Below are 57671 nucleotides of genomic sequence, written 5' to 3'. Positions count from 1 at the left end.
GCAGCTATAAATCAGCGTAAAGATTTTCTTGAAAAAAGAGGAATTGGTATCTGTGATATAGTAGAAAGCAGCCGAAGGGAAAAAATAGACGCTTCAGATCTTGGAATGCAAGAGGTGGAGCTTAGGAATATGATTGGAATTTTAAAAGAAAACATAAAAATCGACACTCTGCTTTTTACCGGCGGAAATTCCAAAAACGGCCCTGAGTATTTTTTCAGAAGACATCTAAAAGAAGCTGAAAGTGATATTAGGTTAAAAGTGATTTCTAACGAGGTGCCCAGGATCCACCAGTTTGTACTCAACGGCCGACTTATAAAAACGGTCTCTCTAACTGCACCTTCGGGCTCAGCCAATCGTGCTATTGGCAGTATGGAGCTTTATAAACAATTAAAGCAAAAAAATAAGGATTTCAATACCATAGATTTTAGAGTGATGCAGTATAGAGAGTGGTTTTGAAGTAGTTGTTTGTCATCTCGAGTGGCGATCTGTGCTTATGTTTCCTCCGTCACTTCGAGTTTCCGAATTGAGTCGGAAGTATCTAGAAGTGTAATGTTAGTTAGAACTTCCAACGGTTCTCGATACGCCGTTATTTTCGCTTTCAGCCCAAATACCGTCACTCGAACTGACGCGATAGCATTAATAACGTAACCTGGTACTGAAAAACAGTAATTCAGCGAATCCTAATCAAGAACAGATTGCTACGTCGGCTAGCGCCTCCTCTCAATGACGAAACTAAAATATTCGTGTATTTGTGGCGGCAGTCTCATTACCATCATCGCGAGCGAACCCCACGTCACGCTGTCCCGAAGCTTCGGGATCGTTTCAGCATCTAACATGTTTAAAAATGTAAACTTGATTTCAACTTAGACCCCCGATGCAAAATCGGGGCAGTCTCTGAAATAAATTCGGGGTGACGAATGCTACGTCATCCTGAACTCGTTTCAGGATCTAACATGATTGAAATTATAAACTTGATTTCAACTTAGACCCCGAAATAAATTCGGGGTGACGAATAAATAAATATGATATAAAAAAAGGTCAATAAAGACAAAAACCCTGAATCTAAAAGTAAAAACTTTCAAATTCAGGGTTTTCAGACGTAGTCAACTTATAACTACTGTAATTCTTTCTTTTCCTGTTCGGCCATGGTGGTTGGTTTTACCTTAAACTTTTTACGTTTAGGTCTTAATTTCCCATGCGTACCGATCGCAATTTTTCCTCTTTTTGTTTTTTTATCACCACGACCCATAATTACTTTTTGTTTTGTTGGTCTTTTATGGTCTTTTCGTCATAATCCACCTCATTTGTCCGCTTCTTTGTGTCTCCGGTTGGATTGGTTGGATTTTCCTGATCTTTAGTTCTTTCTTTTTTATTTTCTTCAATTGGGCCTCCCATAATTCTTGTTTTTTTTTGATTCAATTCTAAGATAAGAAATTAGAGTCTAAAAACCTCCTAAGAGCATGTTAGAATTTGGTTAAACCGGCCTGATGCTTTTTACAAAATCGGCTATATTATTTTTCCCATTAGCATTTAGGTGCTTGATAAACGCCGAACCAATAATGGCGCCTTTTGCATATTCCGTAGCCTGGTTAAAAGTTTCTTCGTCGCTAATTCCAAAGCCTACAATTTGCGGGTTTTGAAGTTTCATTGCTGAAATTCTTTTGAAGTAATCCCTGGTTTCTTCACTAAATCCGGACGTAGAACCCGTAACACTCGCGGTACTTACCATATAGATAAACCCGTTAGAAACTGAATCTATAAAGTGAATACGCTCTTCAGAAGTTTGCGGCGTTATCAGGAAAATATTCTGAAGCCCGTTTTTCTCGAAAATCGACTTGTATTCTTCATTATAAACATCTACCGGCAGATCTGGAATTATAAGTCCGTCAATGCCGGTTTCAGCACATTTTTCACAGAATTTCTCTACACCATACTGAAGAATTGGATTAAAATATCCCATAATAATCAGCGGAATTTTAACTGAATCCCTAATTCCTTTAAGTTGCTCAAAGAGTTTATTGGTGGTCATTCCACTTTTCAGGGCTTTGGTAGAACTTTCCTGAATGGTAGGCCCATCAGCAAGCGGATCGCTAAACGGTAAACCAATTTCTATAAAATCCACACCATTTTTTTCCAGTTCCTGAAGAATCGAAACCGTATCTTCGGTTTCAGGATAACCCGCCGTAAAATAGATAGACAGTAGTTTTTGCTCTTCCTGAAGTTTTTTATTTATTCTGTTCATTTTCAATATTCTTATAAATCGTCATTCTGTCCCGAAACTTCGGGATATTTCAGAATCTAATTTGTTTTCAATTTTTTCGCCACGAATACACTAATATTTTTTATTCCTAAATTTTTAGCACTCGTAGCAATCTATATTACTGTATACGTCATTCTGAATTCATTTCAGAATCTAAGTTGTTGTCTTATTTTTTTGCCCCGAATGCACTAATATTTTCTTCGTCATTGCGAGGGCAGCGCCCGTGGCAATCTTTTTAATAGTTTAGTAGAGACCTCACAGGTTTCCAAAACCTGTGAGGTCTAATCTTTTTACAAATCGAAATAATCAATATACGTACTCAAATCTTTATCTCCACGTCCGGAAAGATTGATCACTACAATATCATCCTTTTTAAACTTTCGGTCTTCAAAAATCGCCAGGGCGTGAGAGGTTTCAATGGCAGGAATAATCCCTTCCAGTTTTGCCAGTTCCTGGCCTGCAGTCATCGCGGCCTTATCGGTTATTGAAATAAACTCTCCACGGCCACTTCTAAATAAATTGGCGTGCATTGGTCCCACACCCGGATAATCAAGTCCGGCAGAGATTGAATACGGTTCAGTAATTTGTCCGTCATCGGTCTGCATCAGCAGCGTTTTACTACCGTGGATAATGCCTTCTTTTCCCAAAGCTGAGGTCGCGGCACTTTCACCGCTTTGTATACCTTTTCCGGCAGCTTCCACCGCAATAATCCCAACTTCCGGATTGTCTAAATAATGATAGTAAATTCCGGCTGCATTACTTCCACCACCTACACAGGCGACTACATAATCGGGATTTTCTCGATTTTCTTTTTCCTTCAACTGCACTTTAATTTCCTCAGAAATCACCGCCTGAAATCTCGCCACCATATCGGGGTAGGGATGAGGCCCAACCACTGAACCAATGATGTAATGAGTATCCAGCGGGTTGTTGATCCAATCACGAATCGCTTCGTTCGTAGCATCTTTTAAAGTTCGGCTCCCCGATTTTGCCGGAACTACTTTGGCTCCAAGCATTTTCATTCTAGCCACGTTTGGGGCTTGTCGTTCAATATCAATTTCGCCCATATAGACAATACATTCAATGCCCATAAGCGCGCAAACAGTAGCCGTAGCTACACCGTGCTGACCGGCACCGGTTTCAGCGATTATACGGTCTTTGCCAAGGCGTTTTGCCATTAGAATTTGACCAACGGTGTTATTTACCTTGTGAGCACCTGTATGGCAAAGATCTTCCCGTTTAAGGTATATTTTTGTATTGTATTTTTCGCTAAAACGTTTAGCATAATAAAGAGGTGTGGGACGCCCTACATAATCACGCAACAGATCTTTAAATTCTTTCTGAAAAGACTCTTCTTTCATAATATCCAGGTATTGCGAGCGCAATTCCTCTACATTGGGATAGAGCATTTCGGGAATAAAAGCTCCGCCAAAATCACCGTAATATCCTTTTTCGTTAGCCTGATAGCTCATTTTTATTTGTTTTATTTGAGTGCCGCAAGTGCACTAATTTTACGTCATTCTGAATTTATTTCAGAATCTATTTTTTTCGCCACGAATGCACGAATATTTTTTTCTCTATCATTTTAAGGCATCGCCCGTGGCAATCTTTATAATTTTAAACAAAAAATTGCTTCACCCTATCGGTATCGCAATGACATTGTTATTATTAAAATCGCTTTTTAAATTCTTTTAGTTTTTCGATATTTTTAAAACCGGCTTCCTCTTCAAATTTACTATTTACGTCTATGGCATACAGCAAATTTTCTTTAGCATTTTCCTCAAAATAGGCTTTAAGTTCCTGGATAGCTTCAACTTCTTCCGCTCCAATTCCTCCACTTAGAAAAAAAGGTTTCTTTGAAGGATATTCTTTTAAAACCTCCCAATTAAAGGTAATTCCGTTACCGCCTTTGTTTTTTCCTTTAGTATCAAAAAGAAAATAATCTACAACAGGTTCATATTCCTTTAAACGTTCAAAATCGAAATCGTCTTTAATAGAAAACACCTTTATGACTTCCACCTCGGTTTCAATCAAAAGGGTTTTTAATTCAGCGCAAAAAGCCGCACTTTCTTCACCGTGTAACTGAATAGCATTTAGATCGTGTTCTTTAATTTTATCAAGGATAATATTGATCTCTTCATCAACAAAAACTCCTGTTTTTTTTACTGCTGAAGAAATCTCTGGCATCTTACCTTCGAAATATCTGGGAGTTTTTTCATAAAAAATAAACCCCATATAATCAGGCTGAAGTTTTACAACTTCGCTGATATTTTCGGGATGCTTCATCCCACAGATTTTGAGTTTGATGTTTTTCATTTTACTCGATAATTGAGATTTAATATTTCGAGGCTTGTCTCAAAATAAGAATTATTATTTTCAATAAATACCTCTTGAGCTTGTTCTGAGGTCATCTACGTCAAGCTGAACTTGTTTCAGCTTCTAACATGTTAGAATCGATAAGAGCTTAGACCCCAGATCAAAAATCGGGGCAGGCTCTGAAATAAATTCAGGGTGACGTGCTCAATTCTCTCACAAACTCAGCCGCAGCTTTGCCCGGATTATTAGTTTTCATAAAATTCTCTCCGATCAAAAATCCTTTGTAACCAAATTGATGTAAATCTTTGATAGCTTCCACCGAACTAATCCCGCTTTCAGAAACTTTTACAAAATTATCGGGAATCTTTTCTGAAAGTTCTTTGCTAATATCGGTAGATACTTCAAAAGTCTTTAAATTCCGGTTATTTACACCCAACATATCTAAACTAGGCATAATAGACTTTTGCAATTCTTCTTCGTTATGCACTTCCAATAATACTTCCAGGCCTATACTTTTTGCAAATTCTGAAAGTCTTTTGATTTCTTTCCTTTCCAGCACCGCAGCGATAAGTAAAATCACATCGGCGCCGTGAGCCCTTGCTTCCAAAAGTTGATATTCGTCAATAATAAATTCCTTTCGCAACAAAGGCATTTTAACCGCCGCACGGGAATAAAGTAAGTCGTCTAAAGATCCGCCGAAATACTTTCCATCTGTAAGTACCGACATTCCCGAAATTCCTGCGTTCTCGTAACCTTTGGCTACATCTTCAACATTTAAATCCTGGTTAATAACCGATTTTGAAGGGGAACGTCTTTTATGTTCAGCAATAATTCCGGTTTTGCTGGTTTTCAATTTTTCTGCCAGGGAAACTGTTTCGCGCTCAAAAAGTGCCGATTGCTCCAATTGTGACACGGGAACAACCAGTTTTTTTAAGACCAGTTCTTTATGTTTATCGGCTATTATTTTGTCTAAAATGTTCATTTTTTCGAATAATCTTTGTTGTTAAAGTTTTTTAAAACGTCATCCTGAACTTGTTTTAGGATCTAAGTTGATTAATAATCAAAACACGTTAGAAGCTGAAACAAGTTCAGCTTGACGATGATAAGACTTACTGCCTCTTTTTAATGCGAGGCTTGCGTCGAAATCAAATTATATTTTTCAATAATAATGCTTCGTGAGCTTGCTCCGAAGTAGTTTACTTGCTCAATTCCTGTAATTTCTCCAGGGCTTTTAAAGCTTTCCCTGAATTTATAGATTCCCGGGCAGTTTCAAAACCTTCTTTGACACTAATTTGTTTGGCAGTGGCAATCGCCATTCCTGCGTTAGCGCAAACCACGTTATTTTGGGCTTGGGTACCTTTTCCTTTTAATATATTCACAAAGATTTCTGCTGAACTTTCTATAGAACCGCCACCGGCAATTTCTTCCTGATTTAAAGTTTCTACTCCGAAATCTTCCGGGCTCAGCATTCCTTCAGAATTATTGGAAATGGTTTTGGTATTTCCGGTAAGGGAAATTTCATCATAACCATCTAAAGCATGCAAAATAGTGAAATTCTTATCGGTGTTTTGATATAAGTAACCGTACATTCTTGCTAATTCCAGGTTAAAAACTCCTACAAGCTGATTTTGCGGAAAAGCAGGATTTACCATTGGCCCAAGCATATTGAAAAAAGTCTTTACCGCAAGCGACTTCCTGATTGGCGCGACGTTTTTCATTGCCGGGTGGAATAGGGGAGCGTGTAGCACGCAAATTCCTGCTTCAGCGATACATTTTTCCAGAAATCCGGCATCATTACTAAATTTAATTCCCAGGCTTTCCATAACATTTGAACTTCCGCTAACCGAAGAAACTCCGTAGTTTCCGTGTTTCGCCACATTTACTCCCGCTCCTGCCGTAACAAAAGATGAAGTAGTGGAAATATTAAATGTATTCTTGCCATCACCACCGGTTCCGCAGAGATCTATAGGGTTATAAGCACTTAAATCTATGGCTACACAAAGTTCTAAAAGCGCATCCCGAAATCCCTCCAATTCTTCAATGGTGATGCTACGCATCATATAAACGGTGAGAAATGCGGCGATCTGGCTTTCGTTATATTCTCCATTGGAAATACTGAAAAGCGCCTGCTTCGCTTCATCTTTGGAGATAGTTTCGTGATTAATAAGCCTATTTAGTAGTTCTTTCATATCTAATTTTGTCATTCCCGTGAAGACGGGAATCTTTATTTTATTACTCTTCCGGTCACTCCCACGAAGGTGGGAGTCTATTTTAATACTAATCGCTTCGCTGAGATTTCCGCCTGCGCGGAAATGACTACGATTCTACCCAATTCTGAATCATTTTTTTTCCATCTGGAGTCAATACCGATTCTGGGTGAAACTGCACTCCACGTACATCAAACTCGCGGTGGCGAAGCGACATGATTTGTCCTTTTTCATCATAGGAAGTAGCTTCCAGAGAATCTGGAAGTTCTTTTAAAACTACCCAGGAATGGTACCGGCCTACCTTCATTGTTTTTGGGAGATCTTTAAAAAGTGGTTCGTCGTCTACACAAAGATCCATCGTGGTGGCGATGCCGTGATAAACAGATTCCAGATTGCCCAAGGTCCCGCCGAAAACTTCACCTATGGCTTGTTGCCCGAGACACACGCCCAGGATGCTTTTTGAAGAAGCATATTTTTCTATGATAGGTTTTAATAATCCGGCTTCACTGGGGATTCCGGGGCCGGGAGAAAGTAAGATCTTAGCATATTTCTCTACATCTTCCAGCTCTAATTGGTCGTTTCGTATAACCGTGACTTCACAGTTTAATTCTTCTAAATAATGTACAAGGTTGTACACAAAAGAATCGTAATTATCTATAACTAATATTTTTTTCATTCTACCTGTTGTAAAATTCTATTTTTAATTTCTTTAAATATCTTCAGCGATATCTAATGCCTTGGTTAGTGCTCCTAGTTTATTATAAACTTCCTGTAATTCGTTTTCTTCTACAGATTCTGAAACGACACCTGCGCCGGCTTGATAATGCAATTGGTGATCTTTACTTACAAAAGATCTAATAATAATCGCGTGGTTAAAATTTCCGTGGAAATCCATAAAACCGATTGCCCCACCGTAGGCATCACGGTTTACATTTTCGTATTTTTCTATGAGTTTCATCGCACTATGCTTTGGCGCCCCGCTTAAAGTACCCGCCGGGAAAGTATCGGCTACCACCTGCATTGTTGGTGTTTTTAGATCTTTAGTGCCGGTTACTTTACTTACTAAATGAATCACGTGGGAGAAAAACTGGATTTCTCTATATTTTTCCACTTTTACATTATTACCGTGTCTGCTTAAGTCGTTACGAGCCAGATCAACCAACATTACATGTTCGGCATTTTCCTTTTCATCGGCGGCAAGTTTTTTGGCTAGTTCAGCGTCTTCTTCATCGTTTCCGGTACGTTTAAAAGTTCCGGCGATTGGATGGATTTCTGCCTGCCCATCCTGAACCACCAATTGTGCTTCAGGCGAACTTCCAAAAATTTTAAAATTTCCGTAGTCAAAATAGAAAAGGTAGGGCGAAGGGTTTACGCTACGTAAAGCCCTATAAACATTAAATTCATCTCCCTTGAATTTCTGAGAAAATCTGCGCGAAAGCACAATTTGAAAAACGTCACCGCGATAGCAGTGTTTTTTTCCTAGCCGTACATTTTCCCTGAATTCTTCGTCTGTAAGGTTAGAAATTGGTTCCTGCTGGCGTTCAAAATTATAGGTCGCGAAATTTTTTACTTTTATCAGTTGCTCGATTTCAGCGATTTTTGAATCGGTATCGTAGCTATGATCAAAAATATAAGCTTCATTATTAAAATGATTTATAGCTATGATATTTTGATAAACCGCGTAATAGATATCCGGAAGTTTAAGATCACCATTTCGCTTTTTAATCTCTAAATCTTCAAAATACCGAACTCCGTCATAAGCGATATAGCCAAAAAGTCCGTTATTGATGAATTTAAAATCAGAGTCTTCAGTTTTAAATTGCTTTGAAAATTCCTGGATGTGCTGCGGCACGTTCACTCCAGGTGTGATCTCTGTTGTTTTTTTACTTCCGTCAGGAAAAACTTCGGTAATCACTTCATTTTCAATTTTAATAGAAGCGATAGGATTACAGCATATATACGAGAAACTATTATCGTTGGCGTGATAGTCACTACTTTCCAGCAAGAGACTGTTAGGATATTTGTCCCGAACTTTTAAATAAACACTCACCGGCGTAATGGTATCGGCAAGGAGTTTTTTATAGGTTGTCTTTAGTTGATACATAAATTATTTATTTCTGTCACTCCCGCGAAGGTGGGAGTCTATTTTAGTATGTTTCTATTTGAGTTATTTAAATCTTCCAGTCAAATCTTCCCAATCGGGGTTGAAATCGTTTATCAGGTTTATTTTCCAGAGTCGATTCCATTTTTTAAGTTGTTTCTCTCTTTTAATCGCCAACGAAGGATATTCGAATTTTTCATAAAATACTAGTTTACTAAGTCGGTATCTGCTGCTAAAACTTTTTAGGTTTCGATTTCTATGTTGATATAACCTTTGTTTCAAGTTTCGTGTAATCCCAATATATAGTGTTCCATTCTTACGATTTGTAATTATGTAAACGTGATATTGGTAATCGTTGTTCATAATTTATTTCTGTCACTTTCTTAAAAAGTGGAGTCTTTTTTAATTTATCGTATTTCTTAATTCTGTGTTTTTTGAGATTTCCGCCTTCGCGGAAATGACTATATACCAAATAAAAAAAGGCTTGTCGTGAGACAAGCCTTTTGTATGAGATTATACTATAGCGATGTTACTTCACGACGTTTGACGTAAATTTTTCCACCACCAGGTATTTGTTGTAATTGTTTTCATAAAATATAATAAATGCCATTTGTTGGCTTTTATTGCTTCAAAGATAGAAACCTCTTTTAAATAAACAAGTCGGTTTTATAAAAAGAAAAGCCGGAAAAGTAAATTTAACTTTTCCGGCTGGAATTGTGCAGTCTAATTATTAGAATTTTAACTCAATATTTAAATCGAAATTATCGTAAATCGTTTGATCTCCAAGTCCGCTAAAAAAGCTACCGGAATTGTATTTCACGTTATATTTAGAACGATCTATTGTTAATTTGGTAGTAGCAGTATTATTGTTGTAATCTAAATCGAAAGTTACCGGATGGGTGTTTTCTTTAATTGTAAGATCTCCAACCACACCATAAGTGCCATCATCTTTTTTGGCTACGCTGGTAATTACCAGGGTTGATGTTGGATGATTATCTACTCCAAAGAAATCATCTGAATTTAAGTGACCTTCCAATCCTGCTTTATCATCTCCTTTAAGATCTGTTACAGTAATTGTGGTCATATCCATTACAAATTCGCCACCTACTATTTCATCGTTTTCAAACTTGAATTTCCCATCTTTTAGATCGATGGTTCCTGAGTGCGAACCTAAAACTTTCTTTCCTTTCCAGGCGATATTACTGGCCTGGGTATTTATTTGTTTTTCCATAATAATTTAATTTTTCTTTTTCAATAGCAATTTTCTTCCCGGGGCAGTTTAGAATTTCAATTCTACGTCCAGTTCAAAGTTATCGTAGATAGTTTTGTCTCCAAGGTTATCAAAGAAACTTCCTGACCCGTAACGAACATCGTATTTAGATCTGTCTATTGTTAATTCAGTAGAAGCCGAATTTTTATCCATATCTAAATCGAAAGTAATGGAGTTTGTTTTTTCTTTAATGGTAAGATCGGCAACTACACCATAAGTATCATTGCTTTTCTTTGCAACGCTGGTAATTACCAATTTAGCGGTAGGGTGGTTATTCACTCCAAAGAAATCATCAGACTTTAAGTGACTTTCTAACTTTCCTTTGTCTTCGCCTTCAAGATCGGTTACCGTAATAGAAGTCATATCCATTACAAATTCACCACCTTTAAGCTCCCCATTTTCCATAGTGAAATAACCGTCTTTCAAGTCTATAGTTCCTTCGTGAGAACCGGTTACTTTTTCGCCTTTCCATTCAATGTTGCTGTCTTTTACTTCAACTTTCTTTTCCTGCGCGTTTACGTTGGTAAAAGATAAAAGAGATACGATAACTGTAGATGCAAGGGCACCTTTAAATAGATTCTTTTTCATAACAATTTTTGATTTTAATTAATTTAGTTTTGATTTATATTAAATGGAATAATTCTTCTTCTTGTTTTCTTACTTTTTTGGCGTGCTGTAATTGGTCTTCGTTACTTCTATAACCCGCCGTGGCAATAACAGCAGTAGTTAAATTTGTTCCTGAAATTCCCAATATCTCATCAAACTTTTCAGCATCAAAACCTTCCATAGGGCAGGTATCAACCTTTAAATGAGCTGCAGCCGAAAGTAAATTTCCTAATGCAATGTAGGTTTGCTTCTGTGCCCAGATCTTTTGTTGATCTTCAGACTTTCCTAAAATGTTTGAAGTAAGCATATCTTTTAATCCGCTTAAATCCTGAACCTGAACTTCCCTAATTTTACTGATGTTCTCTAAATAAGAATCTATGTAATCTTCGTTTAGTTTTTTAAGTCCTGCGAAGATAAATACGTGGGAAGCATCGGTAAGTTGCGACTGATCCCAGGCAGCTGCCTTTAGTTTTTCCTTCGTCTCTTTATCTGTTACTACAAATACTTCGTAAGGTTGTAATCCATAAGATGAGGCCGAAAGCTGGATGCTTTTTTGTAAATAATTTACCTCATCCTGACTTAATGATTTTTCTGGATTAAACTTCTTGGTGGCATATCGCCAGTTTAATTTTTCATTATAATTTTCCATAGTTATTTTCTTATTTCGTTTAAGCAATTTGTAATGTACTCTATGTTTTCTTCGGTTAAATTCTCGGTCATTTTTGCTTCCACTGCATCTACTATAGGGTCTATTTCATTTAAAAGTTGAAGACCTTCTTTAGTAATGCTAATTTCTACCTTGCGACGATTGGCCTCGCAAATAACTCTTTCGGCCAGACCTTTAGTGATCAATTTATCTACCAATCTGGTAGTATTGCTCATTTTACTTACCATACGCTCCTGAATAGTGCTCAAGTTAGCCGGCTTTCCTTTTTGTCCGCGTAAAATACGCAGCACATTAAATTGAGGAATGGAGATATCGAAGGGTTTTAGTGCTTCGGCAACCTTATCATCTATATAGTTTGCGGTCACCAATATCCCAAGACTCAACTTTCGAGCTAATGGTAAATTACTGGTCTTTAATTGATCTTCAAGTTTCATTTGTTTCAACAACATTTGTACATACAAATATAAACGAGTTTTATTGTTTTTATTTAAATGAAATGTTAAATTTTTTAATGAGTAATCCAGGGGGATGAAATCGCGATTTTTTAAAACTTTCAATATCTTTACGTAAAATAAAAAGGAAAATATTAACGGATTCCCTTTTGGGGAAAATTGAAAAAATAGGAGTTTATGAAAGAACTTAGTCAGGAAGAATGGAAATCACAGTTAGAAAAAGATGACCAGGCAGTAATTTTGGATGTAAGAACTCAAGAAGAAGTAGAAGACGGCTATATTCCAACTGCAAAAAACCTTGATATTTATAAAGGTCAGGAGTTTATAAATGAAGTAGAAAAGCTCGATAAGGATAAAAATTATTATATCTATTGCCGCTCGGGAAAACGAAGTGCACAGGCCTGTACTATATTAGACCAGATGGGTTTTGCAAATACTTATAACCTTGAAGGTGGATTTATGGAATGGGAAGGCGAAAAGTCTGAAGATTAAGAGTATATAATTTTTTAAATTTGAAAACGCGCTATTTGAAACACCAGATAGCGCGTTTTTTTATGCAATAAATTCAGGAATTATGGAAACATCAAATTTGTTAAATTACGAATTATTATAGCGTAAAGTTTGTTTTTTGTCGATAAAATGATAGATTTGACCGATCTATTAACCTTTTTTTAACCAAACATTTAAATTTATGATTTTAAACAAATTCAAACCACTCGCGGTAACTGCATTAGTTGCCACTTTTTTGTTCTCATGTTCGCAAGATGAACAAAGAGATCAGCAAATTGATGAAGAATTGGTTGCTCCCTCTTCCTCAAATATTATTGAAGGCCAATATATTGTTGTTTTCAATAAAAAAGTAACGGGAGATGCTACTTCCAAGTATCCCCAGAGTTATACCAAGGCCCAGGAAGCTGTAGCTAACACTACCAAAAAAGTATTATCTGATGCGAATATTCCTGAGGCCGAACTTCTTGCAGTTTATAGTAAAACTATAAACGGGGTTGCGCTTAAATTAAATCTTGACCAGGTAGAATCACTACGCAAGAAAAAAGAGATTGCTTTTATTGAAGAAGATAGAATAGTACAATTTGCTCCACCTTGTGGAACTCCAAATGGTGGACCTTGTGATGGTGATCCAGGCGATGGGGATGACGGTAGCGGTGGAGATTCCGGTCAGGATACTCCTTACGGAATTGTTCGTGTAAATGGCGTTGCTTCTTATACCGGTTCTAACGTAGCCTGGGTAATTGATTCAGGAATTGATACAGATCACCCAGATCTAAATGTTGATGCCTCAAGAGGATTTAATGCTTTTACCTCTGGAAGAGATGGTAAGTCTACCGATGATGGTAATGGACACGGAACTCACGTGGCAGGAACTATTGCTGCATTAAATAATAATATTGGTGTAATTGGTGTAGCTCCGGGAGCCACAGTGATACCAATAAAAGTTCTAGATAGCCGTGGTAGCGGATCTTATTCTGGTGTAATTGCCGGTGTAGACCACGTTGCTGCTTATGGAAGCGCTGGAGATGTTGCTAATATGAGTCTTGGAGGTCCAACTTCTGATGCTTTGGATAGTGCAATTCTTTCTGCTTCTGAAAACGGAATTATATTTGCTCTTGCAGCAGGAAATGAAAGTTCTGATGCTAATACCAGTTCTCCTGCACGAGTTAATGGCGCAAATATCGTGACCATTTCTGCAATGGATTCTAACGATAATTTTGCTTCTTTTTCTAACTACGGAAACCCTCCGGTAGATTACGCTGCTCCTGGAGTTGCTGTAAATTCTACCTGGAAAGACGGTGGTTACAATTCAATTAGTGGTACTTCTATGGCTTCACCTCACGCAGCCGGAGTTTTACTATTAGGACCTGCTTCTACCGATGGAACCGTTAATGGAGATCCAGACGGAACAGCTGATCCAATTATCGTTCATTAAGAAACAATTCATTTAATAGATTAGGAAAGCACTGCGAAAGCGGTGCTTTTTTATTTTCTAAGTAGTAGCCAACGTGTTCCTATACTTATAATGGTGAGTATCTCCCCATTTGCTATACCTGTTATACTGTTATTCTGAATATCGTCCAGTCTATCTCCATTTAAGAAATTTAAAGGTGTATTACTACTTCCCATACTTATTAAAACTATTTCCCGACCTTTATTAATAGATGCATCAGGAATTGTAATTGATGAAACATTTGGGTTGATCCTTAAGAAATAAACTTCCTCTCCAATGGTGTAAGTACCACTTTGACTTCCTGTGCTTATATAATTTCGGGTATGATTGTGTTTCCAATTGACTTTTCCGGAATCATCTGAAACTAAAATCTGGTTTTCTTCTCCCCGCGAATCAGGTAAAGTATATTCTACTGCCGGTGTTTTTCCTATTCCTACAGGGCCAGCGAAATATCCGGCAAAAACCCGTGAGCTAGAATTACCTTCGGCACGGGCGTAAATTCCGTAGATATTGCCTCTGCCTGAAGTTTCTCCAATTTCTGTGAAAATTCCATAATTAGAGCTGTTGGCGCCTTCTGTTCGCCCCACGGAATTATAAATTCCGTAAATGTCCGAACCGCTCGCTCCCTGTGAGGTGGTACTATAAATACCATATCTTATACCCTCACCATCTCCTGTAACATGATTTTTTATACCATATTTTACAGCATCGGTTTTACTACGATTTTTTATTTCTATACCGTAGGTGTTCTTTGTTTTTTCGGGATTGTTGTTGTCTATTTCCAGGCCTTTTTTAATATCCTGTGTGTCCCCTGGATTTATTGCGATTTGGAGTTTGCTTACAATATCTTCAGTACCAATACCAATATTTCCTTTTCTGAATAAATTGGCAGTTATATTTCCGGGGCTCTCGGTGGTATTTGGCTCATAGAAATTAGCTGCTTTAGCATCTGAAACTATAGACTTCCATTCTCCTTCCTGCTCATGCCAGTAATAAAAGCCTGCCGGAGAATTATTAAAATCTTCACTCAAAAAAATAAGCATTCCGTGTTGCTCAATTCCGGGGTCCTGGGAAGGGAACTTCTTTATTCTGGGAATAAGAATTCCGTCTATCTTAGAAGGATTGTTTATATCTGTAGCAACAATATCTAATTGTGCTCCAGGTTCGGTGGTGCCAATGCCAACTTGAGAAATTACTGGGATTGCAAAAAGCAAAAAGTAATAAAGTATAATTTTTTTCATCCTACTAAAAAATACCGGTTAAGGAATAAAGTGTTTTTTAGTTAGGCGTGTTTTGGATTTTTAAATATACTTTTTGAAAATCTTTCTTTCTGAAACCTTCCAATAATAAGGGATTTCCCTAGCCCTATGCTTCTTTAACTTTATTCTGAAGCATTTTTATTTCATCACGGTGTTTTGCTGCTGCCATAAAATCGAGATCTTTAGCCGCTTTTTCCATTGCTTTTCTTTTCTCCCTAATTCTTTTTTCCAGATCGGGTTTACTCATATAGGCAACCTCTGCTTCAGCAGCTTTGGTAGTTAATGGTTTCTCAGCATCATAGACATCCAGTTTTTCCTTGATCAACGTGCTGTTCTCAAGTTTTTTAACCAGTGGAGTAGGGCGAATGTTATTCTCTTTATTATAATTTATCTGCTTTGTCCGTCTATATTCGGTTTGATCAATGGTTTTTTGCATACTATCGGTAACCTTATCGGCATACAAAATCGCCTTTCCTTCTACATGACGGGCTGCCCGGCCAATAGTCTGAGTGAGGGAACGGTTACTTCTTAAAAATCCTTCTTTATCAGCATCAATTACGGCTACAAGCGAAACTTCAGGAAGGTCAAGTCCTTCTCTTAATAAGTTCACCCCAATAAGTACATCAAACAAACCGCGGCGTAAATCCTGCATAATTTCCACACGTTCCAAAGTATCGACATCAGAATGAATATAACGACATCTAATATCAATTCGCGTCAGATATTTTGCTAATTCTTCGGCCATTCTTTTGGTAAGCGTAGTGACTAGTGTTCTCTGATCTTTCTCGATTCTAGTATGAATCTCTTCAATAAGATCGTCTATTTGATTTAAACTTGGCCGCACTTCAATTATCGGATCCAGAAGTCCGGTTGGCCTAATAACCTGCTCTACATAAACTCCTTCAGACTTTTGTAATTCGTAATCTGCCGGAGTAGCGCTTACATAGATCACCTGGTTTTGTAAAGCCTCAAATTCTTCAAATTTCAGCGGTCGGTTGTCCATGGCAGCCGGCAGCCTAAATCCATATTCTACCAGGGTCTCTTTCCTGGATCTATCCCCGCCATACATAGCGTGAACTTGTGGAATGGTCACGTGGCTTTCATCAACTACCATTAGAAAATCATCTGGAAAATAATCCAGAAGGCAGAAAGGTCTTGTGCCGGGTTGTCTTCCGTCAAGATAACGAGAATAATTCTCAATCCCTGAGCAATAGCCTAACTCCCGAATCATTTCCAGGTCAAAATTGGTTCTTTCGTCCAGTCGTTTTGCTTCCAAATGTTTACCGATATCTCTAAAGTAATCTACTTGCTTTACAAGATCGTCCTGAATATGATGAATGGCGTTTTGCATCACATCGGGCGAGGTTACGAACATATTGGCAGGATAAATATTCAGCCTTTCATATTTTTCAATAATATCATTGGTACCCGGATCAAAAGCTTCAATTTCTTCAATTTCATCCCCAAAAAAGTGAATTCTGAAAGCATTATCGGCATAGCTTGGGAAAACATCTACCGTATCTCCTTTAATTCTGAAATTACCGTGAGTGAATTCTGCTTCGGTACGGGAATAAAGACTCTGCACCAATTGGTGTAGAAATTTGGTTCTGGAAATTTGCATATCCTGTTCAATAGAAACCACATTTTTTCGAAATTCCACAGGGTTACCAATACCATACAAACAGGAAACTGAAGCAACCACAATCACATCACGTCTTCCGCTTAACAGCGAAGAAGTTGTACTAAGCCTTAGTTTTTCAATTTCTTCATTGATAGAAAGGTCTTTTTCAATATAAGTTCCTGAAGCAGGAATAAAAGCTTCCGGCTGATAATAATCGTAATAACTCACAAAATATTCCACGGCATTATTCGGAAAAAATTGCTTGAATTCTGAATAAAGCTGCGCGGCAAGTGTTTTATTATGAGCAAGCACCAGGGTGGGTTTTTGCACATCCTGAATTACATTCGCAACAGAAAAGGTTTTTCCCGATCCTGTTACCCCGAGTAGGGTTTGGTATTGGTCGTTATTATTAATCCCGGTAACCAATTGCTCAATGGCTTTAGGCTGGTCACCCGTTGGTTTGTAGTCTGATTCTATCTTAAACTTCATTCGTCTTACTCGATAATCGAGATTTAAATGTTTCGAAGCCTGGCTCGAAATTCAAAAAAATCTCTATTTATTGCCTCTTGGGCTTGCCGCAAGGTAGTTTCTTGTCTTATTCTCACGAAACTAATCAATAATCCTGCCTATTCAAACTGATAAACTTTTCCTTAACGTTTTAGGGTAAAATGGCCGCTAAATTCCTGACCATTTGCCAGTTTGCCTTTAAACCAATAATCATTAGATGGCATTGGTCTTCCGTTATAATTGCCGTCCCATCCAGAAGTATTTCCGGGTAATTGTTTTAATAGTTTACCATACCTATCAAAAATATAGATGTATTCTACCTGGAAATCCTTGTTGCTTGTTTCATAAGGAAGCCAAAAATCGTTATACCCATCGCTATTCGGCGTAAAGAATGCCGGGAAGCCGAAAATTATTTCTGAAAATTGGGCGACTTCGCAGGAATTAGCACTCCTGGCGTAGAAAGTATGCGGGCCGCCTGAAACATTTCTAAAAGTAGGAGTATTTTGATACGGGCCGTTGGGATCGTCTATAGAAAATTCTAAATCTTCAATATTGTTAGTAAGCACGGTTACACTGCTATTTTGACCGTTATTTTCAATTTCCAGTTCTAAAATTTCAGGATTTGGGAATTCCTCTACGATAAAATCTATTGACTGGCCACAACCTAAATTAGTATCGGTAATTCTAAGGCTATAGGCTCCTGCTTCATTTACCTGAATGCTTTCCGAATTTTCTCCTGTACTCCATGAAAAGTCAAAATTTTCGGAATTGGTTATATTCAGTTCATCGCCAAGAGTTACGGGAAAATCTGAGGTGCAGGCTTGTAATGCCAGGATATTATTTATTCTGGGAAAAGCTGCTATTTGCAAGTCTATAGATCCAAAACCGTAACAAACATTGGCATTTTCTGCTCTTATGTAAAGTGTTTTCGCTCCAGATATATAGGTGCCCAAAAGAGGATTTTCGCCAACTGCGGCATCGTTTTCAGATTCGTGGAAGCTTAAACTTACGCTGCTATTAAGCCCTAATTCAGCGATAATATTTTGTTCAATGGTAGGTAGATCAAATTCAGCGTCACCATCAAACAATTCACATCCAACGGCCGCTTCGGGCTCCAGAACTACACTGCTAGTAGTATGTAATTTAATGCTGGCGATCTCAAAGCAATCTGAGTTAAAACCAATAACTTTTACCGTTAATTCCTGATCCTGGGAATTGTTTCTGTAAATATTATTTAAGGCGTTTTGGTTTTCGGTATCATTTTGGGCGTCATTCTCATTTTCATAAAAATAAAGCTGAAGACTGGGATCTTCAGAAGTGAGTTCCTGGCGGGCAAGTTGCAGATTAAATTCGGTTATACCATCATTCGGGTCGCTATCGCCCACATCGCACTGGGTAAGGGTAAAATTATTGGAAATATTTGGTAGCTCGGTAATAGTAACTTCTTTACAAACCGGATCTTGCGGAATACCTGAAATCGTTTTGATCAAACTTACGCTATAAGTCCCGGGTTGTGGAAAGGTATGTTGCGGATTCTCGGTAGTGGAAGTGTCTCCATCGCCAAAATCCCATAAAACAGAATCATAATCATTTTCGCCGGTGATAGTAAACTTAGTAGATGCCCCGGAGCAAAGATTATCTACATCAAAACTATCCTGGAATAAGGATTGAACAAAAGGAGGAAGCCCAAGTTTGACATAGTTAGGAGAAATATCTACTGAATTATGCCTGTAAGTCACACTTCCTGGATCCATTCCAGGATTACTTATAACTGAAATAGAGCTATGCGATTCTGAGCCACCATCTTTAGGGTATCCCGCGCGATAAATTTTTCCGTTTATGGCTAATTGAAGTGCTCCCGCCACATTGCTGGAAGAATTGATCACTGTTCCAGAATTTCTAATATTATAACTTTCCAGGTTGAACTGGTATATTTTACTTTCCTGTAAGATCTCACCACCCTCATATTCATTGGTGGTGACATACAGTTTAGTGCTTTCTGGAGAAAATTCAACGCCATAAGGATAAGTATCCAGCAAGAGTAATTCTTCATTAGTAACCCTTCCTGTTTCGTCATCAAAATCATACAGATAAACTTCGCCGCTATTTTTTCCACCACCGGTTCTGGGACTGCCTAGGGAAGTTTGTGAATAAGCAGCAGCCATTTTACGGCCATCAGGGGAAATTTTTAAATATCCTCGAGAAGTAATATTGATCTCTTGTTCATCTAAAATAGGAGCGAAATTATTGGAAATATCAGATATAACCGGGTTGGTATCCACCCCAGAAGAGCTCACTCTAAATGAATAAAACTTATCCATAAACTGGGTGACTACCCAATAGGAAGTGCAATCTCCCGCAATTACAGCGGTTATTTTTTCTGAACTTTTAAACTCGTTTTGTAAACTATTTGATGGATTGTAGGTTACTAAATGGATGTTTTTTTGTCCGTTAATTATAGCGCCATTGCCATTATTTAGGCTCATATCTACTTCAGAAAAATTAACGCCTTCAATAGGGTTTCCTGGGGTGAGATAATAATCAGGCTTATCTACAGTAAAAATAAAGTAGCGACCAGGGTTAGCCGGCCGTGGTACTATAATAGCAGATTGTGTAGTGGAAATGTCACCTTTTAGGCTATTTCCATTCTGCATTATATTATGGTTTCTATCGTAAACAACCGTGCCATCGGTATAGAAAAGTAAATTTCCGTTTCGGTCAGATATAGTGGTAGAACCTTCCAGGGTTTGTAACCGCCCATTGTTCAAACTTACAGGATCATCATTAGGGCCGGGAAAAGAGAGCCCGGCACCAACTCCAAAATACCAGTTAGAGGCCTCTTGCTGGGCATTAAGCTGTGAGCTCAAGACCAGGAAAAATATAAAAAAAAGATGAGAGAATTTCATTCAGCTGCTTTCATACTATTACCTACAAATCTCTCTTTTTTAAGAGCTTGTAGGATAAAAATACAAAAATAGCGGTCCAGATTATCACAATTATTAATTGATACCAATGAATTCCATAGTCTTTCTCAATTTCTGAACCTACTTGAGTCGCCGCTGTTTGTACGGCAGATAGCCTTGAAAAGGGTTCTTTAATTAAATTGCTCATAGATTCCAGCGGAAAAAATCTTGCAATATTATCAGCGATTTCAGAATCTCTGAAAATTTTCCACTTTAAAACCCCGTAAACAATACTTTCTAATATCCACCAGATAAACAGAAAACCCAGCGCAAAAGCCGAACGTTTTATAAGAATTCCTAAAAACATACAGAAAGCAAAGAAACCTGTGAGTTTTACAAAATAGGCTATCATATATTCCATATCAGAAAAGATGATGGAAACCTCGGTAAAATCTGAAAATGAAAGTCCTAAGATGAGCGAAACCACAAATAAAAACAGGGTAGAGATCAAAGAAAACACCGTTACGGTTAAGAACTTAGAAGCGATGAATTCTTTCTTGCTTAGGCCGTCTATCAAATTCTGTTTTAGTGTCCTGTTGGTATATTCGTTGGACATCATGGAAACAATTACAATAGCCAGGAACAATTTTAGCAAGGCGGCTATATAAGAATTAAAATGCCAGATATATGGAAAATTAAAAATCCCCTGGTCGGCTACTCGAAAGTTAATGGCGCCTAAATTAAATTCGATAGATGCTATTAAAGCAATAAATGTTATTAAAATAAAATAGGTAAGAACCAATATTTTTGCCGAACGGCTATAGCGTAATTTATGATATTCTATCTCTAAAAGTCGTAACATTATGCGGATGAAGTTTGTTTGGTTAATTCAAGGAATTGTTCTTCCAGGCTTTCTTTTCGTTTTACCAGGTATGAAAGTGAAAGTCCTTTTTCAAATAAATATTCGTTAATAGTTTCAGCATCCATAGGCTCTTTAAGAATCGCCGTGACCACATTTTCTTTTTCTGAAACATTTTCTATTCCCGGATGGGCAATAAGTAACTCTTGCAATAGCTGCATATTTTTAGCCTGTAGTTCAAAGAAACCGTGGCTGGCATTTATAGCATCTACAGGACCGCTATAAAGTTTCTTGCCATTTCTTATAATCACCACGTGAGAACAAACTTTCTCTACTTCATCCAGTAAATGCGAAGCGAGCAAAATGGTAGTTCCTCCAGCTGCGATCTTCCTGATTATCTCTCGAATTTGATGAATCCCCTGCGGATCTAATCCATTTGTAGGTTCATCTAAAATTAGAATTTCCGGATCGTTGAGTAGGGCAGAAGCTATAGCAAGACGCTGCTTCATACCCAGAGAAAAGGTTTTAAATTTGCTGTCTTTTCTATCCAGCAGGTTCACGATCTCCAGTTTTTCTTCAATTTTATCACTGGGAACATCTTTAATTTTACAAACCAACGCCAGGTTTTGCACCGCTGTCATATAAGGGTAAAAGTTAGGATGCTCAATTATGGCACCTACTTTTTTTAAAGCTTCGTGTGTTTCAGTATTACCACCAAACCAGGCGAATTCCCCGGAGGTTTTATTTACTACGTTTAGTACCATCCCAAGGGTAGTGGATTTTCCACTTCCGTTAGGGCCTAAAATACCATATACGTTGCCTTTTTCTATGGTGAAAGACAAGCTGTCTACCGCGGTTAGCGCGCCATATTTTTTAGTAAGGTCTTTGAGACTTAGAATTGTTTCCAAAATTGAAGAAAAGTTTAAAGTATGACGACGAAGTTAGACAATTGTTACAGATTTCGCCTTAGAAAGCTTATTTTTGATGAAAAGCTGATATAATATGGAAGAAAAGCTGATGTCTAAGAAGAAACCTTCATTTGCTGTAAATGAGAGGTTAAATCGATATCTGGCCAAACACAACCGAAACACCAAAATCCCTGTTTTTTACGATGATTTGTTGCGATTTTCAGGCTCGGTTGTGGTATACGATCAGCACGAAGAAGATACTTTTTGGGTGCGCTGTTATTACCCCGATTTTGAAAGAGAGGAAATAGATAACAGCCTGAAACAGGTATATACCATTATGCATTCTGACGGAAGTGACGATTCGCTGGAATTCTTAAATGTTGATGCTATAGATTATTGCACCTTCGGAAATTCAAAACCCTTCCGCATAAAAGTGCGAAATATCTTAAATGATAGTTTTACTTATTTCTACGTAAAAAAAGCCGATGCTTCCAGAATCTACGGACTCGAATTTGAGCATTTGCTTTCTCCGCACCGAATCAACTTTTTAGTATATAAAGACACTCTAATTGAAGAACATATTGCCGGTATTCCAGGAGATGTTTTTATAGAAGAACATTTGCCCACTTGCGATAACAGGGCGCAAACCCAAATAGCCAAACAATTTGTGAAATTTAATGAGCGCTGTACAGTGCGATTATTGGGAGATATGCGTTCTTATAATTACGTGGTAATCCCAACTCACGATTTTGATCACGTTGAATACCAAATAAGGGCGATAGATTTTGATCAACAGTGTTTTGAAGGAAATTTAAAAGTATATAGACCGCAGTTCTTTAAAGAGAACCTTAAGATGGTGGAGCTAGTTCAGGAGAAACTTCAGGAATCTTCCATTGAGCAATACAGAAAAGAGGAGCGCTCACTGCTCGCTAAAAGGATTATTAATACCCGCCCGCGCTACAAAGAATTATTGCGTTGTATGATAAATGATCATGTCTCTACTCAGGCAAATGTAAAAACCTTAAGGAAAGATCTATATCGCTATACCAACGATATGAAGTTTAAACGTGCAAGCACCATGGGGCAAATTCTTAGAACTGCTTTAGATTTTGTACGTCGTAATTACGAAGATGTAAATATGAAACGTTTGCTGGAAAGTTCGTAAAAGAAAAAAAGAGGTTGTTTGAAAACTTTTCTTAAAATCGTCATCCTGTCCCGAAACTTCGGGATATTTCAGGATCTAAAATGTCGATAATCAGAACAGGTTAGAAGCTGAAACAAGTTCAGCTTGACGAAACTATACTTTTCATACAACATTTTTAATGTAAAAATAGTTGAAAAAATAGCCACGAATTCACTAATAATATTTGTGTATTCGTGGCTATTACTTTTAGAAGATTTTCTTAACTCTTTTCTTCTTTATTAAAGTAAACCAGGTAATAATACATCTGCTTTTCTTCATCCCAGCCTTTTTCCACAAACTTATCGGCCGATTCAGCATTAACAAAATCCATTTTAATCTGGATGTGCGTATCAAGATTGATAACGCTTTTAATTTTCTTACGGGCATCAGTTACCGCTTTATTGGCGATTGGGAAATTGGTAAGATCTTCAATCTTGTATTTAGGTGCTTTTTCAGTTTTATAATGCTGAAATTCGGGTACCAAATCAGGATTATCTATTACTGAATTCAGGAAATTACTTTCTTCAAAGTCGTCATTCTTGGCGAAGTAATCCATACTTCGGTTCATGAACATCACTTCTTCTTTTTTGTCTTCCGCAGGCAAAACCACGTCTTTAGCAAAATTCTTACAGAAGTTTAAGTAACTTTTAGTGTTGTAATTTTCATCACGCATTACATCAACCCCTAGAAAGTTTTCCAGCCAGTATTTAGTATCGTATTTGTTAGAATCTACCGAGAGGATCTTATATCCTTCAGCACGGTTTTTATTGAAAATCAGCGCCCCTTTATCCAGTTTATTCAAATTGATTCCCTGCTGAACGATCATCTCCAAAATACTGCCGTTTTCTTGAAATTGCAGGAAGTCGTGCTTTAATTCAGATTTAAAAATTCCAATTCCTGAAACCTTTTCATTATCAATCTGTAGGTTTTCAAAATACACTACATATACTTCCCCGCTCTTGATGTGTGGATGGGAAGATTGCTCAAATAATAAAGTAGTGATCTTTTTGGAAGCTTCATGAATATTCTCAGGATTATCAAAAATAGCATTGGCTAAATTGTACAATTCGTTGAATTCAATATCGGTATCGTGAGAAAAATTGAAGTAATTTTCTTCTTTTTCCCTAAATGATTTCAGAAAATATTCCTTGATTAAAGGAGTAATTTCATCATTTAATTGATAAGGAGCCGCAGAGAGAAAAATGTTCTCATTTCGGCTTTTATTGCCCACCCTGTGAATAGAAAGGGATTCAATTTGCGCATTAAAAAGGTTGATCATTCAGTATATAGTTTTGTCATTTCCGTCCCGATAAATATCGGGATAAACTGCGGCGGAAATCTTATTTTCTTATTTAAGTCTCTAAAATTAATCAAACGAACTTTAGAGTGCTAACTGTCTTTAGTTAAAAGCTGAAACAAGTTCAGCTTGCCATTGATTTGGTGCTTTTTGGATAAATTTCAGGATGATGTTAAATCAAAGATCCTAAAGCGAGTTCGGGATAATTGCTACGCAATTAATTCCAGTTTTCATTAAAAGAAAGATCGTCGTAATCGTTGGTGTTATAGCCCTGGTCAAAAATATCACCGGAACCAGCATCGCCATCATCTTCTCCTACAAAATCTTTATCTGGTGCTTCATCGGGAATTTGCCCGTGAACAAACATAAGGTTTGGGTAATCTCTGCCATCTTCAATTTCGCCAACCTGGGCCAATTCTATTAGAAAAGTCCACATTTTTAGGAAATCGTATACATAGATAATATTTCTATTATCTTCATCCAGAATAGATTCCAGGCTGGTTTCATTCATTAACCGAACTTCACCACCCATATCAAATTGGGAAAACTCCTCGCCCTGTTCCCATTTTTCGTCACTTAAATAGAACGAAGCCATCTCTGTACCATCAAACCCAAAAGACTGTAAAATGGTATTATGAAGATCTTCCAGCGTGTTTTCCTGCAGTATTTCTATATCTCTAAATACATCTTCCTCTGCATCAAGAATTACTCTAAATCGGTAAACCATAATATCAAATTTTAATGGGCAAAGTTACGAAGTTTTCAACTTTCTGCCGGCGGCAAAGCTTTCCAATAATAAATAAAATTGAAACCCGAACAATACCGCGGCAATCACCAAATGTAGCGGTTGCGATGTGAACGGAAATTCAAAATTATACATAGCAATGCCGGTTAGAATTTCCAGGAAAATAAACAGTAGAACCCAGTTTATTTTACCAAACTTTAGTTGAAGTTTTCGGTTTTTCCACCAAAGTACAAGGTTTACAAGTAGGACCAGGATAGAAAAACTACGATGAATATAGAAGGTGAGGTTAGGATTTTCCAACCACATATCTTTAGTGCTATAACCAAATATTTTAACCTGTTCATCTACAAACTGCCTTACTTGTGTTCCTAAAACCACCTGTATTAGCGTAAGCGCTACGGCTAAAACCATTAGATTTCTAAAAGTTTTATTTGGCTCTTGAGCTAGTTTTTTCTCTTCTGAAATAAATAGCAAGTAAAGTAAAACAGCCACAATTACCAGTGCCATCACCATATGAATGGTAATCTTAACCGGCGATAATACAGAATAAACTACCGTTGCGCCAAGCCAGGCCTGGAAGCCCATAAGAAAAACGCTAAGCCAGGAAAGCAAAGTGATTTGTTTCCTTTTTTTCCATTTTTTAAAGGAAAGTACGGCCATAATAAGTACGGCAAATCCCGCTAAAGCTCCGGCGAGCCTATTTATATATTCAACCCAGGTGTGAGTTGGGTTAAAAATTGCATAATCGTGTTTTGTGTAGGTTTCCCAATTTTCTTCGGAATAGTTTTCTGCGGAAGTAAAGTTACTTGCTGCTACTTTTAAAGTCTCATCAACAATTATTACCTGTCCTTTTTCATATTCGCGATTAGCCTGAAACTCCAGTTCTGAAACTTCGGTTGGAGGAATATAATAGCCAAAACATTTTGGCCAGTCTGGGCAACCCATTCCGGAGCCCGTCATTCTTACCACGGCACCGGCAACAATAACCAGGTAAACCAGGATCAGGGAAATTTTAACCGATTTTCTATACATATTTTTAAGTTGAAAGTTAAAAACATAAACTTCACTACTCACTACTCACTGATAATCCCAATTCTCTTCCTTTTTTAAGCATTAAATTTCTCGCGGCATCGTGTTCGTTTGGAATTTCCCCTTCAAGAATTGCTTCTTTAATGGTGTCTTTAATAATACCGATTTCGCGGGATGGTCTAATATTAAAAGTTTCCATAATTTCTTCACCAGTAACCGGAGGTTGGAAATTACGAACGTGGTCACGTTCTTCCACCTCTTTCATTTTGGTGCGAACCACTTTAAAATTATTGTGGTATTTCTTAAATCGATTCGGATTTTTTGTGGTGATATCTGCTTCACAAAGCGTCATCAAATCTTCAATATCTTCACCCGCGTCAAAAATAAGTCGGCGTACGGCAGAATCGGTTACGTCGTTGTCAACAATAGCGATTGGCCGCGAACTCATTAAAACCAATTTCTGCACATATTTCATCTTGTCATTTAGTGGAAGACGTAGACGTTTAAATAGTTTAAAAACCATTTTTGCGCCTACAAATTCGTGCCCGTGAAAAGTCCAGCCGATTTTCTTATGAAATTTTTTAGTTGGAGCTTTTCCAATATCGTGCAGTAAAGCTGCCCAGCGTAGCCAGAGATCATCAGTATTTTCTGCGATATTATCTACCACTTCTAAAGTATGCCAAAAATTATCCTTGTGCTTCTGGCCTTCAATTTCATCTATGCCTTCCAGAGCGGTCAATTCGGGCATAATGATATGAAGTAATCTGGTTTTATGTAATAAAGAAAAGCCTTTTGAAGGTTTTTCCGCCAGCATAATTTTATGCAATTCTTCCGTAATTCTTTCTTTGGAAATTATCTTGATGCGTTTTTTGTTCCTGCCAATTGCCTCTAAAGATTCTTTCTCGATCTTAAAATTTAGCTGCGTTGCAAACCGGATAGCCCGAAGCATCCGCAAGGGATCATCAGAATAAGTAATATCAGGATCTAAAGGAGTTCTGATAATCTTCGAATTCAGATCTTCAATCCCATCAAAAGGATCTAAAAGATTTCCGAAGTTATCTTCATTCAAACCAAGCGCCAGCGCATTTATGGTGAAATCCCGACGATTTTGGTCGTCTTCCAGACTTCCGTCTTCTACAATGGGCTTGCGACTATCTTTTTGATAACTTTCTTTACGCGCGCCCACAAATTCGATTTCCATATCATAAGCACGGAGCATTGCCGTACCATAGTTTTTGAAAACCTGGACTTTGGGTTTGTGCGGAAGTATTTCGGCAACTTTTTTCGCGAGTTCAATTCCGCTTCCTACCGCAACAATATCAATATCTTTGGGCTCTCCCCGCTGTAAGATGTGATCGCGAACAAAGCCTCCAATAACGTAGCTTTCAAGTTTTATTTCTTCCGAGGCCTGGGTGATGACCCTGAATATATTGTGGGATAAAGCGCCTTTATAATTCTTCACTATTGTAATTTCTTTTGAAACTTCCTTTTTATCATTACGTGTTTAATGATGTTAGAAGATTTTATCTTTTCTAGCCACGAATACACAAATATTTATAGCACAATTCTTTTATGATCTAATAAATCCTTGTGGAAGTTGGCTAATATTGCTAACCTATTTTCCGAAACTTTTAAATAATTAATGCACTGCGCTATATGCTTATCGTGAATATTATCTATAGACTTTATTTCTAAAATTATTTTATCAAAAAGAACAAAATCAGCATAAAATTTATGACTAAGAACAATCCCTTTATAGGAAACTGAGTATTCTTTTTCTCTTTCAAAAGGAATATTCAGCGAACTAAACTCCAGTTCTAAAGCATCTTTATAAACTATTTCAGAAAATCCACTGCCTAAATAATTATATACATTGAATAGTGCTCCAACAATGGCATAACTTTCGTCTTTGTATATAATATCGGCCATAATTCGTGTATTCGTGGCAGAATAATTTATTTCCTAATCACTTTTACCTTACCATCGTTACTTAATTTAATGATGGCGGAGGGTTTAGCCGATTTTTTATTTTTTTGCAAATTTACTACATAGTCCACACCTTCTAAAATTTCGGGGCTGATTTCAGCGAAGGATCCGGGTGTTTTTTCTCCACTAATGTTTGCTGAGGTAGAAACGATTGGTTTCCGAAATCTTTTTGCCAAATCATTGCTGAATTTATCCTTGGAAACTCTAATTGCCAAAGAATTGTCATCGGCGATTAAATTTTCAGCTACGCGAATTGGATCGTCGTAAATAATTGTCGTAGGTTTTTTTGCAAATTTGAGAATATCGTAAGCTACTTCCGGTACATCTTCTACAAATTGATTCAGCATTTTATAGTCTGAAACCAGGCAAATAAGTGCCTGACTTTCCTTTCGTTTTTTAAGTTTATATACTTTCTCTACCGCTTCAGCATTGGTGGCATCACAGCCAATTCCCCAAACCGTATCGGTAGGGTAGAGTATAAGTCCGCCACGTTTTAGAGTTGCCAGGGCGTTTTGCATTTCGGTTTTAATATCTTCCATTAAGGACGTTTTTGTATTCTTGTAGTGTTTGTTGAGCCATTTGTTTTGTGGTAAAATTTTCTACCATTTTTTTATAGCCATTTTCAGTAAATCGAGAAATTAGCGCTTTGTTTTCCTGCAAAAATAGCAAGAGTTCGGCTAATTTTCCAGCGTCTTTAGCATCAGCTAAAAGACCATTTTCCATATGAGTCGCAATTTCGGGAATTCCGCCCACATTTGTGGAGATAACCGGAGTTTTATGATAGAAAGCTTCATAGATTACGTTAGGAACTCCTTCAGAAATTGAGGTGAGCATCAGAAAATCTAATTGAGGGATTATTGTTGATGCATTTTCTTTAAAGCCCAAAAAACTAATATGTGATTCTAATTTTTTTGTCTTTAAGAGTTTAAGAAAGGTTGAGGTTTCTGGAGTGAATTGTCCAACTTGAACAAAATGAAACTTTAGGTTTTTTTGCTGCTGAATTATCTTTTCAGCAATTTCAATAAAAACACTGAGATCTTTAGCGGGAATATGATTTCCAATATTTCCAACAATTATTACATCTTCGGTGAGTGAAAGTTCTTTTCGAAGGTTAAATTCAGCAGAAAGCTGTTCTTGCTTCTTAATTGAAATGCCGTGGTAGATTGTTTTTAAACGATTTTGATCTTTAATTTTTTCCGCAGCTATTTCTTTTGTTTTTTTCGAAACACACAGGATGCGTTTAAGTTTTGGATAGTTGTATTTATAAAGTGTTTGCTCTCTATTTTTAATAGGAAAGGAGGTTTTCTTGCTAAAAACCATTAGCGGTAAATTATAAAACTTATCGGCTAAAACCACTAGCGAGAGCGCTTTGGGATCGTGAATATGAATAAGATCTATACGTTCTTCTTTGCAAATTTTCACGATTTTTAAACTATACCGAAGATCAAAATTAAAACTAAGCGGTGCTGTTTTGAAGTTTAAGTGAGTATGTTTTAATTTTTTATGAAATAGGCCATTTTTTACGCAAAGAATAAGATTTTCTACTTCTGGAAAATCACTTTTGAATTCTTCACACAGCAATTCGATTTGGTTTTCGCCGCCTCCCCAACTTTTTACTGCCGATAAATGAAGGATTTTCATTAGGTCTTTCTCTTTATTCGTTGATGCAATAGTTATATTTGCAAATTACCATAAACCTAAGTTTTTGATTAAGCAATCTCTAATGCGATCGCAAAAATAGTAATTTACACTGCGATATTTGGGTATTTTGCTGGTCTAATTCCAAGTGTGGAGTTTCTCAAAAAAAGCTTTAATTTTATAAGTTGATGAAGATATTCATTTCCAAATATCATAAGTTATCTAAAAAGAACATTGAAGAAATTCTGTTGAATTTCAATTCGATTGGCCAATCTTTTTTTGCCGGAAAAAAGCACCGCAGGAATCACATTAAGGTGGTTGAAAAGGAAGGTATGAAATTCAATATTAAATCTTTTAAACAACCTAATTACATCAACAGGTATGTGTATGTGCTTTTTAGAGAATCTAAAGCTGAGCGCTCCTTTAAATTTGCAGAAAAACTGATCAAGAAAGGGATAGGAACACCTAAACCTATCGCTTTTGCTGAAGAGACCAGTAAGGGTGCTCTCACTAAAAGTTTCTATATAAGCGAACATTTAGATTATGATCTTACTTTCAGAGATCTGGATTTGGCTATCCCTGGCCACGAAGATATTCTACGCGCTTTTACCCGGTTTACCTTTAACCTGCACGAAAAGAATATAGAATTTTTAGATCATAGTCCCGGCAATACTTTGATTCAACTAAATAGCGGAGATTACCAATTCTCCCTGGTAGATTTAAATAGAATGAATTTTAAACCGCTTAATTTTCCTGAGCGGATGAAGAATTTTGCCCGGCTAACCCCAGATAAGGGAAAGGTTAAAATTATGGCGGAAGAATACGCAGAACTCATTGAAAAAAATGAGACCGAAGTGTTTAAAAAAATGTGGTATTTTGTCAATGCCTTTTTCGTTAATCGTGGTAAGAATCGAAAACTAAAACAGAGATTTAAAAACCTGGTGGGCATTAAATAACCAGATATGAATTTAAAATTTTTGTTCGCTTCCGGGAAAAATGCAAAATTGCCCTATTATATTAGGAATTATGCTAAGGTAATTCTTCCCAAATATGTTTTTCAAAGTCGCTTATCAAAGAAATTAGAATCTATCAACTACCGGCCTGATAGCGATTATATAACTTCAAGGGTTGAATATTACAATAAACTTAAAACGGTTCAGGAACTCCCGAAATCTTCCCAAAGGTTTGGAGAATTAAAGAAAAGTAAGAAAGTAAAATCGGTTTACTTTCTAGATGCCTATCGTGTTATTTCCTGGTTTAAAGGAAGTTTCAAATGGAATTACGTCCCGGGTGATGTGACCCATATACCAGAAATTCCATCTATTGTAAAAAGCAGGCCAATTTCTGGAGATAATAAAAATTCGGTTTTGTTGAAACTGGATGAGGTGAGACATTTTATTTTTATCAGAGATCGATTGAAATTCACTGAGAAATTAGATAAGATTATTTTCCGCGGAAAAGTTGATAATAAACCCCATAGGATCGATTTTATGGAAAAATATTTTGATCATCCTATGTGCGATTTAGGCAATATTACTAATAAGAATACATCACGACCAGAATGGACTGTGGAAAAATGCACGCTATACGATCATCTTCAATATAAATTTATTTTAGCGCTGGAAGGCAATGATGTGGCCAGCAACTTAAAATGGATTATGTCTTCTAACTCTATTGCGGTGATGCCAAAACCAAAGTTTGAAACCTGGTTTATGGAGGGGGAACTTATTGCAAATCATCATTATGTGGAGATAAAAGACGATTATTCAGACCTGGAAGAACGGCTCAATTATTATATTAAAAACCAGGAAGAGGCAAATCAAATTATTAGAAACGCCAACGAATATGTTTCACAATTTTTTGATAGAAAAAGAGAACATTTAATCGGGTTGGCTGTAATGAATAAGTATCTGGAAAAAACCGGGCAAAAGTAAATATTGGCTAGTTAGTATGCCTTCTTTTGCCTTCTATAGTTTTATACATTTCTTTAACGTGATTGTAGTAGCACTGTTTTTCTTCTGAAGATTTTGATAGAATACGATTTGAAGGAGTTTCTATTATTTGTTCAGCGTAATCAATAAACGAATCTGGATTCTGAATGCTACTCAATTCTTCAATTCCCCAGGTTTTTAAATACTGCTGCACTTTCACCTGTTTTTTATTCAGGCCAACGTAGGGCAGGCCATAACTCATTGCTGTAATTACCCCATGTAAACTGGTTCCAATATAGAGACTGGCGTTTGCGATAAGAGCCATAATTTCTAAAACGTGCGGCTCTTCAACAAAATGCTTTTTGTTTGTATGTAGTTTGCTGAATATTTCCTGAAGAGGGATGTGATCTTCGTGACCCCCGGCAGTACCAATGGGACAAAGAACAAGTTCAAAGCTATTCGTTGATGCAAGGCTATCAAGCTGTTTTACGATAGCATCAATAGAATTTTGATGTTTATACTTCGAAACCTGGACAAAAATATATTTTGTGTCGTCGCTTAAAAAAGAATGCAAATTATTACGGATAGCACTGCTGGTTTTGAATTTTTCCTTTGGATAGAGGTCAGACATAATTATGGCACAGTCAGGTACCATTTTAGCTTTAACCTTGCCTTTAGATAGTTTATCAAAACTGTGCTGTTCCCTGACTGCTAGATAATCCGACTGGATTAAGCGTTTATTTACCTTAGGATTTTCGCTGCCTCCTCCAACAGCATTGTACAAAACTTTTACTGAGCTACTAAAATTGGTCTTGTCGATCACAAATGGGTATTCTGATAAGCCATTTAGTTTTTTCCGCGCATAAGGCGTTTTTTTTAATAGCTTTCCAAAAAGTGGAATTTGTCTCACCCTATTGTATGAATCGGAAATATAGGAATATAAATTATCCCATTTGGCAGTGAGACACTGGCCACCAGCTACAATTATAATGGATTCTTCATTACGATTAACTTCTTCAACGAAATCTCTATAATTAGCTGATTTAACTCCGCCTTTATCTCTCAAATCAACGGCTACTAAGGAAAAATTTTTAAAGCTGAATTCGTTGGGATATAATTTATTAAAAGCATATTCCAGCATATATGGAAACAACAAATCTCCATAATTGAAACGATCAAAAGGGCCGTAAATAATCAATTCTTTTTTCATAATCTCTAATTGATTTATTTAGTTTTGTTTGAAGTCTTGATATTGAGACAGAAGCGCTGTAGCTATTTTTATTTCGTTATAATCTTCACAAACCGTATTAAAACCGTTTTCTCCCAATTTTTTACGTAAGTCTGGATTGGTCTTTAAATTTCTGATCGAGTTGGCAATATCTTTGGCTTCGGCTTTGCATAGATAAATGTTTTCGCCGTGTTTAAATACTTCTTTTACCGACTTTGTTTCCATTGTTAAAACAGCCTGGCTACAGGAAGCATAATTAAAAACTTTATTTGGGATCACCACATTAGATTTTAAAGTATTTCCAAAAATCCCCAAACAGATATCAAAACTATTGATATAGGAATCTAAATTAGAATAATCAACCCGTCCTTCAAATATCACCTGCTCTAAAGCATGTTTTTCTCTAAACTCTATCGCTTGCTGGTATTCGTAGCCATCGCCAATAAGTATGAATTCTATGTCTTTTTCATCCTTTAGTATTTTTGCAGCGGCCAAAATATTCAGTACTCCCTGAAGTGGTATAAAATTTCCAACGAAACCTACTCTAAATTTTGCGTTGGGCACTTTCTTCAGTTTTGCATTTTTATCAAAATCTTTCGTATTTGCTCCCACATATACGATTCCAGTTTTATCAACGGGTATTTTATACTTTTTAATAAAATAATCTCTGTGGGCAAGAGTATCAAAAATCAGGAAGTCAGCTTTCATAGAAGATCGAAAATCCCGATATAGAGAGCGTAATGATTCATAACCAAGTTTACTATACTTTTTGTAATCTTTAATATTGGTCATGTATTTGCTAATAAGTGGATCAAACACTACATCACAAACCGAATATTTTTTTACGAAACTTACTGATTTATGACAAAAGCTGGGAACGTAAGTAAAATAAGCATCTTTGCTTTTCTCTGCTATTTTCTTTGCTACTTTGTCGTCGAATTTTTTAAATTCATATTCCTGAATTTCATATCCCAATTCTCGTAATCCATTTAGAATTATTAAAGTCCGGTTATATTCGGGTTTTATATCAATTCCCGTTACAAGAATTAGGTTTTTGGCCATATTTATTTTAAAAATTAATAAAAATTCGATTTCTTCATCTAGAAGAATACAAAAAGCGTGCGCAAATTTAATAACATAGAATTGCGATGCTATTTAATTAGTTTAAACTTTTCAACGAATGTTACAATCTAGTTTTAAGTATTTAATAGGTTGGAGGTTTTCGGTAAGTTTTTAACGGATAAAAAGCAAGGTTATTACGAACCTTTAGCTTTCTAATGAGATTTAAAGGTTTAGGCTTCAAATGGCTTTTATCGGCGTGAAGAAATTTTATTGAAGCATCTATTAAACGCTCACTCGATTTTCCGTCTTTATAGGGATGCATATTTGCATTGAATTCCTGAATCTTTTCAAGTAAACTAACATCGGGATCCAACGCATTTTCCAATGCTTTTTCAATATCAGCAACCTCAGTGATATTTATTAAATGCGGGCCGGGTTGGGTATTTCTAAAAGTCACCACCGGTTTTTCCTGAAGTAAAAATTCTGTTACTACCGATGTTGAATCAGCAAACAAGACGTCGCTTTCTCTAAAAAGTGGAATCAGATCGGTAGTGTCGTAATAGGCGAGATTTTCACCTTGGATATCTTCAAATTTCTGAACTCGTTCCTGCGGAATTTTTGGGTGTAATACCACTTTAAATTCCCACTTTCCTATTTCAGAAATGCGCTTTATTTCATCTATTACTTCATCATTATAAGCTAAACTTAGTTTTTTACTAAAAGTTGAGGAAATTAGGATAGTAGGTTTTTCCCTCGGAATTTCTTCTAATGGAAATAAAGGATCTAGTTTAGGCCAACCGGTTTCTACCACTTCAAAATGTTGATGTTCTTTCTGAAGCTTTTTAAAAGGTTGGGTGGTAAATGGACCTTGAGTGGAATATAGATCAAAAAATCCCCGAATTCTAAAATGACCCTTTTTGAAATTGCGCTTACTTGGCGCAATACCGTGAAAAACCTGCACTTTTAAACCAGGCAGGAAATCGGCTATACTATTGGTGATGCTTAAAATAATATGAGGATTGTAAGCAATGGCTTCTTGAATATCTTTTAGAACAGCTTTGTCTTTACTGAATTTTTTTTGGGTTTCTGGTTCATCAGCAAACCATTTTACCTCATAACCTCGCTTTTTAATTTCCTTTTCCAAAGGTTCTCCAATTGGAAATGCATAGGTGTAGCTGATGTAAATTAGAAACCGATAATTCATATTTCGAGGTTTTTTAAAAACTCATTTAATTTTAATTTAATGAGTTCAGGATTTAGTTTCTGGTAGAGTGCGGCATTCTTTTGTTTACTGAACTTAGGTGGGCAACTTGTAAAAAGATGAGGCTGAAAATCTTCAAGATGAACCGAAACGTGTTTCTCGTCATCTTCATAAATTGCCCAATAATTCTTCTTTACAATCGGAGAGTGAATGGAAAAAGTAGGTAATTCCAATGCTTTCATAATATTTGCTGCTCCACCTTCATTACCAAAATAAAGGTCGCAATTAGCAGCATTAAGGATAAAGCCTTTTAGAGAATTTTCGTAAATATCCAGGAAAATTCGAGATTGGGTCGCGGATTGACAATGGTTATAAATATTCTGCGCTTCAGCGGTTTGCCAGGGCAAATAATTAAAAAGTATTTGAGCGGTTGGTACCTGATTAATCAACTCATCCAAAAGGCAGGACATATAATTTCCGGGATAGGATTTCATACTGGAGCTTCCTAATACGCCGCACATAATTACTGGATGGTCTAAATCAACGCCTTGTTTTTGAAGTTTATTTCTGAAGACTTTTTTTTCTTCCGAAGAAATATAAATTTTAGGTTTTAGCTCTTTAGGAAAATCCTGATCAAGCCCTTTTAAAACTTGCATTCTATTTTCTACCGCCAGGCCTGCGTGGGTTTCCGGGTTCTCTTTGTAGGTGAAAGTTTGTGTATAAAATGGACGCGTATAGTTCTTCTGAAAACCAAGTCTTATCGACGCGCCCGAATAGCTGGCTATAATACCAGAACTTATTTTAGAGTAGATATCAATTATTTCAGAATAAGATTCCCCGCGGATAAAATTCAAAAATTTCAGGAATTTTACGGGATCTTTTCCAATCTTCGGAGCGTATTCAATAACCTTATCTATAAAAGGATTATTTTCTACGACTGGTTTAGTATGTGGATAGATTAAATAATGTAATTCAGCTTCCGGATATTTCTTCCGAAGGGCTTCAAATAAGATTGAGGATGTAAGCACATCCCCAACCATTTTTTGCTGAATTATAAGTATTTTCATCTGCGATTCTACTGTTAGCTTTCCTATAGCTAAAATTACACCGCTACATTGTATTCTCTCAACGCGTCATTTAAAGAAGTCTTTTTGTTGGTAGACTCTTTACGTTTTCCAATAATTAATGCACAGGGAACATTGTATTCTCCGGCAGGGAATTTCTTGGTATAACTTCCTGGGATTACTACCGATCTTGCCGGTACAATCCCTTTCATTTCTTTAGGTTCGTCGCCGGTAACATCTATAATTTTGGTGGAAGCGGTAAGCACCACATTCGCGCCTAACACAGCCTCTTTTTCAACTTTAACGCCTTCCACTACAATACTTCTTGATCCAAGAAATGCATTGTTTTCTATAATTACAGGAGAAGCTTGTAAAGGTTCTAAAACCCCGCCAATTCCTACTCCGCCACTAAGGTGAACGTTTTTGCCAATTTGCGCACAGCTTCCTACTGTGGCCCAGGTATCAACCATAGTGCCTTCATCTACATAGGCACCAATATTCACATAGCTTGGCATCATAATTACTCCGCTGGAGATATATGCTCCGTGCCTTGCCACTGCATTAGGAACTACACGAATTCCTTTTTCTTTATAACCTTTTTTCAACGGAATTTTATCGTGATATTCAAAGATTCCTGCCTCTAAAGTTTCCATTTGCTGGATAGGGAAATAAAGTACCACGCCTTTTTTTACCCATTCATTTACCTTCCAGCCCTGCTCGGTAGGCTCTGCGGTTCTTAATTTTCCGGCGTCCAAAAGCGAAATAACCTCGCGAATGGCTTTTATGGTTTCTGTATCTTTTAGTAAATCCCGGTTTTCCCAGGCTTCATTGATCTTAGCTTCTAAATGATCCATTTTTCTTGATTTTTAGCAAATATAAGAGCTTAAGCCTAATTTTTGGTTCTAAAGCAATATAAACCTTACCTTTGCGCAAATTTTGAAGATGGCACGAATTATGGCACTTGATTTTGGGACAAAACGCACCGGTATTGCCGTTAGCGATGAGCTCAAAATGATTGCCTCAGGATTAACTACCGTTAAAACACCAGAGCTTCTGGATTTTCTTGAAAAATATTTTAAAGAAGAAAACGTTGAGTTGGTGCTGGTAGGAGAACCTAAACAAAAAGACGATACCGCTTCTGCAGTTGAAGTCTATATCCTGCAATTTTTAAAAATTTTTATTAAAAAGTTTCCTGCAATGCCGCTTAAAAGAATAGATGAAAGATTTACCTCAAAAATGGCTTTTCAGTCTATGATAGACAGCGGACTTAAAAAGAAGAAACGCAGAGATAAAGCGCTTATAGATGAAATTAGTGCAACAATTATCCTGCAATCTTATTTATACGAATAGTTTAGTTTAGAAAAATATTAGAAGCTGAAACAAGTTCAGCTTGACGTTAAAAAAATGAATAGTGAATAATGATTAATGAATAATTTTTAGGTTGAGGTAATGAAAACTGACTTAATTAAACGTTCCAATATTTTTGCACATAGATGTGTGAAATTGGCAATACAACTTCCGAAGAATAAATTAGGAAGCCATATTGAGGGTCAGTTAATTAGATGTAGTACTTCTGTTACAGCGAATTACAGGGCCGCATGTTTAGGGCAATCAAAAAAAGCTTTTATTTCAAAATTAGGAATAGTAATTGAAGAAGCTGATGAATGCATTTTCTGGATAGAATTCGCGAAGGATGAAGATCTGCTAAATGAGAAAGATTCAAAAGATTTGATAATTGAAGCCAAAGAGTTGACATCGATCTTTATCGCGTCTAGGATTACGGCGGTAAGAAACCACAATTCCGGGAAATGATATTATAAATTATTCATTATAAAATATAAATTCTAAGAAGAATGATTTTACCAATTGTAGCCTACGGGGATCCGGTTTTACGAAAAAAATGTAAAGAGATTCCGGAAGATTATCCAAAACTGGATGAATTGATAGAAAATATGTGGGAAACCATGTATAATGCTTTTGGCGTTGGTTTAGCCGCGCCGCAAATTGGCCGCCCAATTCGGTTGTTCCTTGTAGATTCTAGTCCGTTTGCAGAGGATGAGGAGTTAGAATTACAGGAACGGGAAGAACTTAAAAAACTGAAAAGAGTTTTTATCAACCCAACTATTGTTGAAGAAGAAGGGGAAGAGTGGGCTTTTAACGAAGGTTGTTTAAGTATTCCTGAAATTAGGGAAGACGTTTTTAGAAAGCCAAAAATCGTTATAGAATACCAGGATGAAAACTTTAAAGAACATCGGGAAACTTTTACCGGTTTAGCCGCCAGAGTTATTCAGCACGAATACGATCATATTGAAGGAATTTTATTTACCGATAAACTTTCCAGCTTAAAGAAGCGTTTGCTTAAAGGTAAACTCGCCGGCATTTCAAAAGGGAAAATTAAGATCGATTATAAAATGCGTTTTCCCGAAATGAAAAAAGGGCGTTAATCACTTTGATAATTAGTTGTGGCAGCTGATATTTGCCAGCCTAAAAATCAAAAACCTCGCAAAGGTCTACGAGGCAGAAATTAGAAAACTATTTTATAATTCCGAGCTAAGACTCGGGGAATAAAACCCTCACAGAGGAAATAAAAACATACTATGGGATTAGATAAAATATTAGCGATTTCGGGAAAACCCGGTTTATACGAGCTAACCGCACAAAGCCGCGGCGGATTTATTGTAAAATCAATTCCTGACGGAAAAAAAATGGCCGTGAATATTCGCCATAATGTAAGTTTGTTAAGCGAAATCGCCATCTATACATATACCGAAGAAGTTCCGCTTGCGGAAATCTTTGAAAAGATGAAAGAAAAGGAAAATGGAGGAGAAGCGATTAGTCATAAATCTAATAAAGCTGAATTGGAGAAGTATTTCGCCGAAGTTTTGCCAGATTATGATGTAGATCGTGTTTATGCCAGCGACATGAAAAAGATCTTTCAATGGTATAACCTGCTAATTAAAAACGGAATTACAGATTTTGCCGCAACAGAAGAGGAAAAGCCGGTAGATAAGGATAATTCTGGGGAAGAAGAGTAAAACTTACAAAACTTACATAATTAGTAATATTGCTAGAAGTTAGCTAATACAAAGAGCGTTTACTTCACTTCTTTCATAATGACATTCAAAAAAACCTCACAGGTTCAAATCTGTGAGGTTTTTTGTTTTGAAAATACGTCATCCTGTCCCGAAGCTTCGGGGTGTTTCAGGATCCTAACATGATAATATTTCAGCAAAATTTTAATCCAAAACCCCTAAAAATTTCAAGCCAAAGATAAACGCGCTTTCCCGCTGGCCATCCATATTGGAAACTACGTAATCTAACCTTAGCAACCTATATTTTCCAAAACCAAGATTATCAATTCCTACCGAGTATTCAGAATATGGTTTTTGGTCTTCGGTATACAAGGCATGGGCGCCAATTACCAAATTATAATTCAGCTGATTTAAAAATGGAATTTTCCCTAAAATCCAACCTTTAAAATCATGTTCGGCGTGAGCTTCAGCATAAGTTTTATTGGTGCTCATCGCATAATAGGGCAGGAGGTTGAATCTGGATAAATTACTAAATCCATTATTCACCCGGGTTTGGTTGCCAATAAAGTGGCGGTAGTCTAGAAAGGCCATTTCATCAGCATTTAAAAACGTACCCCCGTTTAAGTTATAACCAAATTCCCCTTTATTTCCCAGTTTAAAGCTTTGCGTTACCGAGGCTTTAAATTGATCGAAATTATATTCTTCTATACTGGCAGCAAAACCTTTCTGGTAGCTTAAATATAGCGTAGGATATTTTTCATTATTAATATTGAATTTTCCGCTTGGATAGCTCATATATTTTTGTCCGAATCTTATTCTGGTAGTAAGATTCAGTTTGAAAATGTCGTGTTCTCTGAATAAAATAGTGCCAAAGTGTTGAGGATCTATTGGATTGTTGGAAGTGTATTCTACACCTTCATTATCAATAATTACCTGGTCGGTATTATTAAATAGCGGATTCCTGTTTTCATAACTAAAATCTCCAAAGAAATAGAGTCCGTTAGAAATTTCCTGCTGGTAGGCGATTTCGGCAAAAGAACGTTCGTAAAGTTTTAGGTAATTGCGTTCAAAGAATATGGTAGTGATATCGTTTAATCGCTCAGAGATTGGTGTTCTATCGTTAATTTGTACGGTTTCTATTCCGCCAGAAATTTTTAAAACCGGTCTGCTGGAATTATTAAATTGCTTCTGAAATCCTCCTTTTATCCTAAAACGATCATCACTAAAACCATAATTAAGCGTAGTATATAAACGCCAGAATTTCCCGGAGTTCTCGTCTTCAGCGTCATTCTGCCTATAAGAAATTGTGCTGGAAGTATTCCAGCCCTGCACGGTATTAAAATGCATGCCCATTAGCGGAGAACTTATATTAAAATACCTGTCTTTGAAGGAATCCTGCCAGGAATAACCAAAAACTGGAGCAGTTAAGTTGAATTTATTTCGCACCGCATCAATAGAATCTTTGTAAGGCCTGGAATTTCTTAGGGTTTGAATACTGTCCTTTTTTACATAGTCGTTAATTTCCTCATCGGTTAGCGGCACCGGTCGCAACTTCTGCCAGTAAGTAGAATCTTTTTTATTGGCTGCCTCTGCAAAAGACATAATCTCACTGCCAAAACTGTTTTTGTTGAATTCAGGTTTAAAATCGTAATTGCTGTAAACCGCGGTAAACCGTCCATCTCCGGAAATCCCAAACATTGCAAATTGAAAATCCACGGTTTGTGAAATTTGAATATAAAAACCATTTTCTTCTGAAAACCGGTAGTTTTGTTTAAAATCTAAAGTTTCAATCGGCGGTACCTGAATAGCCTGGCCGGTTGTTTGCAGCTCTACACCAAAAATTTGCCATAAGTCTTCCACTATATAAATATGGCCCGAAAAAACACGGTCTTTTTCCCGCTTCGGACTCACCAAAATTTTGTTGATGAGGTTTCCGTTTTCATCATAAAAAGTTCCAGCCAACTTATAATCGTAGTAATTAAAAGCATACTCTGCAATTGGTGAAACCATTTCACTATTAATCTCGATGGTATTTTCGTAAAATGAGAAGTAAGATTCCTGGGCCGAGTTTAAACTGAAACCATTATCGTCTCCGCTCACTTTAGAGGCAATGATCTTTTCTTTAAAGTCGTCTGGCCGTTTATAGGAAATTTCAGAAATAGTTTCGCTTAAATAAACGATCCCGCTTCGGGTAGAATCCAGGCCGCCTCCAAGGTCGCCAATTTCCTGTCCAAGTATTTTTTCCGGAGCATTTTTAATTCGCCATAATCCGCGGGAATAATACTCTGCGGTATAGGCCTCTAGTTTTTCGGCATTTCGCTTTCTAAAATCAATGGCTTTTCTAATAATGGCATTTGCAGGATTCTCTCCAGAAGAAATGTTTACTTCGTCTAAACTGGTGGTTTCCGGTTTCAGACTTATGTCTAGTTGATATGGGAATTCTTCAATAGAAACAGTCTTCTTTTGTGTTTGATAACCCAAAAACTGAAAGACCAGATCATAATCTCCCGGACTGTTTATTTTTAATTCGTAAACCCCGTTTTCATTAGAAGTGGTTCCAAATTTTCCGTTTTCGGTATAAATATTTACGTAAGGAAGTATCTTATTTTCGGTGTCGGTAACTTTGCCGGTAATTTGCGCGGTTAAATTAAACGATGAAAGAATAAGAAAAATGATGATAATTTTTTGATGCATGATGATGAATTAATTTAAAAAAATGGAAAAATAAGTAAAATTGTTATGGTTCGTTGATTTAAATGTGTTCTGAATTTATAATCTTTTCTTCGTAAATAACCCCAATAGCCCGAATGCAGGCCCAATGGCAAGCAGGCTTAAACTATAGACAGGTTCCAAATGATACAAATAATTAATTAACTGAAGGCTTACAATAGTAATGGCAAAGCCTATTGAATTTACAATGGTGAGTGCTGTTCCTTTAATTTCTGGTGGAGCATTACCGGCCACCAGGGTAGAGAATAAGGGTGAATCTGCTACAACCACAATTCCCCAAAAACATAAAAAAGTAATAAGAACAACGGTTGAAGCTTGCAGAAAGATAAAAGGAAAGGCAATGCAGCATATTCCTGATAACAACAAAGCTATAGTAGCTGTTTTTTTTACTCCTAAAACTTCTGAAATATAACCTGCCATTACACAGGAAACTCCACCGATACCAATAATAAGAAATGACCAGAATGAAATATCAAAATCGCTATTGGGAAAAGAGAATTTATAAGCGGCCAAAATAATAGGAACAAAAGCCCAAAAAGTATAGAGTTCCCACATATGGCCAAAATATCCAAAAGCTGCGCTGCGTAGTTTTTTATTAGAGAAAACCCTTAAAACTGCATCAATCTTAAACTTGCCTTTTGCTTTTCTAAAAGGACCATTGGGAACAAATAAGAAAATTAGAAATCCGCCCAGAAATGCGAACAAGGAAGTCGCTATAATAACCCAACGCCAGGGGAGGTTTTCGGTGCCAGTAAAAAACTTTAAAAAATGGGGGAAAGCAGTTCCTAAAACAAGTGCGCCTACCAGGTATCCAAGTGATTTTCCCAGACCTTTATCGTAATAATCTGCGGCAAGTTTCATACCTACGGGATAGATTCCGGCTAAAGAAAATCCGGTAAGGAAGCGCAGTAGGAGTAAAGTGTTTAGATTGTTGTTTTCGAAAGCAATTCCGAGATTAAAGACCGCTCCGAGAACGGCAGAAATAAAAAATAGTTTTGAGGGGGAGAACCTATCGGCCAGACTTAAAAAAGCAAAGATGAGTGTCCCTAAAATAAAACCAAACTGAACCGCAGAGGTTAAATGCCCCAATGCTTCTTCATTCAAATTAAAGTTGAGGTAAAGCTCTGGCATTACCGCATTCCCGGCAAACCAAAGCGAGGTGCAGCAAAACTGTGAAAAAACAATTAGGGGTAAAATTTGTTTTGCCGGCTTCATCCAGGATTTAGTTGTATTCTTTTTTAATCCTGTCTAATTTTCGTTTGCTTTCCCTGTCTTTTATAGTTTCCCGTTTATCATAGAGCTTCTTGCCTTTTGCAAGTGCAATTTGCATTTTCGCAAGTCCGCGATCGTTAATAAAAACTCGTAACGGAATAATGGTAAGTCCGGAATTCTTAACTTCTTTTTCCAATTTTCTCAATTCGCGGCGTTGCAACAATAGCTTACGCTCACTCTTTGGATTATGATTAAAATGTGTGGCATGAGAATATTCTTCCACATGCATATTGATCACGAAAAGTTCGTTATTCTGAAACTCGCAAAAGCTTTCAGCAATAGAAGCTTTTCCCTGCCTTATTGCTTTAATCTCAGTACCCGCCAGTTTTATTCCTGCCACGTATTTATCAAGAATTTCATACTCAAATCTTGCCTTGCGGTTCTTTATATTTATGGTGTTGGTATTCTTCTTCATAATCAACAAAAATAGGAAGCTTTCTTTAGAAAACAGCTTAAGAAGCTTTTAAAATAGCGAATGAATATTCTTATATTTACAATATGCAAATTTCTTACACTACAAAGGAGCAAAGTAAAGCCAATCAGCAAAAGGCTTTTCTGAAATTAAATCCGGCAGAACGCTTTCAACGTTTTCTGGAATTAATGGAGAATATTAGTTTATTTGAAGTGAATGAAAAACCTTCGGCTAATAAATATAAATTACCTAGGAATTTTATAATTGAGAAAACCCGTGATAGATAAATGGAAAAAAGAGGTGAATTCTTTCATAGAGTTGGCTACTACTTATAAATTAGAAATGTTATTGGTTGGGGGTGGAGCAGTTAATTTTCACGGATATCAACGCCATTCTGCTGATGTTGATTTTTGGTTTAGACCAACACCAGAGAATTTCGATAAACTTCTAAAGATTCTAAATGAATTGGGTTATGAAATTGAAGATTTACCTCCGAAAGTGAAAAGGCAGGAACAAAATATCTCACTAAAGTTTAGTCCTTCAGATTTTAATATTGAATTAATCACTCGATTTTTTCTAAAGAAAACATTCGAAGAAGCTCTTGCACAAAGTCACGAAGTTATGATTAATCAGAATGCCATCTCTAAAATAAACGTTCTTTCTTTGGAAGATTTATTTGAAAGTAAGTTGAAAGCTGGGAGACCAAAGGATTTATTAGATATCCAACAATTAAAAGAAATCCATAATTTGGAATAAACTTCTTAGATTTTTTACTCCCTTGTGAACCTCTGCTGTACCATTTCTTCTTCGCCATCGTCATCAAAATCTTCCATACCTTCTATAAGAAGTACATCAGCATTTAGTGTGGCAATATCCAAAACAACCGTTTCGCTGTCAGTTAAGGTAAGGGAAATGGTGTTTTCGGTTGCTGTATATGTGCCTTCCGCATCAATATCTTCTTCACAACCCCAAATATCTACTTGCTGATAAGTACCATCTTCGTTAAATTCAATATAATCCTTGCCGCATTCTTCATGGTCATCGTAAGGTATTTCTTCATCTTCTACAATCATAGCATCAAAATACCAGGTGCCTAGTAATTCTTCATTGATCTGTTGCGTGGCATCAGGGGAATCATCCTCTACCTCACAGGCGGTAAATAATCCAAAGCTTAAAAAGGCTAAAAGTAAAAATCGAGTTTTCATAGGTGTATTTGGTTTGAAGCTGCAAAATAGTAAAATGGGATTAAAATTAAGTAAACAATTTCGGAGCAAGCTCACCAAGCATCATTATTGGAAAATATAATATAATTTCGAGGCAAGCCCCGGAGCATTTAATCTCGATTATCGAGTAAATCTGAGGCTTACTTGTATATGTAAACTATGTTAGGTGTCTTTTTAGCATTTTAACTACCTTTGCTGCCTTCAAATACTTATAATTTTACGGATGAAAAAGTACGTTTTAGGGCTTCTTATTATTGCATTAACCTATGCTTGTAATACCAAACAGGAAACTGCACAGCAAATTATTGATAAAGCCATTGCAAAGGCCGGTGGGGAACGTTATAAAAATGCTGAAATTAGTTTTGATTTTAGAAATGGGACCTACAAAAGTGAGCGTAGAGGTGGAGATTTTGAACTAGAGCGTATTATGCCCGATTCTAGCGGAACTCAATATCGCGATGTTGTAAATAATGATGGCTTTACCAGGTTTTATAAAGATACAGTGGTAAAACTTTCAGATTCTATGGAAACTGTCTATGCTAACTCGGTAAATTCGGTTCACTATTTTATGCAGCTGCCTTTTGGTTTAAATGATGATGCCGTGAATAAAGAATTGATTGGAAAAGACACTATTAATAATAAAGAATATTATGAAGTAAAAGTGACTTTTGATGCTGAAGGTGGTGGTGAAGATCACGAAGATGTTTATATGTATTGGATCAACACCCAAAATTATCACGTAGATTATCTTGCTTATAGTTTTGAAATTAATGAAGGCGGATTGCGTTTTAGAAAAGCCTATAATCCCAGAACTATAGAAGGAATTCGCTTTGTAGATTACGAAAATTATAAAACCGACGACTTGAGTACTCCATTAAGTGAATTGGATGATCTGTACGAAGACAGGCAACTGGAATTACTTTCTAAAATTGAAAATAAGAAAATAGAGGTTAAGCTTTTAGAGTAAAAAACCTTCGGAAATTCTTACTTTCTTGTGTTAATTCTTCATAATTAACGCGTTGTTTTAAAAGCTTTAACAGCGCCTTAGCCCTTATTCTTTAGTACACTTCATAACTTTAAAATTCCAAAAAAAAGTTATGAAAGAGAAAACACTTAAAACCATTAATCCCGCAACGGGAAAAGAATTAGAGACCTATAAATATTTTACAGACCAGGAAGCGAAAGATGCTGTGGAAGATTGTCACGAGGCATTTTTAAAATGGCGTCAAAAATCTCCCAAGCAAAGAGCCGAAGTGATCAAGGCCATTGGGGAAAAAATAACTGAGCATAAGGACAAATTGGTGAAGTTAATGACTTCTGAAATGGGTAAACTTCTCAAGCAAGGTGAACAGGAAGTTGACCTTTGTGCGGGTATTTGTGAATGGACGGCGGCAAATGGGCCAGATAATTTAAAAGATGAAGAACGTAAATTACCAGATGGCGGTCGCGGAATAATTACGTACTCACCACTTGGAGTAATCTACGGAATCCAACCCTGGAACTTCCCTGCTTACCAGGTTATTCGTTATGCTATTGCCAACCTTATGGCTGGAAACGGAGTCTTGTTGAAACACGCCGAGAGTGTAACCGGGTCTGGTTTGCTAATCGAGAAGATATTTAATGAAGCAGGTTTGCCAAAAAATCTATTTAAGGTTATTTTGATAGATCACGATCAGTCAGATGCTATAATTGAACATGACCTGGTGCGTGGCGTTACCCTAACCGGAAGCCCAGGTGCAGGAAAAATTATTGGTGAAAAAGCCGGAGCAAACCTTAAGAAAACGGTATTGGAACTGGGTTCTAATGACGGTTATATGGTGCTGGAAGATGCAGATGTAAAAAAAGCCGTGAAATGGTGTGTACAGGGAAGAATTTATAACAATGGTGAAACCTGTGTTGCGGCCAAGCGTTTTATTGTGGTAGACAAAGTATACGAGCAATTTAAAGAAGCTTTTGTTGAACAAATGAAGAGCTTAAAAGCTGGAGATCCAACGAGCGAAGAAAGTGATTTAGGACCAATGGCGCGAGAAGACTTGCGAGAGGAACTTCACGAGCAGGTAGAAGATAGCGTTAAAAAAGGCGCGGCTGTCTTGTGTGGAGGTAATATTCCAGATGGAGATGGTTACTATTATCCGGCGACAGTGCTGGCAAATGTAAAACCAGGCCAACCCGCTTACGACGATGAGCTTTTTGGTCCTGTTGCTTCTTTAATTAAAGCCAAAGATGATGAGGATGCAATGAGAATTGCCAATGATAGCCGTTTCGGACTTGGAGGAGGAATTTTCTCTGAAGATGTAGATAAGGCAGTAGAATTGGCCAGTAAGCATTTTGATACCGGTATGGTATTCATTAATTCTTTTGGGCTTGCACAACCAAATATGCCTTTTGGTGGCGTTAAAAATTCAGGATACGGACGTGAACACGGTGGTTTCGGACTTAAAGAATTTGTAAACACCAAAGCGATAAATATCCTGAATGGATAATTAGTGCTCCGGAATTGTTAAGGTTAAGAATTTCGATGATAAAAGTAAGAAAGCCCGGGAAAATTTTTCTCGGGCTTTTTTTATAGATCAGGTTGAATTAATCCGCCTGCAATAGTACGTGCAACCAACTGAATAGTATTTTTTGAATCGGTTTTTTTAAGAATGTTTTTTCGATGTGTTCTTACCGTATGCGAGGAAATAAAAAGCCGCTCTCCAATCTCTTCAGCGTTTAAACCTTCGGATATTAATTTAGTGATTTCCAAATCCCGCTTTGAAAGCTGATCTTTTATGTTTGCTTCGTCACTATGATTTTCGGGTTCAAATCTACCCTTTTTGGTAGGCACATTTAGATAAGATTTACCACCACGAATATTTAAAAATGAAATTTCCTCAACACTCTGATTGGTTAAATGGCTTATATCTGTATGAATGCTAAAGACGTGTACAAAACGTCCTTCTTTGTCCTGCGAAAGTGTTGTGGCCTGATGCAGCATAACCCGGCGTTTACCCCCGCTATCTTTAATTACATAAGTATATAGCACCTTATAATCCTGTACTTTATTAGTTGGTAAATAATCTACAAAGAAGTCTCTTATTACCTGCTCTTTACGTTGAATTTTTTCAATCTCTTCGGGGAGTGCCAAAGCTAAAATTTCCTGGAATTTCACCCCATCTTCCGGTATGCTGTCTTTTTTAATGAATTTACACACGGAGTCAGAAATCATTTCAATTTCTAAACTTTGAAAATTTGCGATATAATAATAAGATTTCCCTGGCGCCATAAAATCGGCCATTCTTTTAAAATGAGCTGAATGCTCATATTTTTTAGTGTTTTTACATTCCTGGCTATAGGTTTCTTTCCAATAATTGGCAATAGAATTAAAGTCCGCACTCATAAAAGTCTATTTTTTCAGCCATTACAATATATGAAAAAAACACCCTAAAAGCGGTATTGTTCTGTTAGATACTAATTTATAGCTTTGAAAAACTAATGATTTACTAATAATTTAACGATGAAGAACTTTTCGTCAATACTTCTTATGGCTTTCGCTTTATTGATCACATCAACTTCAATTGGTCAGCAAACACAGGTAGAAAATGAATTTGAAAATGTGAGACCTTTCCGTATCGGGGTTAAATCTGGTATTCCAAATCTTATAAGTGCAAACGGAGAATATGTGCTTCCGCTACTGAAAAGAAAATTCGCCATAAGTGCAGATTATTCTAAAATAAATATGGATAGCGGGGACTTCGGGTTTGATACAGAGGAAGGGGCGGAGATTATGGAACAGGAATTCGATTATTTTGAAGCAGGTATTAATTACTACTTTTTTAAACCGGGAAAAGGTTTATATGCCGGAATAAGTTATGCAAATTATGGTTTAAACGGAAACTTGCCAAATTTTGCTGAAAATGAAAACGGTGCCACCGGAGATGGTTATTTAGATTTTTCTAATAATTCAGTTAACATCAAAGCGGGGGCGAAGTGGGGTGGCTTCTTCTATTTTAGGCCAGAAGTAGGTTACGCCTTCAATCCTTTTCCTTCCAGTTTCCCATACGAGTGGAATATGAAGACGGCACTTCAGAAAATCAGGAATTAAATTTAGATGCGGATAGTGGTTTCCTTGATATGATCTATAAGGGATTAATTTATAATATTGGGATAGGATTTTCCTTTTAAGGGGGCGAATCAAACTATAATTATGTTTTATCCCTGTTTATTTAATCAAAATATAAAACCTGCGAAGTGCGGTCTCCATTAGGATGAATAGTTACTATAAAAAGACTTCCATATACGCTTTCATCTAAATCCTGGTATTTTTTCTTTCCTAGAATATAATTTACCCATTCCGGGTTAAGGTTGCTGTGGCCAACTACCAAAACCGTTTTGTTTTTTGTGTTTTTCTGAAAATCCTTTTCGTTGAGTTTTTCAGTATCGTAGAATTTTATTTCTTTATTTTGATCTTCCGCAATTGGTTTCGCAGTATTTACGGTGCGTTTATAATCTGAACTATAGATTAGATCAAAATCAATGTCTTTAAAGGTTTTGGTCCAGTTTTGCGCCCTTTTTATGCCGGTTTCAGTTAATTCTGGATCTTTATTCGCTGTATCTGTGGTATCTTTTTCAGCATGACGAATAAAATAATATGTGGTTATTTCTTCTGAAGGCTTTTTAGCATCATCCATAATTTCCGAAGGTTCTTTATCTCCAAAATTGCAGGAGGTTAAAAGAATAAGACTTAATATTAAAAAATAGCGTTTCATAACTTAATTGATTTCCAGTTCTAAAAGAATAAATTGGGTGATTTGTTCACTAAAGCTACTAAAATTATCGTCTGAAACCAGGATTAAAGATTTTTTCCCGTTAGGTAACTCAGGGCCAAAGGTCATTCCCTCAATATTATCAATGGTTTCTTTCGTTAGAAATTTTTTGACCGACTTAAAATCGAAAACCAGTCTTTTTTCAGCATTTTGATAATTGCTTTTGCTGAGGTTTTCAATCTCTAAAGTGTTGGTCGCTTCTGAAGTATCTACATCAAAGATCTTCACCGTATTCCCGTTAGAACCGTATCCTGCAGAATAAGCACGTTCTAAAACCAGGAATTTACCTTCTGCATATTCTAATATCTCTGTCACGCCATTCACAGCAAACCAGTTAATGGGTAATTTGGATATTCCATCTAATTTATAAGTGAATTGACTTTCAGCTGACTGTGACTTTTTATTGAATTTGGTGATTCTAATAGGTGAGTTGGTGGAATATATTTTTGGTTTTGGGCCATCTTTTTCTAGCGGAAGTTCCATCGCTACCCAATAGCCAGATTTATCAAAACTTTCAGCTATTCCTTCAAAAACTCCATTGTTTCTTGGTTTTTGTTCTCCTGAAGCTTTAAAATAATTCGGAATTTCGTAAGCCGAAAGAAAATCACCTTCGGTGGAAACTTGAAAGACCGAAGGGTCTTTGCCATTTTGGATAGAACCTTCAGCAGAAACAACCAGTGTTCCACTTTCAGGTTCAAATCTAATTCCCTCTAAATCTGGAGTGTGTTTGTTGTAAAAATCTTCCTCTTTATTCAGCTTAATTACTTCCTTGATTAAAACAGTATCTATAGAACGATTAATTAGTGGAATTTCGGCCTTATAAATTCTTGGATTAGAAGGCTGGTCGCACACCAAATAATAATTCCCCTTGTGGTAATCTATACCAGAAAGTCCTCCTACCCTGGTTCCGCCAATTTCAAGATTTTGGGGAATAACCACATCGTCTAAATAGCGTAGGTTTAAATTGGTTTCGTCAATCTTTTTGGTGGTGGCGCAACTAAATAATGTGGTAAGCGTAACAAGTAGTAAAAGGGACTTTTTCATTGAAGGATTTTAATTGTCAAAAATAACAAATCCTTAAGAGAATTATGGGAATTTCTTGAGAGTTTACGCGGGAGTCATCTTGTATCTTAGATTTATAATTAACACCTAAAACCAATTATTATGAATGAAGATCAGTTAGAAGGAAAGTGGAAACAAGTTAGAGGCCAGTTTAAACAAAAATATGGCAATGTAACCGATGATGACACCACTTATTCTGAAGGAAAGTTTGATGAAATGCTAGGTCGTCTACAGGAAAAAACCGGTAGATCTAAGGAAGAATTAAAAAAAGAAATTGATAGGATGTAATTTACACCTATGAAAAAGAGAAAAGGCTGGGAAAATTTTCCCAGCCTTTTTTTATGCTTAATAATTTAAAGTTTATGTTGTTTCTACCGGGTTGGTTTCATTTCTAAATACCAACTCTTCGTTAAATTCATCTATCAGAATGATGCTGTCGGTTTTAATATTGCCAGCGAGAATTTCTTTAGATAGTTTATTTAAAACTTCCCGCTGAACTACTCTTTTTACCGGTCTTGCACCAAATTGCGGATCAAAACCGCGACTGGCAAGGAAACTAATTGCTTCATCGGTAGCATCAAGAACAATATGCTGTTTCTCCAGCATCTTCTTAACGCCTTTAAGCTGAAGGGAAACAATTTTTCTGATATCTTTTTGTGTTAAAGGACTAAACATAATAATATCGTCTATCCTGTTTATAAACTCAGGTCTTACATTTTGTTTCAGCAAGGCCAGCACTTCTGTTTTAGCAGATTCCATTGCGGTATCCAGGTCTTTCATATTATCATATTTCTCCTGGATTATATGGCTTCCCATATTGGAAGTCATGATGATAATCGTGTTTTTAAAATCTGCCAGGCGTCCTTTATTATCGGTTAACCTTCCTTCATCCAACACTTGCAATAAGATATTGAAAGTATCTGGGTGGGCTTTTTCAATTTCATCCAAAAGTACTACGGAGTATGGTTTTCTACGAACAGCTTCAGTAAGCTGGCCACCTTCATCGTAACCAACATATCCCGGAGGCGCTCCTACCAAACGACTCACCGAATGTCTTTCCTGGTATTCGCTCATATCAATTCGCGTCATTGCAGATTCGTCATCGAATAAGTATTCTGCTAGCGCTTTAGCCAACTCGGTTTTTCCAACTCCTGTTGTTCCCAGGAATAAGAAAGAACCAATTGGTCTTTTTTGATCTTGTAAACCGGCGCGACTTCTTCTCACTGCATCACTTACTGCGATTATAGCCTCGTTTTGGCCAACCACACGTTTATGCAACTCATCTTCAAGTTTTAATAATTTTTCGCGGTCGGTTTGTAACATCTTGGTCACCGGAATTCCGGTCCATTTAGCTACAACTTCAGCAATATCTTCGTTTGTTACTTCTTCCTGGATCAGGGATTTTTCATTCTGATTCTCGGCTACGGTTTTTTGCAGTTCTTCCAGTTTTTCCTGGGCTTCTTTTATTTTTCCGTAGCGAATTTCAGCTACCTTTCCATAGTCACCTTCACGCTCGGCGCGTTCGGCTTCCGCTTTAAAGTTTTCAATATCAGATTTCAAATTCTGGATATTATCTACCACACCTTTTTCATTCTGCCAGCGTGCGTGCAACTCGTTTCTGTCTTCTTTTAGATTAGCTAATTCGGCTCGAAGCACTTTTAATTTAGCTTCATCTTTTTCACGCTTAATAGCTTCAATTTCAATTTCCAGCTGCATTATCCGCCTGTCTAAAACATCCAGTTCCTCAGGCTTAGAGTTGATCTCCATACGCAGTTTAGAAGCCGCTTCATCCATTAAATCTATAGCTTTATCTGGTAGAAACCGGTTTGTAATATAACGTTGCGATAATTCTACCGCTGCGATAATTGCTTCATCTTTGATTCTAACCTTATGGTGGGTTTCATATTTCTCTTTAATTCCGCGTAAAATGGAAATTGCACTTTCAGTATCAGGTTCATCTACCGTTACTTTTTGAAACCTTCTTTCCAGCGCTTTGTCTTTTTCAAAATATTTTTGATATTCATCTAAAGTAGTGGCGCCAATAGCACGCAATTCACCACGAGCCAGAGCAGGTTTCAAAATATTCGCTGCATCCATAGCGCCCTGGCCGCCACCGGCACCTACAAGTGTATGGATTTCATCTATAAATAATACGATATTTCCATCGCTAGAGGTTACTTCTTTTATCACCGCTTTAAGGCGTTCTTCAAACTCACCTTTATATTTTGCACCGGCAATAAGGGCGCCCATATCCAGGTTGTAGATTACCTTGTCTTTAAGATTATCTGGTACATCACCGGCAATAATTCTATGCGCCAAACCTTCGACAATGGCAGTTTTACCAGTTCCCGGTTCTCCAACTAACATTGGGTTGTTTTTGGTTCTTCGGGAAAGGATCTGTAAAATTCTACGAATCTCTTCGTCGCGGCCAATCACAGGATCTAATTTTCCCTCTTCAGCCATTCGGTTTAAATTATTGGCGTATTTATCAAGTGAATTATAGGTTTCTTCAGCACTTTGCGAAGTTACCCGATCGCCTTTTCGCAATTCTTCTATCGCTGCTTTTAAGGATTTCTCAGTTGCTCCCTGATCTTTTAAGATTTGAGCCACTTTACTTGAAGATTTAAAAATAGCCAGAATAAGATGTTCTATAGAAACATACTCATCTTTCATTTTTTTTGCGATAGTAGAAGCTTCGTTGACAGCCTTCCCGGCCTCGCGAGAAAGGACAATATCACCGCCGCTAACTTTTGGAAAACTTTGTAAAGTTTTATCCAGAATATCGTTAAAAAGGCTGACGTTAATATTTAGTTTTTTCAATAAAAAAGGAGCTACATTTTCGTCTACAATACTTATTGCTTTAAAAATGTGTTCGTTCTCAATTTGCTGATGTCCCATTTCCTGAGCAAGCTGCTGAGCCTGTTGGATGGCTTCCTGGGATTTTATAGTAAAATTGTTGAAGTTCATAGTTGTTGTTTTTGAGAAGAATAGAGCAATTGATATACCATTAAAACATTAAGACAAAATGACCGGTTTTATTCTGAATTTAACGCCAAATTGACACTTGGGTTAAAATTTCTAAAAATATTTTTGAATTGAGGAGCAGATTAAATTTATTAAGAATTAATTTTATACGAAAGAAAATTAACTATGGGATTACTAGATAAAATATTTAAAAGTGACGGAGATGAGACGAAAGAAAAGTCGTCTTTTCCATGGACAGATTTAACCGATAAAGATCAAATAACTATAGCCAAAGAGGAATCTAATGATAAGCTTGTTGGTATTTTTAAGCATTCTACCAGTTGTGGAATCAGTAAAATGGTGTTAAGGAATTTCGAAAGTCAGTTTGAGGAAAATGAAAATACGAAACTTTATTTTCTGGATTTGAGAAAGCATCGGGATGTTTCTAACGCGGTTGCCGAGGAATTAAATGTAAGGCATGAAAGTCCGCAGTTTATTATTTTGCAAAATGAAGAAGTAGTACATCATGCATCCCACCAGGATATAGATGCTGCGAAATTGGAAGAGATAAGCTAAGCCGATAAAATCCTGTTAAAGTTGCTTTCAATTCAATTTCGATCGATTTGCCTTTGTATCTTTTAAGTAATGAAATCAATTAAATAAATTGCAATGGCCAAAAAAGAGGATATAAAAAAACTGGAAGAAAATTGGGAGTCTTTAAAAGAGGAAGACGCTAACAGGGAACAGGATGAGTTTCGAGATTTGAAACAAAAGGAAGCTGATAAAAAGAAGGAATCCAAAGACAAAAAAGCCAAAAAGAAATCAGAAAATTCTGAAAAGGCCAGTGCTCGTGAAGAACGGGAGTTTATGGATCAAGCGCAAAAGGAGAAAACTAATAAAAAAAAGTAAAATAAGTTTTAAAGCTAACTTCAACTAGAGGCTCTTAATTAAAAATATATAAGGCTGTTTGAAAAGTTTTATCGCCGTCAAGCTGAATTTATTTCAGCTTCTAACTTGTGATTAATTCCATCAAATTAGATCCTGAAACAAGTTCAGGATGACGTCTTGAATAACTTTTCAAACAGCCTTTTTTGGTAAAAAAGATATCACCAAGGAATCTATTTTTTCTTAGGTTCAAAAACCGGCAATAATTGGCTGCTTACTTCACCAAAACCAATTCTACGGCCTTCGCTTTCGCAATACCCGCGCATGATTACCGTATCATTGTCCTCAATAAACTTACGTTCGCTTCCGTCTTTAAGTTTAATTGGTTTTTCACCTTTCCAGGAAAGTTCTAACATAGAACCATAGCTATCTGGGGTTTTCCCTGAAATAGTTCCCGAAGCCATCATATCTCCAGAATTTACCGGGCAACCGTTAACAGTATGATGAGCTAACTGCTGACTCATATTCCAATACATATGCTTGAAATTGGTTTTTGCCAGCGGTGTTTCTTCAGAATTTTCAGGTTTCAGGGAAACTTCAAGGTTAATATCAAAGCTTTTCTTACCTGTACTCTGTAAATATGGAAATAATTCTACTTCAGGTTTAGGTCCTTCAGTTCTAAAAGGCTCTAAAGCATCTAAAGTAACAATCCACGGGGAAATAGAAGAAGCAAAGTTCTTCGCCAGGAATGGACCTAAAGGCACATATTCCCAAACTTGAATATCTCTGGCACTCCAGTCGTTAAACAATACCATTCCAAAGATATAATCTTCGGCCTCGTCTATTGGAATTGGCTCTCCCAAAACATTCGCATCTGTGGTTATAAAGGCCATTTCAACTTCAAAATCTACTCTTTTTGAAGGTCCAAAAACTGGAGTATCAGAATCTTTTGGTTTGGTTTGTCCCTGTGGCCTGTGAACAGGAATTCCACTTGGAATTATAGAAGAACTTCTTCCGTGATAACCTACAGGAATGTGTAGCCAGTTTGGCAATAATGCGTTGTCTGGATCACGAAACATTGTTCCTACGTTGGTAGCGTGTTCCTTACTAGAGTAGAAATCGGTGTAATCACCAACCTGAACCGGCATTTGCATTTCAATTTCATCTAGCGTAAAAAGCACACGGCTTCTATGCTCTTCGTTATCTCTTAATTTCTCATTATTTGCATCAAAAATATCGGCGATACGGTTACGTACCAGTCGCCAGGTCTTTTTTCCGTCAGAGATAAAGTCGTTTAGGGTGTCCTGTAAAAATATATCATCGGTTAATGGAATTCCTTCAAAATAGCCCAATTGATGCAAAGCACCTAGGTCTATGGCAAAGTCTCCAATACGGGAGCCTATGGTAATTACATCGTCCCGGGTTAGGAATACCCCAAAAGGAATATTCTGAATAGGGAAATCGGTGTTTTCCGAGGTTTCCAACCAGGTTTTTCTATTTGGGTCGTTAGCTGTAATAGGCATATAATTTTTTGTTTTTATTAAGAAATCTAATGAATCCAAATATATTATTTTCCTGTTATTAACCGAATGTATTTCTTACTTTTGAGGAATATTTAACGTAAACTTTTGAGATGCAACGAGACACCGAAATTTTTAATTTAATTGCGGAAGAAAAAGAACGCCAACTAAATGGACTTGAGCTAATTGCCAGCGAAAACTTTGTAAGCGAGCAGGTTTTAGAAGCTGCAGGCTCTGTTCTTACCAATAAATATGCTGAAGGCTACCCGGGCAAACGCTATTACGGCGGTTGTGAAGTGGTAGATAAAGTTGAGCAACTGGCCATAGATCGTTTAAAAGAATTATTTAATGCTGAATATGCTAATGTGCAACCACATTCGGGTTCCCAGGCAAATACGGCTGTATTTCATACATGTTTAAATCCGGGAGATAAATTCTTAGGATTTGATCTTTCTCACGGTGGGCATTTAACGCACGGTTCTCCTGTAAATTTCTCTGGAAAACTTTACAATCCTGTTTTTTACGGAGTAGATAAAGAAACCGGACTTATAGATTACGACCAGGTTGCTGAAATAGCCGAAAAGGAAAAACCCAAAATGATTATCGCCGGAGCATCGGCATATTCAAGAGAAATAGATTATAAAAGATTTAGAGAGCTCGCCGATAGTGTAGGGGCAATTTTACTTGCCGATATCGCCCATCCAGCCGGTCTAATCGCCAAAGGCTTAATTAGCGATCCAATGCCGCATTGTCATATCGTAACTTCAACGACACATAAAACCCTTCGTGGGCCTCGTGGCGGAATTATTATGATGGGTAAAGATTTCGAAAATCCATTTGGACAAAAATTGAAAAACGGGAATCTTAAAAAAATGTCTACTTTGCTTAACAGCGGAATTTTCCCCGGAAACCAGGGTGGGCCTTTAGAGCATATTATCGCTGCAAAAGCGGTTGCTTTTGGAGAAGCCTTAACCGATGAGTTTTTGCATTACACCGTACAGGTTAAAAAGAATGCAGCGAAACTGGCCGAAGCTTTTATGGATAAAGGTTATGAGGTTATTTCCGGTGGAACCGATAATCACTGTATGCTTATTGATCTAAGAAATAAAGATGTAAGTGGAAAAGAAGCAGAGGAAGCTTTAAGTAAAGCTGAAATCACGGTAAATAAAAATATGGTGCCTTTTGACGATAAATCGCCATTTGTGACTTCAGGAATTAGAATTGGTACTGCGGCAGTCACAACACGCGGATTGATAGAAGCTGATATGCCTAAAATTGTAGACTTTATTGAGCGTGTGATCACTAATATTGATAATGATAGTGAGTTGGAAGCTGTGAAAAATGAAGTAAAAGCTATGATGAAGGGAAAACCACTTTTTAAAGTGTAAAAAGCATAAAACTTATACTTGAAAGAGGCTGTCTGAAAAGGCAGCCTTTTTTGTTGTATTATTTTCTGGTTTTTAGTATTTTCATGTAATGAAAGCCAAAGCAGTATTTAAGACC

59 protein-coding genes (1 of these 59 running past the window's edge) are annotated in these 57671 nt (G+C 36.8%); 19 read left to right on the top strand and 40 right to left on the bottom strand.

All coding sequences use genetic code 11. The features are described 5' to 3' along the window. Window positions 1-456, top strand: partial view of a uracil-DNA glycosylase family protein gene (locus tag B5440_RS12095; RefSeq protein WP_070054018.1) — the 3' portion only. The gene continues 204 nt to the left of window position 1, outside the view; 456 of the gene's 660 nt are visible here — the last part of the coding sequence; its start codon lies beyond the left edge, outside the window; the stop codon is at window positions 454-456. A gap of 658 nt (window positions 457-1114) precedes the next feature. On the opposite strand, the gene B5440_RS12090 is transcribed toward B5440_RS12095, so the two are convergent. From B5440_RS12090 to B5440_RS12030, 14 genes are all read right to left on the bottom strand, one after another. After that, window positions 1115-1249 carry a 30S ribosomal protein THX gene (locus B5440_RS12090; protein WP_070054019.1) on the bottom strand — a complete coding sequence of 45 codons (135 nt, stop codon included), beginning with the start codon at window positions 1247-1249 and terminating at the stop codon, window positions 1115-1117. Window positions 1250-1251: 2 nt separating this feature from the next. After that, a complete protein-coding gene (locus B5440_RS15640) occupies window positions 1252-1395 on the bottom strand; it encodes a hypothetical protein (RefSeq protein WP_176728208.1) in 144 nt (47 codons plus the stop codon). Window positions 1396-1474: 79 nt separating this feature from the next. Beyond that, entirely contained in the window at window positions 1475-2242 is a 768-nt protein-coding gene (gene trpA, locus B5440_RS12085; RefSeq protein WP_070054020.1) for a tryptophan synthase subunit alpha, read from the bottom strand. A gap of 308 nt (window positions 2243-2550) precedes the next feature. Next, on the bottom strand, window positions 2551-3732 hold the full coding sequence (gene trpB, locus B5440_RS12080; RefSeq protein WP_070054021.1) for a tryptophan synthase subunit beta: 1182 nt from the start codon (window positions 3730-3732) through the stop codon (window positions 2551-2553). Between the two features lie 196 nt (window positions 3733-3928). Next, window positions 3929-4546 (bottom strand): phosphoribosylanthranilate isomerase, encoded by a 618-nt coding sequence (locus B5440_RS12075; protein ID WP_079711138.1) that lies wholly within the window; start codon window positions 4544-4546, stop codon window positions 3929-3931. Window positions 4547-4766: 220 nt separating this feature from the next. Then, window positions 4767-5558: an indole-3-glycerol phosphate synthase TrpC gene (trpC, locus tag B5440_RS12070; protein ID WP_070054023.1), complete on the bottom strand. Its 792-nt coding sequence runs from the start codon at window positions 5556-5558 to the stop codon at window positions 4767-4769. 214 nt (window positions 5559-5772) lie between these two features. Then, entirely contained in the window at window positions 5773-6765 is a 993-nt protein-coding gene (gene trpD, locus B5440_RS12065) for an anthranilate phosphoribosyltransferase (RefSeq protein ID WP_070054072.1), read from the bottom strand. Between the two features lie 127 nt (window positions 6766-6892). Further along, window positions 6893-7459, bottom strand: a complete 567-nt coding sequence (locus B5440_RS12060) for an anthranilate synthase component II (protein ID WP_070054024.1) — start codon at window positions 7457-7459, stop codon at window positions 6893-6895. A 33-nt stretch (window positions 7460-7492) separates the two neighbouring features. Next, window positions 7493-8887 carry an anthranilate synthase component I family protein gene (locus tag B5440_RS12055; RefSeq protein ID WP_070054025.1) on the bottom strand — a complete coding sequence of 465 codons (1395 nt, stop codon included), beginning with the start codon at window positions 8885-8887 and terminating at the stop codon, window positions 7493-7495. A gap of 63 nt (window positions 8888-8950) precedes the next feature. Then, window positions 8951-9247 (bottom strand): GIY-YIG nuclease family protein, encoded by a 297-nt coding sequence (locus B5440_RS12050; RefSeq protein ID WP_070054026.1) that lies wholly within the window; start codon window positions 9245-9247, stop codon window positions 8951-8953. Between the two features lie 367 nt (window positions 9248-9614). After that, window positions 9615-10115, bottom strand: a complete 501-nt coding sequence (locus B5440_RS12045; RefSeq protein ID WP_070054027.1) for a YceI family protein — start codon at window positions 10113-10115, stop codon at window positions 9615-9617. A gap of 48 nt (window positions 10116-10163) precedes the next feature. Continuing rightward, window positions 10164-10742, bottom strand: coding sequence for a YceI family protein (locus tag B5440_RS12040; RefSeq protein ID WP_070054028.1), 579 nt, complete (start codon window positions 10740-10742; stop codon window positions 10164-10166). A gap of 34 nt (window positions 10743-10776) precedes the next feature. Further along, complete coding sequence (locus B5440_RS12035; protein ID WP_070054073.1) at window positions 10777-11409, bottom strand: NAD(P)H-dependent oxidoreductase; 633 nt, start codon at window positions 11407-11409, stop codon at window positions 10777-10779. Between the two features lie 2 nt (window positions 11410-11411). Further along, on the bottom strand, window positions 11412-11861 hold the full coding sequence (locus B5440_RS12030) for a MarR family winged helix-turn-helix transcriptional regulator (RefSeq protein WP_070054029.1): 450 nt from the start codon (window positions 11859-11861) through the stop codon (window positions 11412-11414). 195 nt (window positions 11862-12056) lie between these two features. On the opposite strand from B5440_RS12030, the gene B5440_RS12025 reads away from it, so the two are divergent. Continuing rightward, complete coding sequence (locus B5440_RS12025) at window positions 12057-12371, top strand: rhodanese-like domain-containing protein (RefSeq protein WP_070054030.1); 315 nt, start codon at window positions 12057-12059, stop codon at window positions 12369-12371. Window positions 12372-12570: 199 nt separating this feature from the next. After that, window positions 12571-13824 carry a S8 family peptidase gene (locus B5440_RS12020; RefSeq protein WP_070054031.1) on the top strand — a complete coding sequence of 418 codons (1254 nt, stop codon included), beginning with the start codon at window positions 12571-12573 and terminating at the stop codon, window positions 13822-13824. A 50-nt stretch (window positions 13825-13874) separates the two neighbouring features. On the opposite strand, the gene B5440_RS12015 is transcribed toward B5440_RS12020, so the two are convergent. From B5440_RS12015 to B5440_RS11995, 5 genes are all read right to left on the bottom strand, one after another. Beyond that, entirely contained in the window at window positions 13875-15083 is a 1209-nt protein-coding gene (locus B5440_RS12015; protein ID WP_070054032.1) for a hypothetical protein, read from the bottom strand. A 124-nt stretch (window positions 15084-15207) separates the two neighbouring features. Further along, window positions 15208-17211: an excinuclease ABC subunit UvrB gene (gene uvrB, locus B5440_RS12010; RefSeq protein ID WP_070054033.1), complete on the bottom strand. Its 2004-nt coding sequence runs from the start codon at window positions 17209-17211 to the stop codon at window positions 15208-15210. Window positions 17212-17372: 161 nt separating this feature from the next. After that, window positions 17373-20135, bottom strand: coding sequence for a T9SS type B sorting domain-containing protein (locus B5440_RS12005; protein ID WP_070054034.1), 2763 nt, complete (start codon window positions 20133-20135; stop codon window positions 17373-17375). Between the two features lie 22 nt (window positions 20136-20157). Continuing rightward, a complete protein-coding gene (locus B5440_RS12000) occupies window positions 20158-20994 on the bottom strand; it encodes an ABC transporter permease (protein WP_070054035.1) in 837 nt (278 codons plus the stop codon). Then, window positions 20994-21899 (bottom strand): ABC transporter ATP-binding protein, encoded by a 906-nt coding sequence (locus B5440_RS11995; RefSeq protein WP_070054036.1) that lies wholly within the window; start codon window positions 21897-21899, stop codon window positions 20994-20996. The genes B5440_RS12000 and B5440_RS11995 overlap by 1 nt, the downstream gene beginning before the upstream one ends. A 94-nt stretch (window positions 21900-21993) precedes the next feature. On the opposite strand from B5440_RS11995, the gene B5440_RS11990 reads away from it, so the two are divergent. Beyond that, window positions 21994-23064 carry a hypothetical protein gene (locus tag B5440_RS11990; RefSeq protein WP_070054037.1) on the top strand — a complete coding sequence of 357 codons (1071 nt, stop codon included), beginning with the start codon at window positions 21994-21996 and terminating at the stop codon, window positions 23062-23064. Window positions 23065-23302: 238 nt separating this feature from the next. Here the strand turns inward: B5440_RS11990 and B5440_RS11985 are convergent, their stop codons facing one another. The 7 genes from B5440_RS11985 to B5440_RS11955 form a co-directional block, all read right to left on the bottom strand. Beyond that, window positions 23303-24361: a nucleoid-associated protein gene (locus tag B5440_RS11985; protein ID WP_070054038.1), complete on the bottom strand. Its 1059-nt coding sequence runs from the start codon at window positions 24359-24361 to the stop codon at window positions 23303-23305. Window positions 24362-24596: 235 nt separating this feature from the next. Then, window positions 24597-25106 carry an IS1096 element passenger TnpR family protein gene (locus B5440_RS11980; protein ID WP_070054039.1) on the bottom strand — a complete coding sequence of 170 codons (510 nt, stop codon included), beginning with the start codon at window positions 25104-25106 and terminating at the stop codon, window positions 24597-24599. A gap of 24 nt (window positions 25107-25130) precedes the next feature. Further along, window positions 25131-26156, bottom strand: a complete 1026-nt coding sequence (locus tag B5440_RS11975) for a COX15/CtaA family protein (protein ID WP_070054040.1) — start codon at window positions 26154-26156, stop codon at window positions 25131-25133. 34 nt (window positions 26157-26190) lie between these two features. After that, the gene (locus B5440_RS11970) at window positions 26191-27615 is read right to left on the bottom strand and encodes a CCA tRNA nucleotidyltransferase (protein ID WP_394330410.1); all 1425 of its coding nucleotides are present in this window, start codon (window positions 27613-27615) and stop codon (window positions 26191-26193) included. Between the two features lie 92 nt (window positions 27616-27707). Then, complete coding sequence (locus tag B5440_RS11965) at window positions 27708-28082, bottom strand: GxxExxY protein (protein WP_070054042.1); 375 nt, start codon at window positions 28080-28082, stop codon at window positions 27708-27710. Window positions 28083-28108: 26 nt separating this feature from the next. Continuing rightward, window positions 28109-28678 carry an L-threonylcarbamoyladenylate synthase gene (locus B5440_RS11960; protein WP_070054043.1) on the bottom strand — a complete coding sequence of 190 codons (570 nt, stop codon included), beginning with the start codon at window positions 28676-28678 and terminating at the stop codon, window positions 28109-28111. Next, complete coding sequence (locus B5440_RS11955) at window positions 28665-29780, bottom strand: glycosyltransferase family 4 protein (protein WP_070054044.1); 1116 nt, start codon at window positions 29778-29780, stop codon at window positions 28665-28667. Before B5440_RS11955 ends, B5440_RS11960 begins: the two co-directional genes overlap by 14 nt. 185 nt (window positions 29781-29965) lie before the next feature. Here B5440_RS11955 and B5440_RS11950 point away from each other — a divergent pair, with 185 nt between their 5' ends. Continuing rightward, window positions 29966-30733, top strand: coding sequence for a lipopolysaccharide kinase InaA family protein (locus B5440_RS11950; RefSeq protein WP_070054045.1), 768 nt, complete (start codon window positions 29966-29968; stop codon window positions 30731-30733). Window positions 30734-30739: 6 nt separating this feature from the next. After that, window positions 30740-31711: a glycosyl transferase family 90 gene (locus B5440_RS11945; protein WP_070054046.1), complete on the top strand. Its 972-nt coding sequence runs from the start codon at window positions 30740-30742 to the stop codon at window positions 31709-31711. Window positions 31712-31718: 7 nt separating this feature from the next. On the opposite strand, the gene B5440_RS11940 is transcribed toward B5440_RS11945, so the two are convergent. The 5 genes from B5440_RS11940 to B5440_RS11920 form a co-directional block, all read right to left on the bottom strand. Next, window positions 31719-32918 (bottom strand): polysaccharide pyruvyl transferase family protein, encoded by a 1200-nt coding sequence (locus tag B5440_RS11940; protein ID WP_070054047.1) that lies wholly within the window; start codon window positions 32916-32918, stop codon window positions 31719-31721. Between the two features lie 18 nt (window positions 32919-32936). Beyond that, on the bottom strand, window positions 32937-33998 hold the full coding sequence (locus tag B5440_RS11935; protein ID WP_070054048.1) for a glycosyltransferase: 1062 nt from the start codon (window positions 33996-33998) through the stop codon (window positions 32937-32939). Window positions 33999-34140: 142 nt separating this feature from the next. Continuing rightward, on the bottom strand, window positions 34141-35202 hold the full coding sequence (locus B5440_RS11930; RefSeq protein WP_079711136.1) for a CDP-glycerol glycerophosphotransferase family protein: 1062 nt from the start codon (window positions 35200-35202) through the stop codon (window positions 34141-34143). Further along, on the bottom strand, window positions 35199-36266 hold the full coding sequence (locus tag B5440_RS11925) for a glycosyltransferase family 9 protein (protein WP_070054049.1): 1068 nt from the start codon (window positions 36264-36266) through the stop codon (window positions 35199-35201). The genes B5440_RS11930 and B5440_RS11925 overlap by 4 nt, the downstream gene beginning before the upstream one ends. A 35-nt stretch (window positions 36267-36301) precedes the next feature. After that, on the bottom strand, window positions 36302-37117 hold the full coding sequence (locus B5440_RS11920) for a 2,3,4,5-tetrahydropyridine-2,6-dicarboxylate N-succinyltransferase (RefSeq protein WP_070054050.1): 816 nt from the start codon (window positions 37115-37117) through the stop codon (window positions 36302-36304). 88 nt (window positions 37118-37205) lie between these two features. Here B5440_RS11920 and ruvX point away from each other — a divergent pair, with 88 nt between their 5' ends. From ruvX to B5440_RS11900, 4 genes are all read left to right on the top strand, one after another. Beyond that, on the top strand, window positions 37206-37613 hold the full coding sequence (ruvX, locus tag B5440_RS11915) for a Holliday junction resolvase RuvX (protein WP_070054051.1): 408 nt from the start codon (window positions 37206-37208) through the stop codon (window positions 37611-37613). 99 nt (window positions 37614-37712) lie between these two features. Then, the gene (locus B5440_RS11910) at window positions 37713-38075 is read left to right on the top strand and encodes a four helix bundle protein (RefSeq protein WP_070054052.1); all 363 of its coding nucleotides are present in this window, start codon (window positions 37713-37715) and stop codon (window positions 38073-38075) included. Window positions 38076-38116: 41 nt separating this feature from the next. Beyond that, window positions 38117-38707: a peptide deformylase gene (gene def, locus B5440_RS11905; RefSeq protein WP_070054053.1), complete on the top strand. Its 591-nt coding sequence runs from the start codon at window positions 38117-38119 to the stop codon at window positions 38705-38707. A gap of 153 nt (window positions 38708-38860) precedes the next feature. Beyond that, window positions 38861-39298: a DUF5606 family protein gene (locus B5440_RS11900; protein ID WP_070054054.1), complete on the top strand. Its 438-nt coding sequence runs from the start codon at window positions 38861-38863 to the stop codon at window positions 39296-39298. A 201-nt stretch (window positions 39299-39499) separates the two neighbouring features. On the opposite strand, the gene B5440_RS11895 is transcribed toward B5440_RS11900, so the two are convergent. The 3 genes from B5440_RS11895 to smpB all read right to left on the bottom strand — a co-directional run bounded on the left by B5440_RS11895 (window position 39500) and on the right by smpB (window position 43712). Then, window positions 39500-41989: a DUF5686 and carboxypeptidase regulatory-like domain-containing protein gene (locus B5440_RS11895; RefSeq protein WP_070054055.1), complete on the bottom strand. Its 2490-nt coding sequence runs from the start codon at window positions 41987-41989 to the stop codon at window positions 39500-39502. 75 nt (window positions 41990-42064) lie between these two features. Continuing rightward, the gene (locus B5440_RS11890; RefSeq protein WP_070054056.1) at window positions 42065-43240 is read right to left on the bottom strand and encodes an MFS transporter; all 1176 of its coding nucleotides are present in this window, start codon (window positions 43238-43240) and stop codon (window positions 42065-42067) included. Window positions 43241-43247: 7 nt separating this feature from the next. Further along, window positions 43248-43712, bottom strand: a complete 465-nt coding sequence (gene smpB, locus B5440_RS11885; protein WP_057480160.1) for an SsrA-binding protein SmpB — start codon at window positions 43710-43712, stop codon at window positions 43248-43250. 83 nt (window positions 43713-43795) lie between these two features. On the opposite strand from smpB, the gene B5440_RS11880 reads away from it, so the two are divergent. Both B5440_RS11880 and B5440_RS11875 read left to right on the top strand, forming a co-directional pair. Further along, a complete protein-coding gene (locus B5440_RS11880; protein WP_070054057.1) occupies window positions 43796-43996 on the top strand; it encodes a hypothetical protein in 201 nt (66 codons plus the stop codon). After that, window positions 43974-44465, top strand: a complete 492-nt coding sequence (locus B5440_RS11875) for a nucleotidyl transferase AbiEii/AbiGii toxin family protein (protein ID WP_232756005.1) — start codon at window positions 43974-43976, stop codon at window positions 44463-44465. The genes B5440_RS11880 and B5440_RS11875 overlap by 23 nt, the downstream gene beginning before the upstream one ends. A gap of 14 nt (window positions 44466-44479) precedes the next feature. On the opposite strand, the gene B5440_RS11870 is transcribed toward B5440_RS11875, so the two are convergent. Then, window positions 44480-44914, bottom strand: a complete 435-nt coding sequence (locus B5440_RS11870; protein ID WP_070054059.1) for a lipocalin-like domain-containing protein — start codon at window positions 44912-44914, stop codon at window positions 44480-44482. A gap of 241 nt (window positions 44915-45155) precedes the next feature. On the opposite strand from B5440_RS11870, the gene B5440_RS11865 reads away from it, so the two are divergent. Beyond that, the gene (locus tag B5440_RS11865) at window positions 45156-45899 is read left to right on the top strand and encodes a DUF6503 family protein (protein WP_070054060.1); all 744 of its coding nucleotides are present in this window, start codon (window positions 45156-45158) and stop codon (window positions 45897-45899) included. Between the two features lie 130 nt (window positions 45900-46029). Next, the gene (locus B5440_RS11860) at window positions 46030-47415 is read left to right on the top strand and encodes an NAD-dependent succinate-semialdehyde dehydrogenase (protein ID WP_070054061.1); all 1386 of its coding nucleotides are present in this window, start codon (window positions 46030-46032) and stop codon (window positions 47413-47415) included. An 80-nt stretch (window positions 47416-47495) separates the two neighbouring features. On the opposite strand, the gene B5440_RS11855 is transcribed toward B5440_RS11860, so the two are convergent. Next, the gene (locus B5440_RS11855) at window positions 47496-48311 is read right to left on the bottom strand and encodes a response regulator transcription factor (RefSeq protein ID WP_070054062.1); all 816 of its coding nucleotides are present in this window, start codon (window positions 48309-48311) and stop codon (window positions 47496-47498) included. 117 nt (window positions 48312-48428) lie between these two features. Here B5440_RS11855 and B5440_RS11850 point away from each other — a divergent pair, with 117 nt between their 5' ends. Further along, window positions 48429-49016, top strand: coding sequence for a hypothetical protein (locus tag B5440_RS11850; RefSeq protein WP_141728123.1), 588 nt, complete (start codon window positions 48429-48431; stop codon window positions 49014-49016). Window positions 49017-49137: 121 nt separating this feature from the next. Here the strand turns inward: B5440_RS11850 and B5440_RS11845 are convergent, their stop codons facing one another. Further along, complete coding sequence (locus B5440_RS11845) at window positions 49138-49680, bottom strand: phosphoglycerate mutase family protein (protein WP_070054064.1); 543 nt, start codon at window positions 49678-49680, stop codon at window positions 49138-49140. 3 nt (window positions 49681-49683) lie between these two features. Next, complete coding sequence (locus B5440_RS11840) at window positions 49684-50781, bottom strand: esterase-like activity of phytase family protein (protein ID WP_070054065.1); 1098 nt, start codon at window positions 50779-50781, stop codon at window positions 49684-49686. A gap of 120 nt (window positions 50782-50901) precedes the next feature. On the opposite strand from B5440_RS11840, the gene B5440_RS11835 reads away from it, so the two are divergent. Then, a complete protein-coding gene (locus B5440_RS11835) occupies window positions 50902-51087 on the top strand; it encodes a CsbD family protein (RefSeq protein WP_070054066.1) in 186 nt (61 codons plus the stop codon). Window positions 51088-51159: 72 nt separating this feature from the next. Here the strand turns inward: B5440_RS11835 and clpB are convergent, their stop codons facing one another. Continuing rightward, complete coding sequence (clpB, locus tag B5440_RS11830) at window positions 51160-53766, bottom strand: ATP-dependent chaperone ClpB (RefSeq protein WP_070054067.1); 2607 nt, start codon at window positions 53764-53766, stop codon at window positions 51160-51162. A 183-nt stretch (window positions 53767-53949) separates the two neighbouring features. Here clpB and ytxJ point away from each other — a divergent pair, with 183 nt between their 5' ends. Continuing rightward, window positions 53950-54339 (top strand): bacillithiol system redox-active protein YtxJ, encoded by a 390-nt coding sequence (gene ytxJ, locus B5440_RS11825; protein ID WP_070054068.1) that lies wholly within the window; start codon window positions 53950-53952, stop codon window positions 54337-54339. A gap of 93 nt (window positions 54340-54432) precedes the next feature. Next, on the top strand, window positions 54433-54672 hold the full coding sequence (locus B5440_RS11820; protein ID WP_070054069.1) for a hypothetical protein: 240 nt from the start codon (window positions 54433-54435) through the stop codon (window positions 54670-54672). Window positions 54673-54881: 209 nt separating this feature from the next. Here the strand turns inward: B5440_RS11820 and fahA are convergent, their stop codons facing one another. After that, window positions 54882-56171 carry a fumarylacetoacetase gene (fahA, locus tag B5440_RS11815; RefSeq protein ID WP_070054070.1) on the bottom strand — a complete coding sequence of 430 codons (1290 nt, stop codon included), beginning with the start codon at window positions 56169-56171 and terminating at the stop codon, window positions 54882-54884. Window positions 56172-56281: 110 nt separating this feature from the next. Between fahA and B5440_RS11810 the strand changes: the two genes are divergently transcribed. After that, complete coding sequence (locus tag B5440_RS11810) at window positions 56282-57556, top strand: serine hydroxymethyltransferase (RefSeq protein WP_070054071.1); 1275 nt, start codon at window positions 56282-56284, stop codon at window positions 57554-57556. Window positions 57557-57671: the final 115 nt, after the last annotated feature.

Source organism: Salegentibacter salarius (assembly GCF_900168265.1).
GTDB classification, from domain to species: Bacteria; Bacteroidota; Bacteroidia; order Flavobacteriales; family Flavobacteriaceae; genus Salegentibacter; species Salegentibacter salarius.
The sequence above is the reverse complement of the archived record's forward strand: the minus strand, read 5'-3'. Positions and strand labels throughout refer to the sequence as shown.

Coding starts and splice junctions, on each gene's coding strand:
- B5440_RS12090 (WP_070054019.1), bottom strand. CDS start 1,249: ATGGGTCGTGGTGATAAAAAAACAAAAAGAGGAAAAATTGCGATCGGT.
- B5440_RS15640 (WP_176728208.1), bottom strand. CDS start 1,395: ATGGGAGGCCCAATTGAAGAAAATAAAAAAGAAAGAACTAAAGATCAG.
- trpA (WP_070054020.1), bottom strand. CDS start 2,242: ATGAACAGAATAAATAAAAAACTTCAGGAAGAGCAAAAACTACTGTCT.
- trpB (WP_070054021.1), bottom strand. CDS start 3,732: ATGAGCTATCAGGCTAACGAAAAAGGATATTACGGTGATTTTGGCGGA.
- B5440_RS12075 (WP_079711138.1), bottom strand. CDS start 4,546: ATGAAGCATCCCGAAAATATCAGCGAAGTTGTAAAACTTCAGCCTGAT.
- trpC (WP_070054023.1), bottom strand. CDS start 5,558: ATGAACATTTTAGACAAAATAATAGCCGATAAACATAAAGAACTGGTC.
- trpD (WP_070054072.1), bottom strand. CDS start 6,765: ATGAAAGAACTACTAAATAGGCTTATTAATCACGAAACTATCTCCAAA.
- B5440_RS12060 (WP_070054024.1), bottom strand. CDS start 7,459: ATGAAAAAAATATTAGTTATAGATAATTACGATTCTTTTGTGTACAAC.
- B5440_RS12055 (WP_070054025.1), bottom strand. CDS start 8,887: ATGTATCAACTAAAGACAACCTATAAAAAACTCCTTGCCGATACCATT.
- B5440_RS12050 (WP_070054026.1), bottom strand. CDS start 9,247: ATGAACAACGATTACCAATATCACGTTTACATAATTACAAATCGTAAG.
- B5440_RS12045 (WP_070054027.1), bottom strand. CDS start 10,115: ATGGAAAAACAAATAAATACCCAGGCCAGTAATATCGCCTGGAAAGGA.
- B5440_RS12040 (WP_070054028.1), bottom strand. CDS start 10,742: ATGAAAAAGAATCTATTTAAAGGTGCCCTTGCATCTACAGTTATCGTA.
- B5440_RS12035 (WP_070054073.1), bottom strand. CDS start 11,409: ATGGAAAATTATAATGAAAAATTAAACTGGCGATATGCCACCAAGAAG.
- B5440_RS12030 (WP_070054029.1), bottom strand. CDS start 11,861: ATGAAACTTGAAGATCAATTAAAGACCAGTAATTTACCATTAGCTCGA.
- B5440_RS12025 (WP_070054030.1), top strand. CDS start 12,057: ATGAAAGAACTTAGTCAGGAAGAATGGAAATCACAGTTAGAAAAAGAT.
- B5440_RS12020 (WP_070054031.1), top strand. CDS start 12,571: ATGATTTTAAACAAATTCAAACCACTCGCGGTAACTGCATTAGTTGCC.
- B5440_RS12015 (WP_070054032.1), bottom strand. CDS start 15,083: ATGAAAAAAATTATACTTTATTACTTTTTGCTTTTTGCAATCCCAGTA.
- uvrB (WP_070054033.1), bottom strand. CDS start 17,211: ATGAAGTTTAAGATAGAATCAGACTACAAACCAACGGGTGACCAGCCT.
- B5440_RS12005 (WP_070054034.1), bottom strand. CDS start 20,135: ATGAAATTCTCTCATCTTTTTTTTATATTTTTCCTGGTCTTGAGCTCA.
- B5440_RS12000 (WP_070054035.1), bottom strand. CDS start 20,994: ATGTTACGACTTTTAGAGATAGAATATCATAAATTACGCTATAGCCGT.
- B5440_RS11990 (WP_070054037.1), top strand. CDS start 21,994: ATGGAAGAAAAGCTGATGTCTAAGAAGAAACCTTCATTTGCTGTAAAT.
- B5440_RS11985 (WP_070054038.1), bottom strand. CDS start 24,361: ATGATCAACCTTTTTAATGCGCAAATTGAATCCCTTTCTATTCACAGG.
- B5440_RS11980 (WP_070054039.1), bottom strand. CDS start 25,106: ATGGTTTACCGATTTAGAGTAATTCTTGATGCAGAGGAAGATGTATTT.
- B5440_RS11975 (WP_070054040.1), bottom strand. CDS start 26,156: ATGTATAGAAAATCGGTTAAAATTTCCCTGATCCTGGTTTACCTGGTT.
- B5440_RS11965 (WP_070054042.1), bottom strand. CDS start 28,082: ATGGCCGATATTATATACAAAGACGAAAGTTATGCCATTGTTGGAGCA.
- B5440_RS11960 (WP_070054043.1), bottom strand. CDS start 28,678: ATGGAAGATATTAAAACCGAAATGCAAAACGCCCTGGCAACTCTAAAA.
- B5440_RS11955 (WP_070054044.1), bottom strand. CDS start 29,780: ATGAAAATCCTTCATTTATCGGCAGTAAAAAGTTGGGGAGGCGGCGAA.
- B5440_RS11950 (WP_070054045.1), top strand. CDS start 29,966: ATGAAGATATTCATTTCCAAATATCATAAGTTATCTAAAAAGAACATT.
- B5440_RS11945 (WP_070054046.1), top strand. CDS start 30,740: ATGAATTTAAAATTTTTGTTCGCTTCCGGGAAAAATGCAAAATTGCCC.
- B5440_RS11940 (WP_070054047.1), bottom strand. CDS start 32,918: ATGAAAAAAGAATTGATTATTTACGGCCCTTTTGATCGTTTCAATTAT.
- B5440_RS11935 (WP_070054048.1), bottom strand. CDS start 33,998: ATGGCCAAAAACCTAATTCTTGTAACGGGAATTGATATAAAACCCGAA.
- B5440_RS11930 (WP_079711136.1), bottom strand. CDS start 35,202: ATGAATTATCGGTTTCTAATTTACATCAGCTACACCTATGCATTTCCA.
- B5440_RS11925 (WP_070054049.1), bottom strand. CDS start 36,266: ATGAAAATACTTATAATTCAGCAAAAAATGGTTGGGGATGTGCTTACA.
- B5440_RS11920 (WP_070054050.1), bottom strand. CDS start 37,117: ATGGATCATTTAGAAGCTAAGATCAATGAAGCCTGGGAAAACCGGGAT.
- ruvX (WP_070054051.1), top strand. CDS start 37,206: ATGGCACGAATTATGGCACTTGATTTTGGGACAAAACGCACCGGTATT.
- B5440_RS11910 (WP_070054052.1), top strand. CDS start 37,713: ATGAAAACTGACTTAATTAAACGTTCCAATATTTTTGCACATAGATGT.
- def (WP_070054053.1), top strand. CDS start 38,117: ATGATTTTACCAATTGTAGCCTACGGGGATCCGGTTTTACGAAAAAAA.
- B5440_RS11900 (WP_070054054.1), top strand. CDS start 38,861: ATGGGATTAGATAAAATATTAGCGATTTCGGGAAAACCCGGTTTATAC.
- B5440_RS11895 (WP_070054055.1), bottom strand. CDS start 41,989: ATGCATCAAAAAATTATCATCATTTTTCTTATTCTTTCATCGTTTAAT.
- B5440_RS11890 (WP_070054056.1), bottom strand. CDS start 43,240: ATGAAGCCGGCAAAACAAATTTTACCCCTAATTGTTTTTTCACAGTTT.
- smpB (WP_057480160.1), bottom strand. CDS start 43,712: ATGAAGAAGAATACCAACACCATAAATATAAAGAACCGCAAGGCAAGA.
- B5440_RS11880 (WP_070054057.1), top strand. CDS start 43,796: ATGCAAATTTCTTACACTACAAAGGAGCAAAGTAAAGCCAATCAGCAA.
- B5440_RS11870 (WP_070054059.1), bottom strand. CDS start 44,914: ATGAAAACTCGATTTTTACTTTTAGCCTTTTTAAGCTTTGGATTATTT.
- B5440_RS11865 (WP_070054060.1), top strand. CDS start 45,156: ATGAAAAAGTACGTTTTAGGGCTTCTTATTATTGCATTAACCTATGCT.
- B5440_RS11860 (WP_070054061.1), top strand. CDS start 46,030: ATGAAAGAGAAAACACTTAAAACCATTAATCCCGCAACGGGAAAAGAA.
- B5440_RS11855 (WP_070054062.1), bottom strand. CDS start 48,311: ATGAGTGCGGACTTTAATTCTATTGCCAATTATTGGAAAGAAACCTAT.
- B5440_RS11850 (WP_141728123.1), top strand. CDS start 48,429: ATGAAGAACTTTTCGTCAATACTTCTTATGGCTTTCGCTTTATTGATC.
- B5440_RS11845 (WP_070054064.1), bottom strand. CDS start 49,680: ATGAAACGCTATTTTTTAATATTAAGTCTTATTCTTTTAACCTCCTGC.
- B5440_RS11840 (WP_070054065.1), bottom strand. CDS start 50,781: ATGAAAAAGTCCCTTTTACTACTTGTTACGCTTACCACATTATTTAGT.
- B5440_RS11835 (WP_070054066.1), top strand. CDS start 50,902: ATGAATGAAGATCAGTTAGAAGGAAAGTGGAAACAAGTTAGAGGCCAG.
- clpB (WP_070054067.1), bottom strand. CDS start 53,766: ATGAACTTCAACAATTTTACTATAAAATCCCAGGAAGCCATCCAACAG.
- ytxJ (WP_070054068.1), top strand. CDS start 53,950: ATGGGATTACTAGATAAAATATTTAAAAGTGACGGAGATGAGACGAAA.
- B5440_RS11820 (WP_070054069.1), top strand. CDS start 54,433: ATGGCCAAAAAAGAGGATATAAAAAAACTGGAAGAAAATTGGGAGTCT.
- fahA (WP_070054070.1), bottom strand. CDS start 56,171: ATGCCTATTACAGCTAACGACCCAAATAGAAAAACCTGGTTGGAAACC.
- B5440_RS11810 (WP_070054071.1), top strand. CDS start 56,282: ATGCAACGAGACACCGAAATTTTTAATTTAATTGCGGAAGAAAAAGAA.